General features: G+C 65.7%; 54 protein-coding genes and 1 pseudogene (1 of these 55 cut by a window edge). 28 read left to right on the plus strand and 27 right to left on the minus strand.

From position 1 onward, the window contains the following. The 4 genes and pseudogenes from HUW53_RS00005 to HUW53_RS00020 form a co-directional block, all read right to left on the minus strand. The coding region (locus HUW53_RS00005; protein WP_237343689.1) for a lipase family protein at positions 1 to 1,372 on the minus strand (1,372 nt) is incomplete at its 3' end. 14 nt (positions 1,373 to 1,386) lie between these two features. Further along, on the minus strand, positions 1,387 to 2,484 hold the full coding sequence (locus HUW53_RS00010) for a hypothetical protein (RefSeq protein WP_237343690.1): 1,098 nt from the start codon (positions 2,482 to 2,484) through the stop codon (positions 1,387 to 1,389). A 113-nt stretch (positions 2,485 to 2,597) separates the two neighbouring features. After that, positions 2,598 to 3,059: a beta-barrel domain-containing protein gene (locus HUW53_RS00015; RefSeq protein ID WP_474001517.1), complete on the minus strand. Its 462-nt coding sequence runs from the start codon at positions 3,057 to 3,059 to the stop codon at positions 2,598 to 2,600. Further along, positions 2,966 to 3,799: pseudogene (locus HUW53_RS00020) on the minus strand (integrase core domain-containing protein); the annotation flags it as partial. The gene HUW53_RS00015 and the pseudogene HUW53_RS00020, both read right to left, overlap by 94 nt. Before the next feature lie 15 nt (positions 3,800 to 3,814). Here HUW53_RS00020 and HUW53_RS00025 point away from each other — a divergent pair. From HUW53_RS00025 to HUW53_RS00060, 8 genes are all read left to right on the plus strand, one after another. Continuing rightward, a complete protein-coding gene (locus tag HUW53_RS00025; protein WP_237343692.1) occupies positions 3,815 to 3,985 on the plus strand; it encodes a hypothetical protein in 171 nt (56 codons plus the stop codon). 227 nt (positions 3,986 to 4,212) lie between these two features. Further along, positions 4,213 to 4,422, plus strand: coding sequence for a P-loop NTPase family protein (locus HUW53_RS00030; protein ID WP_237343693.1), 210 nt, complete (start codon positions 4,213 to 4,215; stop codon positions 4,420 to 4,422). Positions 4,423 to 4,732: 310 nt separating this feature from the next. Further along, positions 4,733 to 5,074 carry a DUF2946 family protein gene (locus HUW53_RS00035; RefSeq protein WP_237343694.1) on the plus strand — a complete coding sequence of 114 codons (342 nt, stop codon included), beginning with the start codon at positions 4,733 to 4,735 and terminating at the stop codon, positions 5,072 to 5,074. Between the two features lie 756 nt (positions 5,075 to 5,830). Beyond that, positions 5,831 to 6,520 (plus strand): type I-C CRISPR-associated protein Cas5c, encoded by a 690-nt coding sequence (cas5c, locus tag HUW53_RS00040; protein ID WP_237343695.1) that lies wholly within the window; start codon positions 5,831 to 5,833, stop codon positions 6,518 to 6,520. Next, entirely contained in the window at positions 6,517 to 8,253 is a 1,737-nt protein-coding gene (gene cas8c, locus HUW53_RS00045; RefSeq protein ID WP_237343696.1) for a type I-C CRISPR-associated protein Cas8c/Csd1, read from the plus strand. The genes cas5c and cas8c overlap by 4 nt, the downstream gene beginning before the upstream one ends. Continuing rightward, positions 8,250 to 9,200 (plus strand): type I-C CRISPR-associated protein Cas7/Csd2, encoded by a 951-nt coding sequence (gene cas7c / locus HUW53_RS00050; protein ID WP_237343697.1) that lies wholly within the window; start codon positions 8,250 to 8,252, stop codon positions 9,198 to 9,200. Before cas8c ends, cas7c begins: the two co-directional genes overlap by 4 nt. A 405-nt stretch (positions 9,201 to 9,605) precedes the next feature. Further along, positions 9,606 to 10,961, plus strand: coding sequence for a site-specific integrase (locus HUW53_RS00055; protein ID WP_237343698.1), 1,356 nt, complete (start codon positions 9,606 to 9,608; stop codon positions 10,959 to 10,961). A gap of 27 nt (positions 10,962 to 10,988) precedes the next feature. Continuing rightward, positions 10,989 to 12,134 (plus strand): hypothetical protein, encoded by a 1,146-nt coding sequence (locus HUW53_RS00060; RefSeq protein WP_237343699.1) that lies wholly within the window; start codon positions 10,989 to 10,991, stop codon positions 12,132 to 12,134. Positions 12,135 to 12,182: 48 nt separating this feature from the next. On the opposite strand, the gene HUW53_RS00065 is transcribed toward HUW53_RS00060, so the two are convergent. The 4 genes from HUW53_RS00065 to HUW53_RS00080 form a co-directional block, all read right to left on the minus strand. Beyond that, a complete protein-coding gene (locus HUW53_RS00065; RefSeq protein WP_237343700.1) occupies positions 12,183 to 13,250 on the minus strand; it encodes a helix-turn-helix domain-containing protein in 1,068 nt (355 codons plus the stop codon). 3 nt (positions 13,251 to 13,253) lie between these two features. Then, on the minus strand, positions 13,254 to 13,895 hold the full coding sequence (locus HUW53_RS00070) for a hypothetical protein (protein WP_237343701.1): 642 nt from the start codon (positions 13,893 to 13,895) through the stop codon (positions 13,254 to 13,256). 278 nt (positions 13,896 to 14,173) lie between these two features. Continuing rightward, positions 14,174 to 16,468, minus strand: a complete 2,295-nt coding sequence (locus HUW53_RS00075; protein WP_237343702.1) for a heavy metal translocating P-type ATPase — start codon at positions 16,466 to 16,468, stop codon at positions 14,174 to 14,176. A gap of 166 nt (positions 16,469 to 16,634) precedes the next feature. Further along, positions 16,635 to 17,627 (minus strand): chromate resistance protein ChrB domain-containing protein, encoded by a 993-nt coding sequence (locus HUW53_RS00080; protein WP_237343703.1) that lies wholly within the window; start codon positions 17,625 to 17,627, stop codon positions 16,635 to 16,637. Between the two features lie 120 nt (positions 17,628 to 17,747). Here HUW53_RS00080 and HUW53_RS00085 point away from each other — a divergent pair, with 120 nt between their 5' ends. From HUW53_RS00085 to HUW53_RS00135, 11 genes are all read left to right on the plus strand, one after another. After that, positions 17,748 to 18,194: a chromate resistance protein ChrB domain-containing protein gene (locus tag HUW53_RS00085; RefSeq protein WP_237343704.1), complete on the plus strand. Its 447-nt coding sequence runs from the start codon at positions 17,748 to 17,750 to the stop codon at positions 18,192 to 18,194. 16 nt (positions 18,195 to 18,210) lie between these two features. Continuing rightward, positions 18,211 to 19,440 carry an MFS transporter gene (locus HUW53_RS00090; protein ID WP_237343705.1) on the plus strand — a complete coding sequence of 410 codons (1,230 nt, stop codon included), beginning with the start codon at positions 18,211 to 18,213 and terminating at the stop codon, positions 19,438 to 19,440. A gap of 96 nt (positions 19,441 to 19,536) precedes the next feature. Next, complete coding sequence (locus tag HUW53_RS00095; protein ID WP_237343706.1) at positions 19,537 to 19,863, plus strand: PadR family transcriptional regulator; 327 nt, start codon at positions 19,537 to 19,539, stop codon at positions 19,861 to 19,863. 38 nt (positions 19,864 to 19,901) lie between these two features. Beyond that, positions 19,902 to 21,155 carry a chromate efflux transporter gene (gene chrA, locus HUW53_RS00100; RefSeq protein WP_237343707.1) on the plus strand — a complete coding sequence of 418 codons (1,254 nt, stop codon included), beginning with the start codon at positions 19,902 to 19,904 and terminating at the stop codon, positions 21,153 to 21,155. Positions 21,156 to 21,175: 20 nt separating this feature from the next. Further along, positions 21,176 to 21,985, plus strand: coding sequence for a sulfurtransferase (locus HUW53_RS00105; RefSeq protein WP_237343708.1), 810 nt, complete (start codon positions 21,176 to 21,178; stop codon positions 21,983 to 21,985). A gap of 163 nt (positions 21,986 to 22,148) precedes the next feature. Beyond that, a complete protein-coding gene (locus HUW53_RS00110; RefSeq protein ID WP_237343709.1) occupies positions 22,149 to 22,499 on the plus strand; it encodes a hypothetical protein in 351 nt (116 codons plus the stop codon). A 137-nt stretch (positions 22,500 to 22,636) separates the two neighbouring features. Beyond that, positions 22,637 to 24,535: a DUF3141 domain-containing protein gene (locus HUW53_RS00115; protein ID WP_237343710.1), complete on the plus strand. Its 1,899-nt coding sequence runs from the start codon at positions 22,637 to 22,639 to the stop codon at positions 24,533 to 24,535. Between the two features lie 2 nt (positions 24,536 to 24,537). Further along, positions 24,538 to 25,128 (plus strand): Spy/CpxP family protein refolding chaperone, encoded by a 591-nt coding sequence (locus HUW53_RS00120; protein WP_237343711.1) that lies wholly within the window; start codon positions 24,538 to 24,540, stop codon positions 25,126 to 25,128. A gap of 67 nt (positions 25,129 to 25,195) precedes the next feature. Continuing rightward, positions 25,196 to 25,489: a DUF2933 domain-containing protein gene (locus tag HUW53_RS00125; protein WP_237343712.1), complete on the plus strand. Its 294-nt coding sequence runs from the start codon at positions 25,196 to 25,198 to the stop codon at positions 25,487 to 25,489. Further along, on the plus strand, positions 25,486 to 26,160 hold the full coding sequence (locus HUW53_RS00130; RefSeq protein ID WP_237343713.1) for a methyltransferase family protein: 675 nt from the start codon (positions 25,486 to 25,488) through the stop codon (positions 26,158 to 26,160). The genes HUW53_RS00125 and HUW53_RS00130 overlap by 4 nt, the downstream gene beginning before the upstream one ends. Continuing rightward, on the plus strand, positions 26,153 to 28,534 hold the full coding sequence (locus HUW53_RS00135; RefSeq protein WP_237343714.1) for a heavy metal translocating P-type ATPase: 2,382 nt from the start codon (positions 26,153 to 26,155) through the stop codon (positions 28,532 to 28,534). Before HUW53_RS00130 ends, HUW53_RS00135 begins: the two co-directional genes overlap by 8 nt. A 236-nt stretch (positions 28,535 to 28,770) precedes the next feature. Here the strand turns inward: HUW53_RS00135 and HUW53_RS00140 are convergent, their stop codons facing one another. The 13 genes from HUW53_RS00140 to HUW53_RS00200 form a co-directional block, all read right to left on the minus strand. Next, on the minus strand, positions 28,771 to 29,898 hold the full coding sequence (locus tag HUW53_RS00140; protein ID WP_237343715.1) for an MFS transporter: 1,128 nt from the start codon (positions 29,896 to 29,898) through the stop codon (positions 28,771 to 28,773). 98 nt (positions 29,899 to 29,996) lie between these two features. Next, positions 29,997 to 31,559 carry a multicopper oxidase family protein gene (locus HUW53_RS00145; protein ID WP_237343716.1) on the minus strand — a complete coding sequence of 521 codons (1,563 nt, stop codon included), beginning with the start codon at positions 31,557 to 31,559 and terminating at the stop codon, positions 29,997 to 29,999. A gap of 62 nt (positions 31,560 to 31,621) precedes the next feature. Then, positions 31,622 to 31,996 (minus strand): hypothetical protein, encoded by a 375-nt coding sequence (locus HUW53_RS00150; protein ID WP_237343717.1) that lies wholly within the window; start codon positions 31,994 to 31,996, stop codon positions 31,622 to 31,624. Between the two features lie 12 nt (positions 31,997 to 32,008). Next, positions 32,009 to 35,140 (minus strand): efflux RND transporter permease subunit, encoded by a 3,132-nt coding sequence (locus tag HUW53_RS00155; RefSeq protein WP_237343718.1) that lies wholly within the window; start codon positions 35,138 to 35,140, stop codon positions 32,009 to 32,011. Positions 35,141 to 35,149: 9 nt separating this feature from the next. After that, positions 35,150 to 36,802: an efflux RND transporter periplasmic adaptor subunit gene (locus tag HUW53_RS00160; protein ID WP_237343719.1), complete on the minus strand. Its 1,653-nt coding sequence runs from the start codon at positions 36,800 to 36,802 to the stop codon at positions 35,150 to 35,152. Between the two features lie 78 nt (positions 36,803 to 36,880). Continuing rightward, entirely contained in the window at positions 36,881 to 38,203 is a 1,323-nt protein-coding gene (locus tag HUW53_RS21920) for an ATP-binding protein (protein WP_237343720.1), read from the minus strand. Continuing rightward, positions 38,200 to 38,913: a response regulator gene (locus HUW53_RS00170; RefSeq protein WP_237343721.1), complete on the minus strand. Its 714-nt coding sequence runs from the start codon at positions 38,911 to 38,913 to the stop codon at positions 38,200 to 38,202. Before HUW53_RS00170 ends, HUW53_RS21920 begins: the two co-directional genes overlap by 4 nt. 63 nt (positions 38,914 to 38,976) lie before the next feature. Next, on the minus strand, positions 38,977 to 40,182 hold the full coding sequence (locus HUW53_RS00175) for a nickel/cobalt efflux transporter (protein WP_237343722.1): 1,206 nt from the start codon (positions 40,180 to 40,182) through the stop codon (positions 38,977 to 38,979). 12 nt (positions 40,183 to 40,194) lie between these two features. After that, positions 40,195 to 40,473 (minus strand): metal/formaldehyde-sensitive transcriptional repressor, encoded by a 279-nt coding sequence (locus HUW53_RS00180; RefSeq protein ID WP_237343723.1) that lies wholly within the window; start codon positions 40,471 to 40,473, stop codon positions 40,195 to 40,197. Between the two features lie 310 nt (positions 40,474 to 40,783). Beyond that, positions 40,784 to 41,323, minus strand: coding sequence for an SRPBCC domain-containing protein (locus HUW53_RS00185; protein ID WP_336885705.1), 540 nt, complete (start codon positions 41,321 to 41,323; stop codon positions 40,784 to 40,786). A 203-nt stretch (positions 41,324 to 41,526) separates the two neighbouring features. Then, complete coding sequence (locus HUW53_RS00190) at positions 41,527 to 42,222, minus strand: VIT1/CCC1 transporter family protein (RefSeq protein ID WP_237343724.1); 696 nt, start codon at positions 42,220 to 42,222, stop codon at positions 41,527 to 41,529. Between the two features lie 265 nt (positions 42,223 to 42,487). After that, positions 42,488 to 42,874, minus strand: a complete 387-nt coding sequence (gene nrtS, locus HUW53_RS00195; RefSeq protein WP_237343725.1) for a nitrate/nitrite transporter NrtS — start codon at positions 42,872 to 42,874, stop codon at positions 42,488 to 42,490. Continuing rightward, a complete protein-coding gene (locus HUW53_RS00200) occupies positions 42,858 to 43,145 on the minus strand; it encodes a PepSY domain-containing protein (protein WP_237343726.1) in 288 nt (95 codons plus the stop codon). The genes nrtS and HUW53_RS00200 overlap by 17 nt, the downstream gene beginning before the upstream one ends. Before the next feature lie 138 nt (positions 43,146 to 43,283). Between HUW53_RS00200 and HUW53_RS00205 the strand changes: the two genes are divergently transcribed. The 7 genes from HUW53_RS00205 to HUW53_RS00235 all read left to right on the plus strand — a co-directional run bounded on the left by HUW53_RS00205 (position 43,284) and on the right by HUW53_RS00235 (position 50,940). After that, positions 43,284 to 43,955: a response regulator transcription factor gene (locus tag HUW53_RS00205; protein ID WP_237343727.1), complete on the plus strand. Its 672-nt coding sequence runs from the start codon at positions 43,284 to 43,286 to the stop codon at positions 43,953 to 43,955. Next, complete coding sequence (locus HUW53_RS00210; RefSeq protein ID WP_237343728.1) at positions 43,952 to 45,319, plus strand: ATP-binding protein; 1,368 nt, start codon at positions 43,952 to 43,954, stop codon at positions 45,317 to 45,319. Before HUW53_RS00205 ends, HUW53_RS00210 begins: the two co-directional genes overlap by 4 nt. 93 nt (positions 45,320 to 45,412) lie before the next feature. Then, positions 45,413 to 45,772, plus strand: a complete 360-nt coding sequence (locus HUW53_RS00215; RefSeq protein WP_237343729.1) for a hypothetical protein — start codon at positions 45,413 to 45,415, stop codon at positions 45,770 to 45,772. A gap of 44 nt (positions 45,773 to 45,816) precedes the next feature. After that, positions 45,817 to 46,287, plus strand: a complete 471-nt coding sequence (locus tag HUW53_RS00220) for a DUF2271 domain-containing protein (protein WP_237343730.1) — start codon at positions 45,817 to 45,819, stop codon at positions 46,285 to 46,287. Between the two features lie 18 nt (positions 46,288 to 46,305). Next, on the plus strand, positions 46,306 to 48,492 hold the full coding sequence (locus tag HUW53_RS00225; protein ID WP_237343731.1) for a PepSY domain-containing protein: 2,187 nt from the start codon (positions 46,306 to 46,308) through the stop codon (positions 48,490 to 48,492). Beyond that, complete coding sequence (locus tag HUW53_RS00230) at positions 48,473 to 49,429, plus strand: FAD:protein FMN transferase (RefSeq protein ID WP_237343732.1); 957 nt, start codon at positions 48,473 to 48,475, stop codon at positions 49,427 to 49,429. Before HUW53_RS00225 ends, HUW53_RS00230 begins: the two co-directional genes overlap by 20 nt. A 158-nt stretch (positions 49,430 to 49,587) precedes the next feature. Next, entirely contained in the window at positions 49,588 to 50,940 is a 1,353-nt protein-coding gene (locus HUW53_RS00235; RefSeq protein ID WP_237343733.1) for a ferredoxin reductase family protein, read from the plus strand. Positions 50,941 to 51,360: 420 nt separating this feature from the next. On the opposite strand, the gene HUW53_RS00240 is transcribed toward HUW53_RS00235, so the two are convergent. From HUW53_RS00240 to HUW53_RS00260, 5 genes are all read right to left on the minus strand, one after another. Continuing rightward, positions 51,361 to 52,020 carry a heme-binding beta-barrel domain-containing protein gene (locus HUW53_RS00240; RefSeq protein WP_370877826.1) on the minus strand — a complete coding sequence of 220 codons (660 nt, stop codon included), beginning with the start codon at positions 52,018 to 52,020 and terminating at the stop codon, positions 51,361 to 51,363. A 124-nt stretch (positions 52,021 to 52,144) separates the two neighbouring features. Then, positions 52,145 to 53,509: a sensor histidine kinase gene (locus HUW53_RS00245; RefSeq protein WP_237343735.1), complete on the minus strand. Its 1,365-nt coding sequence runs from the start codon at positions 53,507 to 53,509 to the stop codon at positions 52,145 to 52,147. Further along, on the minus strand, positions 53,506 to 54,216 hold the full coding sequence (locus HUW53_RS00250) for a response regulator transcription factor (RefSeq protein ID WP_237343736.1): 711 nt from the start codon (positions 54,214 to 54,216) through the stop codon (positions 53,506 to 53,508). The genes HUW53_RS00245 and HUW53_RS00250 overlap by 4 nt, the downstream gene beginning before the upstream one ends. Continuing rightward, the gene (locus HUW53_RS00255; protein WP_370877825.1) at positions 54,191 to 54,805 is read right to left on the minus strand and encodes a cytochrome b/b6 domain-containing protein; all 615 of its coding nucleotides are present in this window, start codon (positions 54,803 to 54,805) and stop codon (positions 54,191 to 54,193) included. Before HUW53_RS00255 ends, HUW53_RS00250 begins: the two co-directional genes overlap by 26 nt. A gap of 3 nt (positions 54,806 to 54,808) precedes the next feature. Continuing rightward, the gene (locus HUW53_RS00260) at positions 54,809 to 55,084 is read right to left on the minus strand and encodes a PepSY domain-containing protein (protein ID WP_237343737.1); all 276 of its coding nucleotides are present in this window, start codon (positions 55,082 to 55,084) and stop codon (positions 54,809 to 54,811) included. 230 nt (positions 55,085 to 55,314) lie between these two features. Between HUW53_RS00260 and HUW53_RS00265 the strand changes: the two genes are divergently transcribed. Together HUW53_RS00265 and HUW53_RS00270 are read left to right on the plus strand one after the other, a co-directional pair. After that, positions 55,315 to 55,788: a rubrerythrin family protein gene (locus tag HUW53_RS00265; RefSeq protein WP_237343738.1), complete on the plus strand. Its 474-nt coding sequence runs from the start codon at positions 55,315 to 55,317 to the stop codon at positions 55,786 to 55,788. Positions 55,789 to 56,038: 250 nt separating this feature from the next. Then, positions 56,039 to 56,926 (plus strand): LysR family transcriptional regulator, encoded by an 888-nt coding sequence (locus HUW53_RS00270; RefSeq protein ID WP_237343739.1) that lies wholly within the window; start codon positions 56,039 to 56,041, stop codon positions 56,924 to 56,926. On the opposite strand, the gene HUW53_RS00275 is transcribed toward HUW53_RS00270, so the two are convergent. Then, positions 56,888 to 56,941: the end of a DUF2274 domain-containing protein gene (locus HUW53_RS00275; protein WP_237343740.1), read on the minus strand. The gene runs 210 nt beyond the window's last position; 54 of the gene's 264 nt are visible here — the last part of the coding sequence; its start codon lies beyond the right edge, outside the window; its stop codon occupies positions 56,888 to 56,890. The two genes, HUW53_RS00270 and HUW53_RS00275, sit on opposite strands and share 39 nt — an antisense overlap.

Below are 56,941 nucleotides of genomic sequence, written 5' to 3' on the forward strand. Positions count from 1 at the left end.
CCACCGGGAACGAGAAGCTGACACCGCCGGACATGCTGAATCCGCCGCCCGATCCATACTCGAAATTGCCCCAGCCGCTCATGCCGCCGCCGCCAAGACTACTCCCACCGCCCGAAGGCGCCGCATAGCCGGGCACGTAGCCGCCAAGGTTCGGACCGGTGGAGGAGATATTCGAAAGGTCAGAGAACGAACCGTAGCCGAGCGCGGAATTTACGGCGTCCGGGGAGATGTAGGACTCAACGTTCGGCGACGACCAGTCGATGCTGCTCGTCACATCCCCACCCCAGGAGGATGTGAAGGTGAGTTCAACGGCGTTGGTGCCGCTCAGTATAGCATCAACATAATTATAAACCGCGTTAAAAGAATATCCATTCGCAAACCGATCAAAATAATTATAATACATATATCCTTCGAGTTCAGATTGACCAACGACACCATTGCCAAAGCCCGCGTGCAAAATTGCCGCTGCAACCAACCTCAGCACGTCAACGGATGTTCTCGCGGCCGGTTCAGTTGATATTAAATCATATAATGTTACATCATCTCCGGTTAGATGAATTTCTCCAGGCTCGATCGGCCGGCCGAACGACGCGTTCATCGCCTCCAGAGCAGATACCATGGAATCGATACCATGGCCCTTTAGCGCTTCTGAAGCAGCCAATGAATAATCGGAAGCCGCCAATGAATAAGCAAAATTATTAAACGTACCATAATTTGCATATGACGTTGCGGCCTGAATTTTTTCGGCTATGTAACGCGGATCTGCACCCGTCGCCACATAATTAACTTCACCGGGAAACGAATATCCAAGCGCTGCAGTAACCGCGGATACAGGATCAGCGGACGACACGATATTGTATATATTAAAGTATTTTTGTCCATCGAAATAGCTTGAATTCATAAATGGCGCATCAAAAGCCACAGCACTAACCCTAGATCCGAGATCCAATTTAGATGCCACGGCTCCACTATCTAATAGAAATTCATTCAATGCGGATGCAGCCACGGCTGCATGCGCGCCACCGAGCGAATGCCCGATAAGAATAACACTACCGCCCCCGTCGAGCGCAGATTTTGCTTCTATTCCATAATATTTTGCATTCAATAACGACTGCGCATCATCTCGGCCGAGAAATATTTTCGCATCATCTCTCAATTGATCCCGCGCAGACGCCCCATTAACATCCGTCCCCGTGAAAACAAATATAGTATTATTATCTCGCCAAGATGAGAACGCAGTGACAGTCATTCCGTCTTTTGAAAAAGTAAATTTTTCATTCTTACTATACCCAAATGGCAGCTCAATGCGTCGACCCGAGTACACAGATGCACTAAGCTTCGCAAGTGCGACGGTGGATATTTTTGCAGGCATATGGAAGCTCCGACCTAAATGTTAACATCATAGACATTAAGCGTGTTTCCCGTAATCGTAGTCAGTACAAGACCCGATTTCGAAAACATTGGAAGCCAAACATTTCGCGCCACATCCAAACGCTGTAGGGCTTCACCGGTACGAAGATCCCATAAAGTCACCAGTCCACCGGAAAACAAACCCTGATTCGTGGATGCAGATGCAGTTGTCACTGCGACGGGCTTTTGCGGGTGAACATAAAATCCATTTATATGGTTTCCCTCGATCGCTCCATAGCCTCCAAATTTAGATATTAATTTTTTTTCGTCATCATATACAAATATAGATGAATCCAGTGAATAATCCACCTTTCTCGAATCTAGAATTACACCCGATCCAAAAAAAACAACATATAAATTATGAGGAATAGAATGCATACAATTATCGGGAATTTGGCGCATTATACCAGAATTATTTACGCCATTAACCATATCAACCTTGAGCTCTAGATCAAACCTGCGAACACCTTCTTTTGAAAAATCAACAAAATTTGCATATAAAATTTTCTCATGCCTACCCTCGGCACGACTCGTGCGCCACGAAATGGTGGAAAAACCGGTGAAATCACCAGAGAAATAAAAACACCCGCCATAACTTTCAATGTCCTTAGGATTTTTATATGCAATAATGTCTATTTTATCTTCACGCAACGACATCGAACCCAATATATAGTCGGCACTGGAAATCAAAGGCGAAAAATAAATATTTTTTAAATCAGCCGATATTTGAGATGAATACTTTATGCGAATATTATTTTTAATATAAAATTCATTTACTATATTAAGTGCTTTAATATCATATATAGATACATGCTGTCCGGATGCATAACATAGCGCATCTCCGCCCATGCTCCAGCTCAGCGTGCTGTTAACGCCGCGCCCTACAATGCCAGTATTATACGCATCACCAGATTCTAAATTGATAACATATATTTCTTTATGTGAATCAAATACAAGCGCGATCATGCGTCCATCTGGGCTTAATGAGCAAATAATAGGCTGCCCATCAAGATTTATTTTTCTTCTCGATATTATATACTCATTTTTATTTTTTCTCTTATCATTCAGAATCATGGCAGCTATCCCCCCCGAAAACATTGTTGCCGCGGAAAGTCCCAACAGGACACGCCGTGTGTATCTCATTTGCCGCTCCAGTCCTATTATCTATTGAATCCAACATTTCGATTTCACCTCTCCCTTCCCCCTTCATGGGCATATCTGAGGAGGGGGGAGAGGAGGAAGTCGAGGATGCGGCGGCGGCCGGTCTTGATCTCGGCGGTCACGGACATGCCCGCCTCCAGGGGGCGGAAGCCCTGTTCCGTCTCAAGGCCGCTCTCCCGCACCGAAAGCCGCGCCACATAAGTGGGCTGGCGCGCCTGGCGGACCGTCTCGTCGGCGGCGGCTTCGCCCGGGCGCGGCGCCGGCCCGCCGGTCACCGCGTCCCGGCTCACGCTCTCCACAACCCCATGCAGCAGCCCGTAGCGGGTGTAGGTGAAGGCTTCCACCTTCACTTCCGCCTCCTGCCCCGCGTGCACAAACCCCACGTCCCGGTTCATCAGCTCCGCCTCGATCTCCAGCCGCCCTTGGTGTTTAGTTCCGGCATTTGATGGATTGGATTGATGATGAATCTCTCGGGTTCTATTGTCCATCGTTTGCAGATGAATTCGTAGGGCGTAAGCCCCTTCAGGGTCTTGAGGCGGCGGGCGAAGTTTTAGGCGGCAACGACGCTTTGGAGATGGGCTCGAAGCTGTTCGTGGTCGTGATAGTGGAAGCGCTTGACGCTCGCCTCCTTGAGCTTGCGGTTCAGCCGCTCAACCTGCCCATTGGTCCAGGGATGCCTGGGCTTTGTCAGCCGGTGTTCGATGCCATGAGCCTGACACGCGCGATCAACGGGATGCCCGCGCCACATGGCGGTCGGACCGGATCGGTTCTTCGGCAGGTCCGCGAACTGGATGCCGGTGTCGCTCAGAACGATCTCGGTCCTGTAGGGAACGCCGACCACCAGCGCATCGAGGAAAGCGCGTGCCGTCGCCGTGGTGGCCTTGTCGACGAGTTGGGCAAAGGCGCACTTCGAGGTGCGGTCGATGCCGACATACAGATACAATTTGCCTTGCGCCGTCTGCACCTTAAGCGATGTCGATGTGGAAGAAGCCGATCGGGCAGCCTTGAACTTGCCTTCGGCCGGCTTGTCGCCCGCCACATCGGGGAGCTTTGAAATGCGGTGGCGTTGCAGGCATCGATGCAGCGACGAGCGGGTCAGGTGGGGGATCGTCGCCTGCAGGGCGTAGAGGCAGTCGTCGAGCGGCAACAAGGTGTGCCTGCGGAAGGCGACGACGATCGCCTCATCCTCCAGGGACAGGACCGTCAACCTGGGGTCCTTCGGGCCGGTCGGGACGGTCGCTCCATGAGCGCGCTGGACCGCAGCCGCTATCTCCTCGACTTCGCGGTCTCCTCATTGCTGCGGCGCAAGGGGCGGACCTTCGGCCTGCTCCTGGTCTTTTCGGCTCTCGTCGCGCTGGTCGGTTCCGTGCTTCTCTTTGGCGCCGCGTTTCGCCGAGAGGCCTTCGCGGCGTGAGAAAGGCGCAGGCGCGGCTCTGGGGCGACCTCCGCGGCTGCCAATTGCACCTTGATGGCGGACGCCGACGTCCCGCCCGCAGAAGCGTCGGTGGGGGCCGGGGGCGCAGGCCGGGAACCTTGCCCCCGGCCGTTTCCTCTTTCTGGTCGATGTTCGACGCAAGACCTTCGGCTTCGTCTTTCAGCGCTTCAACCCGGTGCGTGGGCATCACGGCGCTGGAAAACGTGATGCTGCCCGCCGATCCGACGGACCAGCCCTATCGCAGGCTCAAGGAGCGGGCCATGGGCCTTCTCGGTGAATTCGGGGTGGAACATCGCGCCGGCTTTCCGGTGGAAATGGTGTCGGGAGGCGAGGTTCAGCGGATCGCCATTGTGCGCGCTCATCAACGACCCGCAGGTGGTCATCGCCGCGGATGCCAGGGTTGCGCTATCGCCTGACGCTGCTCGCCGGCGGCGGGTTTGCCGTTTTCGGCGGCTTGTCCTTGTGGGCCATGTGGTCGTCGCGGCTGGTGCTGCTGTAGCGGCAGCCGGCCCATGTGTCGTATCGCGCCCGTGGGTACGAACGGCGGGGCGGGGGCGCAAGGCCGGGACCTGACGAGCGGTGCGGCTCCCCGCCAACATCGTCGGCGGTGGAACTTTTTTGCATGCGGGCGCCAAATGTGGTTTTTGAATATGAGCACATGCTGACGCGTGAGGTGGAACGGCGGTGACTGGCCAACGACAAGGGCGGAGCTTGGGACGGGGTGCATTGAGCATCGCGATAGCCTATGCGCTCCTGCTGCAGGTCGTGCTCACCGGGTTCGCCGCCGAGCGCATGGCGTTTGCGTCGTCGGCCGCCAATGCCCTGTGCCTGACCGCCAACAGCGCGAGCGGGGACGGGGGAGACGACGGCGGAACGGCGGATCATGCGGTATGCTGCGTCCTCTGCGCGTTCGCCCACCTTACCCCCACGCTCCCCGAAAGAGTGTTCCTCGCGAACCGCTCGGTTGGGATCGCCTCCCGTGTCGAGGTGCCCCGCGCGTCCGTTTTCATCGCCGGGGATGGCCGTCGCGAGCCCCGTTGCTCCCAAGGCCCTCCGCGCGCGGCCTGACCCCAGTCCGCATCTCGCACCGAGGCCGCCCCAGAGGCCTGCCGTGCCCCGAGTGTCAGTGCGCGCTTGGATGGTGCCGGATCTGTTCGTCTCGATTCCATGTGCAGCGTACCCATGCTGCCGCGTCGCCATGTGCAGCCGTCGCTCAGCGTCCGGTTGATCTGTTCCCTATTGTCGTCCCGTACTCAAGACGTCGGACAAAATGACCAAGTCCAAATGCGCTTTGAGGGGTAGAGCGGCGATCTGGATCAGCACTAGGACAGGCACGTTGACCTGGTCGTCTCCGGTTGGGGACGTGGATCGAAACGAGGGACTCTGTGACGACGTGGACTGTCCTGTTGCCGCATCCCACAAGGGACGCGTGGATTGAAACTCCTTCATACAAAGCTGTGCGCTTGATGAATAAGACACACGTTCCACCCGCCTCGCCGATCGCGGCCGGTGGAACGTGTGCGGCCATCTGAGGCGCGCCCGCGCGTCTCAGTGTCTTCAATCCGCCTCGATCTCCACCCGCCTCGGGTGCCCGTCGGCGGGCGGCGCGTGGAGCGGTGGTCAATGTCGGCCTCTTTCCATGCGCATTCGACAGAGCTTCGGCATGTTTGTCCAAACCGGTGATGACGTTGAAGATTCGACCTGCCGCCGCCCGTGTGGCCGCGATCGTGCTGCGGGCGTGGGGCCGGTTCGCGCCCTCCGGGGCCGGCGCGCGACGGTTTCGCGGCGCCCATTGGCGCACGCGCACATTAGGGAGGCCTGACTATGGGATTCGGGGTTCGCCTGAAGGTCAGGGGTGAACGGGCATGCTTCACCCGGCCGGAAATGAAGGTCGAGCGGGTGTCCTATGACGTCATGACGCCTTCGGCTGCCCGCGGGATTCTGGAGGCCATCCACTGGAAGCCCGCCATCTGCTGGGTGGTGGACGAGATCCACGTGTTGAAGCCCATCCGGTTCCAGTCCATCCGCCGCAACGAGGTGGGTGCGAAGATGCAGATGCGGGCCGTGGCGAGCGCCCTGCGGAAGGATGACCTTTCCGACCTCATGCTGGTGGTGGAGGAGCATCGCCAGCAACGCGCCGCCATGGTGCTGAGCGACGTCAGCTACATCATCTGTGCTCATTTCGAGATGACCGCGCGCGCGGGACCCGGGGACAATTCCGCTAAGCATTTAGATACCTTCAGCCGCCGGGCGCGGCGGGGGCAGTGCTTTCATCAGCCCTGCCTGGGCATGCGCGAATTTCCGGCGGATTTCGAACTGATCGAGCCCGATGCGCCGCTGGAGGCGCCGCGGCTGCGAACGGCGGACCTGGGCTTCGGCCATGCGCGGGACCTTGGCTGCATGCTCTACGACATCGATCACGCGGGTGACCGGGGGCCATTGTTCTTTCGCGCCGTGCTGCACGACGGGGTGCTGCGGATTCCCGCCCCCGACTCTCCGGAGGTGCTGCGATGAGCGCGCTTGCCGCTTTGGTTCGGGCCTATGAGCGCATGGCGGCCCGTGGAGAGGTGCCGGCGTTCGGCTTTTCCCAGGAGAAAATCGGCTTTCTCATTTGCCTCGACGCGACCGGCATGCCGGTCGGCGCACCGATTGATCTGCGTCAGGGAACGGGAAATCGGCGGGTGGCGGGGCTGATGGCGGTGCCCCAGCCGGGCAAGCGGACCTCTGCGATTGCCCCTAACTTCTTGTGGGACAAGACAGCCTACACGCTCGGTGTCACCGCCGGCGCGGGGAGGCGCGTCGCGCAGGAGCACGAGGCGTTTGCCCAGCGGCACCGCGCGTGGCTCGGCGGAAGTGACGATGCCGGGCTGCGCGCGTTTCTGGGCTTCATCGCCTGGTGGCGGCCCCCGCTGTTCGCGGAACTGGGGTGGCCGCAAGAGATGATGGACCACAACGTGGTCTTTGCCCTCGACCGTGACCGCGCCGCCGGCCTCCACCTCCACGACCGCCCCGCTGCCCGCGAGGCTTGGGCGCGCCTGTGCCTGAGCGACGACCGCCCGCAGGGGCTATGCCTCATCACTGGGCGGCGCGGGCCGGTGGCCCGCCTGCATCCCACCATCAAGGGCGTGTGGGGCGCGCAGTCCTCCGGGGCGTCCATCGTGTCGTTCAACCTCGATGCCTTCACCTCCTACGGCCACGAGCAGGGGGACAACGCCCCGATATCGGAAGCCGCCGCTTTCGCCTATTGCACGGCGTTGAACCACTTTCTGGAACCGGACAGCGGCCATCGCATCCAGATCGGCGACGCTTCGACCGTGTTCTGGGCGGAGGCCGAGGACAGCGCGGCCGCCGCTGCGGCCGAGGCTTTCACGGCCTCGGTCTTCGGCCTCGACGACACGGCAGGGACGCCGGCGGGAACGGCGGCCCTCGAGGCGTTCGCCACAGGCGCGCTTCGCGCGGTTCCGGAAGGGGTGCGCCTGCATGTCATCGGCCTTGCGCCGAATGCCGCGCGCCTGTCCCTCCGCTTTTATGTGCAGGAGGACTTCGCGGTCATCCTGCACCGCTTCGCAGCGCACCATGCGCGCTTGCGGATCCTGCCGGGACCGAAGGATGCGGCGCCCTCCATGTGGCGCTTGCTGGTGGAAACCGCGGTGCTGCGCAAATCGGAGAACATCCAGCCCAACCTTGCGGGGGAGTGGATGCGCGCCATCCTCACCGGCGCGCCCTATCCCCTGACCCTGCTGTCGTCCCTCATCACGCGCCTGCGCGCCGATCACGACGTCAATGCGCTGCGCGTGGCCATTCTGAAGTCGATTCTCATCAAGAATTTCCGCATGGAGGCTCCCATGTCGCTCGATCACGCATGCAAGGATTCCGGCTATCTTCTCGGGCGTCTGTTCGCGGTTTATGAACAGATCCAGTTGGCGGCGCTGGGGCCGGGGCTGCACGCCACCGTCAAGGACAAGTTCTATGGCACTGCCTCGGCCCAGCCGCGCAAGGTGTTTCCATATATTGATTCGAGTGCGGTCAATCATCTGGCCAGGGTCGGCAAGCACAATCCCGCGCGCCGCTTTGACTTCGAGCGGCAGATCGGTGGGATCATGGAATTGATGGCCCCCGGAGAAAATCCGTTTCCCGTCAGCCTGCCGGACCGCAGCCAGGCGCTGTTTGCCCTCGGCTACTATCACCAGCGCCATGACGCGATCCACGCACCCGCGGACATGCCGTTCGCCGAGGCGGCGGAATGACGGCGCTCGCGAACCGCTACGACATCGTATTCCTGTTCGATGTCACCAACGGCAATCCCAATGGCGACCCCGACGCGGGCAACTTGCCGCGCATCGATCCGGAGACGGGCCACGGTCTCGTGTCCGACGTGTCCTTGAAGCGCAAGATCCGCAACTACACGGAGCTCGCCAGGGGCGACGAACCCGGCTACCGCATTTATGTGCAGGAAGGCGCCGTCCTCAATCAGCGGCACCGGGAAGCCTACCGGGCGGTGCGCCCTAACGACGCCAAGGTGGACAAGGACACGCGCCTCAATCCCAAGGGGGAAGAGGAAAGCCGGGCCTTGACACGCTTCATGTGCGAGAACTTCTTCGACGTCCGCACGTTTGGTGCGGTGATGAGCACCGGCGTCAATGCCGGACAGGTGCGCGGGCCGGTACAGGTCACCTTCGCCACCTCGGTGGACAAGATCCTGCCGCTGGAAATCTCCATCACCCGCATGGCCGCGACCAGCGAGAAGGAGTTCGGCGACCGTGACCGGAGTCTCGGCGACGCGCGCACCGAGCACCGCACCATGGGCCGTAAGCATATGGTGCCCTACGGCCTTTACCGCGCCCATCTCTTCATCAATGCGAAGCTCGCCGAACGCACCGGTTTTGATGCGGGGGACCTTGAGCATCTGTTCGAGGCGCTGAAGGTGATGTTCGAGCACGACCGCTCCGCCGCGCGGGGCGAGATGGAAAGCCGGAGGGTCATCGCCTTCCGGCATGCATGTGCCCTCGGCAATGCGCCGGCCGCCCGCCTGTTCGAACGCGTCACGGTCCAACGCCGCTTCGAGGGCGCCCTCTACGACCTCGACGATCCGCGAACATCCAATTTCCCCCCCACCCGCAAGTTCGCGGACTATGAGGTGATCCTGCAACAGGACGGTCTGCCTGCCGGCGTCGAGGTGGTGGACGTCCTATGATCGGCGCCCGCGGCATGTCGTGAGAGCCGATGGGAGGCCGTCGGTAGGCGGAAAGCTGATGCGCGGATCCAAAGCCGACCGTGCACGCCGTCCGCCACATGGCATGGAGCGATTTGCCACGCCACATCCGCCATTGGCCGTCACGGTCCTACCGGAAGTGACAATCGGAATCCGCAAAGCCCGGAACACCCCGGAGGATGCCGGCTGGGAGCCTAATTTTCTTTTTGAAATTTGGAGCGGGCGATGGGATTCGAACCCACGACCCCAACCTTGGCAAAATTGGAGAGGGGGTTATCCGGGGTTTTCCTCAGTTGGACGGAGTTGTGAAAGTCAATATTATTCAGTGACTTATTGATATTGGCCTTTCTGGCATGGTATGAGATTTTCCGTCACGGTGGTCACCAGGTGGTCACCAACTTCGATGGCATCGACCTATCGAAAGGCACGGGAATGGCAAGAGAAAACGCCGTCAGGCTCACAAAGAAGGTGGTCGACAGCATCGTCTCGAACGGTGAGCGTTGCTTCGTTTGGGACAGCGAGTTATCCGGGTTTGGGGTCCGAACGGACCCGAGCGGATCGAAGACGTTCATCATTCGATACCGCGCCAACGGCGGCGGGCGGAACGCGCCGAAGCGTTTCCAGACAGTCGGCCGCTATGGAAACTTGACCGTCGACGAGGCACGCAAGAAGGCGAAGATTCTGCTCGGCGCAGCCGCGAAAGGTGAGGATCCTGCTGGCGAGCTTCAGACAAAGCGTCGCGAAATGCTGATGGCCGAGCTGATCGACCTTTACGAAGAAGAAGGCTGCTTCGTTCAGCGCGGCATTCGGCAGGGCGAGGCCATGAAGCCCCGCACCAAGGCTTACACGATCGCGCGTTTACGGCACCATGTCGTGCCGCTGCTCGGACGAAAGCGCGTGTCGGAGGTTGGTGCTGGTGAGATCGAACGCTTCGTGCGGGATGTGACCAACGGCAAGACCGCCAAGGATGAGAAAATCGGGTTTCGCAAACGCATCATCGTTCGCGGCGGCGAGGGAGCCGCGCGGAAGGTCGTAAAGGATCTCTCCGCCGTTTTTAGCTTTGCTGTGCGGCGCAAGATCGTGTCCTCCAATCCTTGCGACATCGCTGCTGTGAAAAAATCCGACAACAGGCGCGATAGGTATTTGACGCTCGAGGAGGTCAGTCGTCTCGGCAAGGCGTTCGACGCGCTGGAACTGGAGGGAGTCAACGCCAAAGCATTGAACATTGCACGCCTGTGGGCTTTGACCGGCTGTCGTCGCGACGAGATCGCCGCGCTGCGATGGAATGAGGTGAGTTTCGAGCACGGCCTTCTCGTTTTGGACGACAGCAAGACTGGAAAGTCCATTCGGCCGCTCGGCGCGGCTGCAATCGTGCTGCTGCGTGGCATTACAAGGAAGCCGGGTTCCGACTTCGTATTCCCGGCGGAACGGGGAGATGGCCATTTTCAGGGAACAAAGGGCGTTTGGACCAGGGTCGTCGCGAAAGCGGAACTACCTGGCGTTACCCCCCATACGCTGAGGCATACTATGGGGTCCACCGCCGTCTCCTATGGCGAAGGGTTACCCCTGACAGGAGCCATCCTTGGCCATGCGAATGCACGCTCAACGGCGATCTACGCGCATGTGCAACATGATCCTTCGCGTCGCGCGGCCAATCGGATTTCGGGAAAGATTGCTGAAGCACTGGCAGGCCGGAGTGAGGTGTCAGCTCAGAGCGAACAATCGGATGCACATGAACACTAGCCTGCCAAAACTGAAGTTGAACCAATTATGGAAGCGCAGATTTATCTCAGGAAATTATCTCGGCATCTTTCATATCTGTTGGCGTTCGCTCGGAGAATCAACGAACTCGACTTTGCCGCTTCGCTCGGCGGAGAATTCCGCGGCATGCAGGACGCCGGCTGGGCTACTACGATCACAGCGCACGAAGTGTTCGAGGAAATTTCCGCTCACCCCGCACAGAGCCGCCCACGGTCGAAGGCCGAAATTCGTATCCTGCTGTTTCTCTATTGTCAGCTCGCTGAGGCGGGCGGCGTCTATGAGACCCTCAAGAATATGATGGGGATTGTCACGCTAAAACCTTATTTGCTTTGGCCATTTCAAGATCTTGTTCGAGTAAGGCAGCAACCATCTAGGGTCATTGGGCCGAATGCAAATGCGACGTTCAGAGATCTAGCTAGAACTGCGCATGCGATTGGCATGCCGGGTCTTGCATCGGTGCTGGAAGAGGCCTTTAGAGACGATATTCGTAATGGAATTTATCATGCCGATTACGTTATCTGGGAGGATGGCTTGCGTCTCAGGCGTCGTAACGGCGGTCATGCGACACGGCTGACTTTCGATGAGGTCAATGTGGCTCTTACAAAAGGCGTTGGTTTTTTTGACATCCATAGATCCTATATGTCCGAAGCCACCCGCTCTTTTCATCCGGCACGTACAATCATCGGCCGCTTTAGTGCAAATTTTCCAGCACCCTGGACTATCCATGCCGATCCAGAGCGGCACACATTCTCAATATCCGGTTCAGCGCCAGCCCCGGTAACAACGCCCGAATTTCAACGACAGGAAGCGATCAATGGTCAGCTTGGCGGAAAGGTATTGGCGGTGTTCACGGCTCAAGCCGCCGGACAGCCTGCGGAATTTCTTGCTTACATGTGGGATGCCGGGTTCGCGCCTAACGAGATTGTTTTGCCCGAGGATCGAATGCTCAAACTCTTGGAACAAGTCGAGCGTGATGGACTGTGGGATCCTCGTTTCGAGCAACCGGCTCGGAGGAGCCTGCTCCTTCTAAGCCCGTGGGGTTTCCGATATCTCACCGAACCCGCTGATTTTGATAGTTTGCTCGACATTCCATTTATGGAGATCAATGTCGGGACAGGTGATGCATCCGAAAGTTCGGTGAGCGAGCAACCGTGATCGTTTTTCCAATCGTGATATCTCGGAGGCTTAACCCCCTAGGCACAATCACCGAACTAGCCGGAGAGACGAACCACCGACGGATGGCGGATTCACATCCCCGGTAAGCCCGAACAGAAGATTGTCGAGTTCTGCCTCAGGAATATCCAGGCGGGCCGCCACGTGCCGGCGCGTCACGCCTTCCCGCCAAAGTTCTGTGAGGACACGCTGCCATATTGCAGATCGTTCTGGCGGGAGACCGTCAGGCTCGTTGATGCCGAACCGCTTGTTTATCTGGATGCAGAAAGTCCGGTAGTTCCAATCGGAGATCCGGCCGATCCGGTGGAGGCGATGCGCAAGCGCAGCGACGGACACGCCCCACCGCCTCTTTGCGAGCACCAATTGATCGAGGCTTCGGACGAATGGGATCGTCGCCACGACGTCGTCGTGAGGCATCAGGAACGACGATGCAAACGCATGTGCCTCCAGTTCGGCAGCGCGCCCTTGATTGGGACCGCCATGCTTGTGCAGGACAAGGTGCGCCAGCTCATGAGCAGCGTCGAACCGACTGCGCTCCGTGGTCTTGAAGGTGTTGAGGAAGACATACGGTTCACCATCATGCCAGCAGGAAAAGGCATCCACATTCTTCGTGTTCTCGGCCAGCGAGAAGACGCGGACGCCCTTCGTCTCAAGCAGCTTGATCATATGGGAGATCGGCCGCTCGCCGATCGCCCAATGCTGGCGTAGCGCACGTGCGGCTCCGGCGGGATCGCGTTCATGGCTGAGGTCGAGCAGGTCCGGCTGCGGCAGAACGAACCTTTCCCGCACCCAGGCTGACATCTCGAAGGCCAATGAGCCGGCGGCGAGCGCCGCATCGCGCTCTCGCGCCGACATCGCCGTCAGGCTCCGGAAGCTGGCGGCATCAGCGCTGATCGGGGCCGCGTCGTCCCGGAAGAAGAACTCCCGCGGAAATCCCAGCGCACGCACCAAGCCGTCGACAGTGTCTTCATCCGGAACCTGCTGCCCGTTGACGACACGCGACAGGGTGACCGGCGATATGCCGGCTTGCTCGGCGAGAGCCTTGGCGGTCAACCGCTGCCGCTTCCGCGCGAGCTCCATTCTGCCAATGTTGAACATGGCCTAGCGACGCAAAACAGCAGGCTCGAACTGAATGCCGTCCGGACGATCGCTATCAAGGATGGCATCCGCCGGCCATTCACCACCGCCGAGGATGAAGATGCGCTCGATGAAGCCCTCGAAATTGCCGCCGGAAATGCCCGAAGGCAGAGAGAGCTCGGCGCGGATCTCATCACCTTGAACCGACACGCAGAAGAACCATACGCCGGTCCGGAGCTCCGCCAGCCCCTGATCTCGCGCCGCGGACATTTCTTCCTCGGGGAACAGCCCGGTCTGTCCCACCGCAATGATACGGTCGGCGCCGGAGCCTTTCCCGGAAACCGCTTGCGGCCTGTGCAACTTGTCGGCGGCATGGTCGACACTTTGATAGACCACCTTGAGCGGGCTATCCGGATGCTTGACGGATTCGACGTTGTTCTCGCGATAATTGACCCAGCCGATCGCCCGGAAAAGTTGCCGCACATACCGGGTGCCGTAGATGTAGGCGAGCAGCCCCTCAGCAGAAGCGGGATCATCGGCGATCGCGTCGGCACGCGCAGCGACCACGCCGCGCACGACCTCGAGCAGCGCCTGGCGCGTGACACCGAACTCGGCGAGGCGAGCATCAACTTCAGGATGATCGGCAAGCACGCGAACCGCAGCCATCGAATCGCTCCACGATAATTTTCTTGACCTCATTTGTGGAGGAAAAAATTATCGCGTGCAACTGTCTTGGTTGGGTGGTTGGGGGCGGCGGATGATCGAAGAAGAGTTCTGTATGAAGGTATGCTCCGCCATGGCCTGCCACTGAGCGCAATAGCGGGCCTGATCTTCGCGGGCAGCTTCATATTCGTAACCGCCGTGCTTACAAAGATCTGAAGCAAGAAACTCGCGCGCTGAGCTGCCAAGGTCTGGCATGAAGTGCCGGGGCTTCGCTGCGAGGCTCAGGCCGCTACGTTCTCGTAGATGTCCTCCTCCTGCGCGTTATGCATGCGCACCAGTGCCTCGATGGATTCCACCATGCGCTGCGCGTCGCGGATAAGATAGCGGTCTGCATCGTCCGCGCCGAGGCCGTCCGCCAGGCGCCTCAGAAGCCGCGCGAGATGGAGGATCTCGCGGTGGGCGCGGCTCATGGCGGCGAGACCATCCCCGTCATGCAGGACTTCGCGCAACTGCGGGTAGATGCTCTCCTCGTCCAGCCGCTCGTGGGCTGCGATCTGTGTCGTCACCAGCGTGCTCGCCTCCTGGATCAAGGCGACGGCGGCCGCGCCGGTGGTATCGTCGAGACTGTCGGCGATCTCCCGCATCCGGTCGAGGGTTGCCTCCAGCTCCCGGTGATCCTGCTGAAGGGCGAGGGTGAACCCCGGCTTCAGCGCATGATGGCCGAAGCCGTGACCCGCCGTCAAAGCGCGCAGGGCATTGAGGATGACGGCGAAATCGATGGCCTCCTGGGTCAGCGCACCGGCGACCGGCGACAGCCAGCCGAAGGCGGCCGCGATCATGGCGAGGCAAGACAGCCCCATGCCGACGCCGATGCTCTCGAGCGCGATGCGCCGCGTGCGCTTGGCGATCGTCACGGCGTCCGACACCCGGTCCAGCTGATCCACGAGGATGACCACATCGGCCGCTTCGGACGAAGCGCTGGCGCCGTGCGCACCCATGGCGATGCCCACGTCGGCGGCGGCGAGGGCGGGCGCGTCGTTGATGCCGTCGCCCACCATCAGCGTGGGGTTGAGCCGCTGCTCCACCGCGACCGCTTCCAGCTTGTCGCCCGGGGTTCGGTTGGCGAGGACGCAATCGAGGTCCAAAGCGGCGCCGATGGTCTCCGCCGCCTCCGCATTGTCGCCGGTCAGCATGACGATGCGCGCCACGCCCGCGGCCCGCAGCGACTGGACCGCGCGCGGCGTCTCCCGCCGCAGCTCGTCGGCCAGCAGGATGGCGCCCTTCAGCTGCCCATCCACGGAGACGAAGACGCTGAGGGCGGATCGCCAGGCGGCGCGCCGCAGGGCCCGCAGCGCCCACGGCTCGGGATGACGGGCGCCGCAGACGAGCTCATACGATCCCGCCTTCACCAGGCGCCTGTCGACCCGGCCCTCCAGGCCTGATCCCATGGCTTCGCGAACCGCGTCGGGCGGATCAAGCGCGACGCCGCGCCCGCGAGCCGCACGGACGATGGCCTCCGCCACCACATGGTGCGAGGCCTGCTCCAGCGACGCCGCGAGCCGCAGGATCTCATCCGGACTTTCGCCGGGCGCCGTCTCCACGGCGACGAGACGGGCGCCGCCCACGGTCAGCGTGCCGGTCTTGTCGAACAGGACGGTGTGGGTGCGCGCCAGCGCCTCCAGCGCGCTTCCGCCTTTGACAAGAATGCCAAGCCGCGCCGCCCGGGAGATGCCGGCGATGAAGGCCACTGGCGCCGCCAGGATCAACGGACAGGGCGTCGAGGCGACCAGCACGGCGAGGGCGCGGATCTTATCGCCCGACAGCGCCCAGGCCAGGCCCGCGAGGGCGAGTGTTGCCGGCAGCAGCAGCAGCGCATAGCGGTCGGCGAGCCGGATGAACGGGGCCTTCGCCGTCTGTGCCGCCGTCACCATGCGCACGATGCCGGCATAGGTGCTGTCGCCGGCTGCTGCGGTGGCGCGGATCTCGAAGGTTTCGCCGGCATTGACGGTGCCGCTGAACACCGGTGCGCCGCGCACTTTCGCGACCGGCATGGGCTCTCCGGTCAGGGCCGCCTCGTCCAAAGCGGCTGCATTGGCAATTAGGAGGCCGTCCACCGGCACCACCTCGCCGGCCCGCACCACCAGCACGTCGCCCACCGCGACGGTCTCGATGGCAATGTCCGCAATCGTCTCTCCGGTGCGGCGATGGGCGATGTGGGGCGCCCGATCGACCAGCGATCGCAGATCCCGCTCTGCCCGCGCAATGGCGATGTCCTCAAGGAGGTTTCCGCCGGCATACATCACCGCGATGACCGAACCTGCGAGGCTCTCGCCGAGCGCTATGGCGCCGCTCATGGAGAGGAGCGCCACCGCATCGACGCCCATGCGTCCGGCGACAAGGTCCCGCACGATGGAGACGGTGAGCCAGGCGACGACGGGAATGGTGCCGGCCGTCCAGATCAGGCCGGCGACGGCCCCATGGCCCAGCGCCCACGCGGCAAGGCCACCGAGAAGCCCAACCAGGGCCGTCCCCGCGAGGGCCCTGCGCAAAAAGCGCTCGTCGAGCAAACGTCCCATCCTGGTCCCCCTGGCGATGCTCGCCTGACCGGGCTGGACGTTAGTCCGATGGTCCGTCACATGCCACCGCGCCGGGGCTGCGCAACTCGCTTCCTGAAGACATGCCCTGAGCACTCACCAGCAGCGTGATGGCGCCATCCAGATTGCCCTGATGACCTCGTTTCGGTCATGCGCGGCTGGCGCGGAAATACTGGTAGAGCGTGTCGAATACTCCAGCGCCCTTGGTGAGGCGCTGGGCATCGTCGGGTTCGCTCAAGACGATGCCGGTGATGAGGCTGGCGATGCCGCCGGCTTCCTCGCGGCCGAACTTGCTGTCCTTGAGGTCGATGTCGTGCACGATCTCACCGACGGCCTGTAGTGCGGGATCAGCAAGGCCGGTGCGGCCGAGCAGCACCTCGAAGCTGCAGCGATCGCCCTCATGGGTGATCTCGCCCTCGTACATGTCGAAGCGCAGCTCTTCGGGTTTGGGCACATAGCCCTTGCCAGGAACGAAACGGATCTGAGCATCTGGATCGATGAAGCGCCGGATCAGCCAGCCGCAGGCGATGCGGTCCACATGCACGTCGCGCCGCGTCACCCACACATGCCCCTTGAGGCCGGCGAGAGGATCGAAAATGGCCGGGACGGCGGCAGGCGGGGATGCCATGGGTGTGTCCTCCGCGGTTCGGGTTTCAAGCTCGGCGATGAGCCCCTCGGCAACCAGCCGCCCCGTGGCGCTGAAGAAATCGAGCGCGGCGATATCCGTGAGCCGCCGTCGCAGGCGGCCGGTCTGGGTGCGCACCTCGGCGCGCTTCTCGGCCCCAGCGTCCGCATCGAGCGTGGCAGCGATGCCGCGGGCCTCCTCCGAGATCGCGGTGTAGTCCGTGTCCCGCGCCGCGTCGAACAGGGCCCGCACCTGGGCGTCGGTCAGGCCGTCCACGAGCCTCGCCTCGCAGACCATCGCCTCACCGCCGCCGGCCGCGATCTCCTTCACGAGCCACTGGAAATCCTCCTGGGTCTCGGCCGAGGCCGGCAGGGCATAGACCGAGCTCTTTACGGCCACGGCGCCGATGCCTTGCAGCCGCCGCCAGATCTTCACGCGGAAGTAGGCCGGCTTGGTCGGGAGCTGGTGGATCAGCAGCAGCCAAAGCTGCCCGGAAGTGGCGTCATCGTCGCTCATGAGAAAACCGTATCACTCCAATATTGAAATGCAACACTTGTATCATTAATTATGCAGGCGTAGCGTCTCCGTGTGGCCGGTGGTGATCAGAAGCCGCCGCGCCAGGCAAGGAGACGGCTCATGAAATGGATCACCCGCGCCCGCCCGGTCATCGACCGCGTCGCCTGCCCCTGGCTGATCGCGCGCTTCATCGACGCGGCGCCCGAATTCCTGTTCACGCCGCCTGAGGATGTGATCCGCCAGGCCGAGGAGACCGGCGCTACGCCGTTCGACGTGCCCGGCGTCGCGTTCGGCCATGCGGGCGACAAGTGCAGCTTCGACGCCTTCGTGACGCACTACGGCCTTCAGAGCGATCCGGCCATCGTCGCCCTCGCCGACATCGTGCGCGGCGCCGACACCAGCCGGCTGGACCTCACGCCCCAGTCGGCGGGCCTGCTCGCCATCTCCAAGGGGCTGCGTGAGGTGACGCCGGACGACCATGACCTCCTGAAGCGCGGCTTCGTCATTTACGACGCGCTCTACGCCTGGGCCGGCGGAAAGAGTGCAACGTATCCGGCTGCGGCCTGAAGAGGGAGCGGCTGCCGTGTCCCAAGTCCTGAACAGTCCGGCGGCAGAGGGCCGCGGCCTTTTCTCCCCCGTCTCCTCTCTCTATGCGGCGCGGGCCCTTCGGGATTTCGGCGACGGCTTCGTCGCCGTGCTGTTGCCGGTCTATCTCTCGGCCCTCGGGCTCGGCGCGTTCGAGATCGGCGTGGTGGCAACCACCGCGCTCCTCGGCTCGGCGCTGATGACCCTCGCCATCGGCTTCCTTGGCCATCGCATCGACCCGCGCACTCTGCTGATCGCCGCGTCGGGCCTCATGGTGGCGACGGGGCTCGTCTTCACCCAGTCGGCGAGCTACGGGGCCGTGCTGCTGGTGGCCTTCTGCGGCACCATCAACCCGTCGTCCGGCTCGGTCAGCATCTTCGTGCCCATCGAGCACGCGACGCTGTCCCATCTGGTGGCCGACAAGGCGCGGACCTCGGCCTTCGCGCACTACAGCCTCGTGGGGGCCCTCGCCGCCGCCGTGGGCGCACTGGCGGCCATGAGCCCGGACCTGATGGCCGAGTTCGGCATCTCACGCCTCGGCGCGCTGGAAGCCATGTTCACGCTCTATGCGCTGCTAGGCGTGGCCGGCGGTCTCTTCTATGCCCGCATCCCGCGTGCCTCCGCCACCGAAGATAAGCCTGCCGCGGCCCTCGGTCCGTCGCGCGGCATCGTCTACCGGCTTGCGGCGCTGTTCTCCATCGATGCGTTTGCCGGCGGGCTCGCGGTGCAGTCGCTTCTCGCGCTCTGGCTGTTCACGCGCTTCGGCCTGTCGCTCGCCGAAGCCGGCACGTTCTTCTTTATCTCCGGCGTGCTGTCCGCCTTCTCCTTCCCGGTCGCGGCGTGGCTCGCGCGACGCATCGGGCTCGTGAACACCATGGTGTTCACCCACATTCCCTCCAGCCTCTGCCTGATCGGCGCGGCGGTGGTGCCGAGCCTTGAGGTGGCCCTCGTCCTGCTGCTGGTGCGCTCCGCTCTGTCGCAGATGGATGTTCCGACCCGCTCCTCCTATGTGATGGCAGTGGTGACGCCGCCCGAGCGCGCGGCGGCGGCGAGCATCACCTCGGTGCCGCGCAGCCTTGCCGCGGCCTTGAGCCCGGCCATGGCCGGCGCCCTGTTCGCCGCCGGCCATGAGGCCTGGCCATTCATTCTCTGCGGGGTGCTGAAGATCCTCTATGATTTCGGTCTGCTCTGGGCCTTCCGGCACATCAGGCCGCCGGAAGAGCGGTGACCTCTTGGCCAACCCTTCGGCGCGGGTGTTGACCGCTCCGCCCGGATAATCGAATATCGATATCGAAATTCGATTTCGTATGAGATGGAAGGGTGGATGGAGCATCAGGAGCTTCTGTCCGGCCTCGTTCGCCTGCACATCCTCCATCATGCGGTGGAAGGCGAGGTCTATGGCCAGTGGATGATCGAGGAACTCGCCCGCCACGGCTACCGGCTGAGCCCGGGGACCCTTTACCCGATGCTCCATGCCATGGAGCGCAAAGGCTATCTCGCCGTGCGGGAAGAGCGCCACGGACGTGCCCTCCGCCGGCTCTATTGCGCGACGCCGCTCGGCCGCAAGGCCCTGGAGACGGCGCGGCAGAAGGTGAGCGAGCTCTTCAAAGAAATGCGGCCCAGCCCACCAGCGGGGACCACGAAGCCATGAGCCAGGAAACCTGGGCCGGGAAGCATGAGCGGGGAAACATGAGCCGGGACGACGTCGCCGATGCCGCCATTCCTGCAACTCCGACGCGGGGCACGCCGCTCGAGGTTCTCGTCGCCTTCCTGAAGCTTGGATTCACCTGCTTCGGGGGGCCGATCGCCCATCTCGGCTATTTCCGGGATGAGCTGGTGCTGCGCCGCCGCTGGCTCGATGACGAGGCCTATGCCGATCTCGTGGCCCTGTGCCAGTTCCTGCCTGGCCCCGCCTCCAGCCAGCTGGGCTTCGCGCTGGGACTGATCCGCGGCGGCGGGTTCCTTGGCGGCATCGCCGCATGGGCTGGCTTCACCCTTCCATCGGCCATCGCGCTCGTGGCGGTCGCGCTGGGCGCCGCCGTCCTCGCAGGGCCCGCGGCCGAAGGCATTCTGCACGGGTTGAAGCTCGTCGCCGTCGCCGTGGTGGCCCAGGCGGTCTGGGGCATGGTGCGCACGCTCACCCCCGATCGGCCACGGGCCGGCATCGCCCTCGCATCGGTCGCCCTGGTGGTGTTTGCCGGCGGCGCCTTCGGACAGATCGCGGCTATTGCCGCGGGGGCGCTGGCGGGCCTGGTGCTGTGCCGCGACCAGAGCGCAGGGGGACGTGGCGCGCAGATCCCGTTCCACGCCCCGCCGGTGCCCCTGTCCCGCCGGACGGGGGTGCTGCTACTCGCCGCCTTCGCGGCGCTGCTGGTGGTGCCGCCGATCCTGGCGCCGGCGACCGGATTCCAGGGGCTGGCCCTCTTCGACGCCTTCTACCGCTCGGGCGCCCTGGTGTTCGGCGGCGGCCACGTGGTTCTGCCGCTGCTGCAGGCCGAGGTGGTGGCGCCGGGCTGGGTCTCGCCCGACGACTTCCTCGCCGGCTACGGCCTCGTCCAGGCGGTGCCGGGTCCGCTCTTCACCTTCGCGGCATGGCTCGGCGCCGTGATGCGGCCGGAACCGAACGGCATCGCCGGCGCCGCCATCGCCCTCGTGGCGGTGTTCCTGCCGGGCACCCTGCTGGTGACGGGCATGCTGCCGTTCTGGGACACGCTGCGGCGCAAGACCCTGGCCCAGGCCGCCATGCGCGGCGCGAACGCGGCGGTCGTTGGCATCCTCGGGGCCGCGCTCTACAGCCCCGTCTTCACCGGCGCGGTGTTCGATGCCCCGGATTTCGTGGTGGCGCTGGCGGGCTTCCTGCTGCTCACCGTGTGGCGCGTCCCGCCGCTCGTCGTGGTGCTTCTGCTCGCCGCGGCCGGAGGCCTGCGGCATACCTTGACCTGACGCCGATCCGGGGGATGTCCATGTCACAGGATCCGGTCATCGCGCCTTCGGCCCTGGCGTTTCTCGGCGCCTTCCATCTCCTCGACGTCCGTTCCCCGGACGCGTTTGAAAAGGGCCATGCGCCGGGCGCCGTCCGCGTGCCCATCGCGGCGTGGGAGGCGGCGGCACGGGCCGCCGAGACCACCCTCGATACGTCCACCTATTGGGAAGGCGCCATCCGCGGGCTCGGTCTCGATCCGGCGGCTCCGGTGGTGGTGAGCGATGACGGCCGGATGACGGACGCGGCCCGTGTCTGGTTCATCCTGCAATATTTCGGGGTAAAGACCCTGGTCCTGAACGGTGGCTGGCCGACCCTGTCCGGGTTTCCGGATCGCGTCGCCGGCATTCGCCCGGCGGTCCCCACCGCGGCGTTCCGGGCCCATCCCGGCACCGGACCGGTCGGACTCGTCGACCGCACCGAATTGAGGGGCGGGCTGGGCAGGGCCCACATTCTCGATGCCCGGACCTCGGCGGAATTCATCGGCGAGGACCTGCGCCGCAACGCGCGGGGCGGACATCTGCCCGGTGCCCGGCTTCTGCCGCATGCCGACCTCGTCGGTTCGGGCGGTCTGAAGCCGGCCGGCGACCTGCACGCGCTGCTGTCCGCTGCCGGGTTCGGCCCCGGCGACCACATCGTCACCCATTGCGATGGCGGCGGGCGCGCGGCCCTTGCGGCTCTCGCCGCCTTGCGGGCGGGCTATGACGACGTCCAGGTCTACTATTTGAGCTTTGCCGACTGGGCGAAGGACGAGAGTTGCCCGATCGTGCGGGACGAACAAGGACCCGCCTGATAGTGGTTCAGGGAAAACCAATGCGCGCACAGGTGACCTCGTCGGCGCGCACATTGATCCTGCTCAAGGCGGTCCTTTCATGCGCACCTACGATGAGGCATAGTTCGCCGGTGAGGCGATGGGGCATATGATTAGGCTCAGATCCGCAGCGGGGTGGGTGAAAGTGCTGCCAGCGATCCTGGTGGCAATGGCCATGCTGTTCGGACCCATCGCCAGCGCCTATTCCGCGCCATGCCACGACGACGGGGACCCGGCATACGCCGCTGCGGCGGATCATCCGCATCAGGTCGCCTCGCCCGATCCCGCGGATCATCATCCGGACGAGCCGACCCAAACCGCTGACCACGGAAAATGCTGCAGCGTCTCCTGCAGCGTCTATGTGCCCGTGGCAAACGGCGTGGACCTCCACGTTCTGGATCTGGTCTTTGTGCGACAGCCCTTTGATCTCGCCAACCAGGCCGGGGACGGCCTGGCGGTCTTGCCCGGCCTCGATCCCCCTCGTTTCCAGAGCTGATAGCGGTCTCAACGCATTCCAGGCGTGAGGCGGACGCGCGAAGCGGCACCCGTTGAGGGTTCCGACGCGTCGACGCGCCGGAAGATGCCCCGACATCAGCGTCGGCCTTGTGCCGATGGGGAAACAAGGACCTTTCCATGCACGGTCGCGACACGCTTGCCGAGCCTATGGCCGGCACGGCTGCACCTGGGCAATCCGGACTGACTGGCACCGGAGCCCGGCAGCAAACCCGCGATGCCCAGGGGGGCGCCTTCTCCAGCGATCCCGGAACGTTCGCTCGCGATTTTCTGTCTTATGGCAGAGACGCGGCCGAGCGCTGGATCCTGTTCTGGGACACGCTGCGCCAGCGGGCTGACAACATGCTGGCGCACGAGCGCGCCGGAAAGCCGCCGCTGCTCGACTTCGACTACGAGGTCGTGCTCGATGCCCGCCGGTTCGAGCATCCGACAAACTATGCGCTCCTGCGCGTGACCCGCGTCGGGGACGAATGTTTGGAAGACTGCCTGGACGCGGCCAAGCCACCCGTGGTGATCCTCGACCCGCGCGCCGGCCACGGCCCCGGCATCGGCGGCTTCAAGCAGGAATCCGAGGTCGGCATCGCCCTGCACCAAGGTCACCCGGTCTATTTCGTCACCTTCTCTCCCGAGCCTGCCGCAGGGCAGACGCTCGCCGACGTGCTTCACGCGCTGCGGCGGTTCGTCGAGGAGGTGTCACGCCGGCATTCCGGCGCCGCGCCGGTGCTCTATGGAAACTGCCAGGCCGGCTGGGCGGTGACGCTGCTCGCCGCAGACTGCGCCGGGCTGACAGGTCCCGTCGTCCTCAACGGGACCCCTTTGTCCTACTGGGCCGGCGAGAGCGGCATCAACCCCATGCGCATCGCCGCCGGCTTCGAGGGCGGGGCCTGGCTGACGCACCTTGTCTCCGACCTCGGCGACGGCCGTTTCGACGGCGCCTTCCTGGTGCAGAACTTCGAGGGGCTGAAGCCCGAGGCCGTGTGGGAGAAGTACGCGAACCTCTATGCCCACATGGATACGGAGCGGGAGCGGTTCCTCGCCTTCGAGCGCTGGTGGGGCGGCTACTACTTCCTGAGCCGGGAGGAGATCCTCGCCATCGTGGAGAATTTCTTCGTCGGCAACCGGCTGGAGCAGGGCCGCGTCCAGATCTGCGAAGGGTGCCATGCGGACCTCAGGCGCATCCGAAATCCGCTCGTGATCTTCGCCTCCTACGGCGACAACATCACGCCGCCCCATCAGGCGCTCGGCTGGATACCGGCCGTGTACAAGGATACGGACGACCTGAAGGCGGCGGGCCAGCGCATCGTTTATCTCATCAACCGCCATGTGGGTCACCTCGGCATCTTCGTTTCCGCAAAGGTTGCGCGGCTGGAGCATCGGGCCATCCTCGAGAGCCTGCCGCGGATCGAGACGCTCCCGCCCGGCCTCTACGAGATGAAGATCGACAATCCGTCCGGCGATCCCGATTGCCGTGAGGGCGCCTATCAGGTCCTCTTCGAGGCGCGCGAGGTGTCAGACATCCGCTTCGCCCGGCAGGACCCTGCCTTCGAGCGCGTGCGCGACCTGTCGGAGCGCAACGAAGCCTTCTACCGCACGTTCGTCAGCCCCTGGGTACGGGCGCTGACGACGCCCTGGTCGGCGGCGATGCTTGAGACGCTGCACCCCATGCGCACCAGCCGCTACCTGTTGTCGGAAGGCTTTATGCCCTGGATGCGCGGTGTCCGATGGCTCGCGGAGCAGGTCGCCGCCGACCGGCATCTGGCCGCAGCGGACAACCCCTTCAAGGTCGAGGAGGAGCACGTCGTCTCGCGCGTCGCCAAGGGGATCGAGCAGGGGCGGCGCCTGCGGGACGCCCTGTGGGAGCGCCTCTTCGACAGCCTCTATGGCGGCGCAGGCAATGCCCGCCCCGTCGTGCCGGAACACCGGGGCGCGATCGATGAAGCACTGCCGCAAGACACACGGAGCGGTTTGGATTTCCAGGCGGCCGGCATCAGCCGGGCCGCACCGATAGGAGGGAACTGACCATGACGACGTTTCGCAATCTGATGCTCGCCGGCGCGCTGCTGCTCGCCACGCCAGGCTTCGCCGAGGACGCGCACCATCCGCCGGAGGCCCAGCCTGCTGCGCCCCAGGCTGCCGCGCCAGCTCCACAACCCTCTCAGGCTGCACCGATGCCCGGTGGTCCCCAAGGCATGATGGGGCCGGGCATGATGGGCCAGGGTGGCATGGGCATGATGGGCGGCGGAAACGCAGGGGCCGGCATGGGGATGAGCCAGATGATGGACCCCGGCCGCATCGCAGGGCGCATCGCCTTCCTGAAGGCCGAACTGAAGATCACTGACGCCCAGCAGCCCCTATGGAATGCGTTCGTCGAGGCGCTCAAGGCCAACCGCGCGATGATGGGCGACATGCAGGAGATGATGATGGCTGCGCAGGGGGGCGCCGCCCCGACCCTCATCCAGCGGATTGAGGGCCATGAGCGCATGCTCGCCACCCGTCTCGAAGCGGTGCGCCGCCTCAAGACTGCGCTCGGGCCGCTCTACGCGTCGTTCGACGAAGCGCAAAAGCGCACGGCGGACCAGCTCATGATGCCGGGTGGAATGGGCCCCATGTGAGCGTCGAACCTCGCTGGCAGGTCGGCGATCGCGGCCGGCCTGCTCGGATCAGGTGGAGGAGGACCAAATGTCCTGGCATGACGACACCGGCCATATGCCGCGGCCCGGCAACGACACCGGCACGCGCGCCCCGCACCGAAGCTTCTGGCGCTCACCCGGCGGCATCGTCGCCATCGGCTTTCTTCTCGCGGTGGCCTTTCTTTTGTTCTCGGAGCACCGCGCCCATGCGCTGGGGTATCTGCCCTTCCTCCTGCTGCTCGCCTGCCCGCTGATGCACATGTTCATGCATCACGGCCACGGCCATCATGCGGGACACCAACCAGGCGAACGGACGCCGGGCCCCGATGGGGGTAACCGATGACCGAGACTCCCGCTTATGGCCTGTGGGGCCTCGTGATCATCAACTCGTTGGTCTTCATCCTGTTTGCGGCAAGCTTCACCCGGCTGCAGACACCGCGGGACTGGCGCACGCTCGGGGCGTTCTCGGCTTTCATCCTCGCCCTGTTCACCGAGATGTACGGCTTTCCGCTGACCATCTATCTCGTGTCGGGATGGCTCGGCCGGCAGTTTCCCGGCGTCGATTTCTGGTCCCACGACGCCGGCCATCTGCTGGAGACCCTGTTCGGGTGGCGCGTGAACCCGCATTTCGGGCCGTTCCACATCCTCAGCAACATTCTGATCTTCGGCGGCTTCTGGCTGCTCGCGGTAAGCTGGAACGTGCTTTATGCGGCCCAGCGCGATCATCGCCTTGCGACCGAAGGCCCGTACGCCCGGGTCCGGCATCCCCAGTACGCCGCCTTCGTCGTCATCATGTTCGGCTTCCTGCTGCAGTGGCCGACGCTGGTCACGCTCGCCATGTTCCCGATCCTGGTCTGGGTCTATGTCCGGCTGGCGCGGCAGGAGGAAGCGGCTGCCCGCACCGAGTTCGGGCCCCTGTGGGACGACTACGCGCGTCGCGTTCCCGCCTTTCTCCCTCGTATCGCAATTTCATCCCCATACGCCCCTCGCCCCGGAGACGGTCCTCATGACTGAGCACGACGCGCACGCCGGCCATCATCATCACGACCATGCGGATCATCCGCACGCCGGGGCCGGACCCTCGCCCGCGCAGACGGTCAAGGACCCCGTCTGCGGCATGGAGGTGAACCCGGCCACCACCGGGTTCCGGTCGGAATACGGCGGCAGGACCTATTTCTTCTGCTCGGCGAAATGCCACGACGCGTTCGAGGTGGCACCCACCGCCTATGTGGCCACGGAAGCTCAGCCGCGCCCCGTCAAGGAGCAGCCGAAAGGCGTGATCTATACCTGCCCCATGCACCCCCAGATCCGGCAGGTCGGCCCAGGCAACTGCCCGATCTGCGGCATGACGCTCGAGCCGGAGGTGACGACGGGCGAGACCGGCCCCAGCGCCGAGCTTCTCGACATGACGCGGCGGTTCTGGGTCGGCCTCGTCCTCGCCGTGCCGGTGCTGGCCCTGGAGATGGGCGGGCACCTCACCAACCTCCACATGCTGCTCGGGGCACAGGCGTCCAACTGGATCCAGTTCCTGCTGGCAACACCGGTGGTGCTCTGGGCGGGATGGCCGTTCTTCACCCGGGCATGGCAGTCGCTGATCACCCGCCGCCTCAATATGTTCACCCTGATCGCCATGGGCACGGGCGTAGCGTGGGTCTACAGCGTGGTTGCGACCTTCGCGCCGCAGATCTTCCCCGCGACCTTCCGCGCCGCCGACGGATCGGTCGCCATTTATTTCGAGGCGGCCGCCGTCATCACCGTGCTGGTGCTGCTGGGACAGGTGCTGGAGCTGCGCGCCCGGGAGCAGACCGGCGGGGCCATCCGCGCCCTGCTCGACCTCGCCCCCAAGACCGCGCGACGCATACGCGACGACGGCACGGACGAGGACGTGGCGCTAGAACAGGTCGTGGTGGGGGACCGCCTGAGGGTCCGCCCCGGCGAGAAGGTGCCGGTGGACGGCGAATTGGTCGAGGGGCGCTCCTCGATCGACGAGTCCATGATCACCGGCGAGTCCATGCCGGTCACCAAGGACGTCGGCGCGAGGGTCATCGGCGGCACGCTCAACCAGAGCGGCGGCTTCGTCATGCGCGCCGGCAAGGTGGGGCGGGACACCATGCTGGCGCAGATCGTCCACATGGTGGCGGAGGCGCAACGCTCGCGGGCGCCGATCCAGCGCCTCGCCGACGAGGTGTCCGGCTGGTTCGTGCCCGTGGTAATCGCCATCGCGCTCCTCGCCTTCGCGGCGTGGGGGATCGTCGGACCGGAGCCGCGCCTCGCGCACGGCCTCATTGCCGCGGTGGCGGTGCTCATCATCGCCTGCCCCTGCGCGCTCGGGCTGGCGACGCCCATGTCCATCATGGTGGGCGTCGGCCGGGGCGCCTCCATGGGCGTGCTCATCAAGAATGCCGAGGCGCTGGAGCGGTTCGAGAAGGTGGACACGCTGGTGGTCGACAAGACCGGCACCCTCACCGAAGGCAAGCCAAAGGTGGTCGCGCTGAAGACGGCCGGCGCCCTGGAGGAGGACACACTCCTGCGGCTCGCGGCGACGCTCGAGCGGGCGAGCGAGCACCCGCTCGCGGCGGCCATCGTGGCCGCGGCGGAGGAGCGCGGCCTGCCTCTCGGCGAGGCCCAGGATTTCGACAGTCCCGTGGGCAAGGGCGTGACCGGGAGCGTGGACGGCCGCAAACTCGTCATCGGCAGCCATCGCATCATGGGCGAGGCGGGCGTGGACCTTTCGGCGCTTTCAGCCGAGGCCGAGGCGCTGCGCGGGGAGGGCGCCACCGTCATCTTCGTCGCCGTCGACGGGCGCGTCGGCGGTCTCATCGCCATCGCCGACCCGGTCAAGGCGACGACGCCCGCCGCCCTGGCGGCGCTCAGGGCAGCGGGGGTCCGCGTTGTCATGCTCACCGGCGACAACAGGACGACCGCGCAGGCGGTGGCGCGCCGCCTCGGCATCGACGAGGTGGAGGCGGAGGTCCTTCCGGAAAATAAGGCGCAGGTGGTGGCCCGACTGCGCCAGGAAGGGCGGATCGTCGCCATGGCGGGCGACGGCGTGAACGATGCGCCCGCGCTCGCCGCGGCGGACGTGGGCGTCGCCATGGGGACGGGCACGGACGTCGCCATCGAGAGCGCCGGCGTGACGCTGCTGAAAGGCGATCTTCAGGGCATCGCCCGCGCCCGGCAGCTGAGCCACGCGACCATGAGCAACATCCGCCAGAACCTGTTCTTCGCCTTCATCTACAATGCGGCCGGCATACCGGTGGCGGCCGGCGTGCTCTATCCCCTGTTCGGGCTTCTGCTGTCGCCCATCATCGCCGCCGCGGCCATGGCGCTGTCATCGGTCAGCGTCATCGCCAATGCCCTGCGCTTGCGGCGCACGCCGCTTGGCTAAGGCGTCCTCGTTCGTGGACTGCAGAGACGGCTCCGGCTCCAGGGAGGGAACCATGATGAATCTCGACGGCATGATGGGCTCCGGCATGTGGGGGATGTGGCTGTTCGGCCTCCTGATCCTGGTACTGGTCGTCCTCGGGATCGCGGCGCTCATCAAGTATCTCGGTCGATGAGACCGCGTCCCTCCGGTCGGACGCCGTGGACATGCGTTTCGCGACGATGATCGGCGGGACCGCTTCAGGACTTCGGGCTGAGATCGAACGTGATCACGAGCGCGGATGCGAGGAGGGCGAAGACGGCTCCGGCGATGAACGTCGTCCGGGCGCCGCTGACGTCCCACAGGAGACCGGCGGCGAGGCTCGCTGCCAGCGTCGCGAGGCCGGTGGCGAGATTGAACAGGCCGAAGGCTGATCCGCGCAGCGTCGCCGGGGCGTTCTGGGCCACGAGCTTGGCGAGGAGGCCCTGGGTGAGCGCCATGTGCACGCCCCACAGGCCGATGCCGAGGAATGCTCCCCACAGGCCCGGGACGAAGGCGAGGGTGAGGTCGGCCGCCACCAGCACGGCAAGGCCGCTGAGCAAAAGCCGCTCCGGCGGAGCCTGATCCGACCAGGCGCCGGCGGGATAGGCGCCGAGGGAATAGACGACATTCATCGCGACGAGCACGAACGGAGCGAACGCCAGCGGCAGTCCCTCGTCGTGGGCCTTCAGGACGAGGAAGGCCTCGCTGAAGCGCGCGAGCGTGAAGACGACACCGATGGTCACAACGACAAGGAAGGGACGTTCGAGGCGCCTGAGATCCGCGATCCGCACCGGCGGAGGTCGGCCTGTTCCAACCGTGCCCACGGACCGATCCTCGACGCCGAGGACGACGCAGAGCACGGCAAGAGAGCCGGGAACGAGAGCGACCCAGAAGACCGCCCGCATGTCGTCGGCGAACAGCGCCATCAGCGCGACGGCAAGCAGCGGCCCGACGAAGGCGCCCACCGTGTCGAGGGCCTGGCGCAAGCCGTAGGCGCGTCCGCGGATCCCAGGCGGGGTGACGTCGGCCACGAGCGCATCGCGGGGCGCACCCCGGATGCCCTTGCCGATGCGGTCGGCGAAGCGCGCGGCGAACACCATCGCCGGAGCGCCGGCCAGGGCAAAGAACGGCTTGGATGCGGCGCCGAGCCCGTAACCGAGCAGGATCAGAGGCTTGCGCCGACCGAAGCGGTCCGACAAATAGCCCGAGAAGACCTTCGCGATCTGCGCCGTGGATTCCCCGACGCCCTCGATCAGGCCCACCATGGCGACGCTCGCACCGAGCGTGCCGGTGAGAAAGAGCGGCAGCAGCGCGTGAATCATCTCGGACGAGATGTCCATGAACATGCTGACCAAGCCGAGGGCCCAGACGGTCCTCGGGATGGGGGGGCGCGGACCTGCAGCCTCCGGGCGGCTTTCCGGCAGGGCCCCGTCCGCGTCGTGCATCACGCCACCTTCACCACGGCCATCATTCCCGCGGCCATATGATAGAGGTGGTGGCAGTGCAGGAACCAGTCCCCTTTCGGCCCGGCGTCGAACGCGATGGTCACCGGCGTGTGCGGCGGCACCATCACCGTGTCGCGCAACGCGCCGGAGAAGCGGCGTCCACCGAGGCCCACCACCTGGAAATGGTGGCCGTGCAGGTGCATGGGATGCCCCATGCTGGTGGGGTTCATGAAGGTCATCTCCACCCGCTCGCCTTGCGTCACGGTGAAGGGTTCGGCCTCGCCGGAGACGCGGCCGTTGATAGTCCAGCGATAGCCCGGCTCCTCGCCCAGCATGACCGGAAAGACCCTGTCGGCCTTACGCACAGCGAGCGGCTTCGTCGCCGCGAGGCGCCCCTCGAAGGTCAGGTCGAGGAGGCCCGCTGGCGCTTCCGCCGCCTCGGCGATGCGGACAACAGAGGCGCCAGGCGTCGCCAGCACGAGGCCGGTGCGGCGGGTCGAGGCCTCCACCTGCGCCAGCACCGGGAAGGCGCCCCCGCTCGCCGGAACCTCCACCAAAAGGTCGATGCGCTGGCCCTGGGCGAGGGGAAAGGCCTCCGCCTCCACCGGCGCGCAGGGCGTGCCGTCGACGGCGATGCAGCGGGGCTTCAGGCCGGGCACGGTGATGAAGAAGGCTGTGGCCGTGCCGCCATTGATGATGCGCAGCCGCACCCGGCCGCCTTTCTCCACCCGCACGACGTCCGGATCGGCGAGGGTGCGGCGGTTGGCGAGGAAGGCGTCGTAGGCGACGTCATTGGCGTGCGCCATGGGCATGCCGCCGCCCGGAGCGCCGGTTCCGGCCGTGCCCATGCTGTAGCCGGCGCTGCCCATCGCGCTGCCCGGCATGGCTCCGCCCACCGGAGCCATGCCGTTCATGGCGTGGCCCGCATGGTTCATGCCCGGCATCGCCATTCCCTGCATCGGCGCGCCCTGCGTTTCCATACCCTGCATCTGCTGGCCCATGGCGTGGCCACCTTGAGCACCCGCGCCGCCGAGCCCGGCGAGGATCTCCTCCGGGCTGCGGAAGGAGAAGTCGTGCAACATCACCACCACGTCCTGCACGTCCCCGGCATCCGCCTCGCGGGTGACGAGAGGCGCCGCGAGCAATTGCTGCTCGCTCAAAGTGTGGGAGTGCATCCAGTGGGTGCCGGGGGTGAGGCGAAAATCCACCTGGTCCATTCCGCCGACGGCCAGCTCACCCCCGTTCGGGCGGGCGCGATCCTGGTCCGGCGGGATAAAGATCTGGCCGTGCCAGTGCAGCACCGCCGGGCTCTGCGAGGCGTTGAGCACCGCGCCGGTGAGCCGGTCGCCTTCTTTCGCGAACAAGCCTTCGCCGGAAGGGCCCTTCACGGCGAAGGCCTTCGCCGCCTTGCCGTTCACGTCGAGGCTGAGGCTTTCTACCGTGAGCAACGGGGCGGCAAGGGCCTGCTGCCAGCCGCCGGAGAAGGCGAGCGCGCCGAGTGCCGCGCCACCGGCCAGAACGGTGCGGCGGGAGGGAGCAGGTTCAAACATGGGTCGGGTCATGATCGGCCTCTTTGGCTCGTCGCCGGGCAGACGAGGCGAAGCGAAGGGGTTTCGGGCAGTCTTCAATATTTGGCCTGCGCGGAGGCGCCGTCGGGCGCGGAGATCTGGACCACGCCCTTCACGCCCCTGGGGATGGCAACCGCCGCCGTCCCGGCGAGCCGGTTGCCGCCGGCGGGCGAGAGGGGAAAGCGCTGGGCCTTGCCATCTACTACCATTATGGCACTGGCCTTGAAGCCCTCGGCCGCCACCGGCTTGTCGGCGCCATCGCTCAGATAGAGCGAGATGGCGGGCGTGCCGTCGGCCACCAGCTCCGCGTGGTAATGGCTGGCATCCACCCGCACTCCGCCGTTCGCCCCCACGCCGGGCTCGTGGGCGAAGGCAGGCAAGGCGACCAGCGGGAGACTGAGGACGGCCATCAGAAAGTGGCGAGAGATCATGACAGGCTCCGATCAGAAGGCGTCCGCGCGAGCAGCGGCAATGGAGGGGGGCGTCTCCCGCGCCGCCGTCACCAGCCGCTCCAGAGGGCGGCGGCCATGGCGCAGGACGAGGACGGGGGTGAGAATGGCGTCGAGCAGCGTGGCGCTGACGAGGCCGCCGAAGATGGTGACGGCCACCGGGTGCAGGATCTCCTTGCCCGGCACCTCGGCCCCGCTCATGAGCGGCAGCAAGGCGATGCCGGCGGAGGCGGCCGTCATCAGCACCGGGGTCAGCCGCTCAAGGCTCCCGCGCGCCACCAGCGCGGGACCGAACGGCAGGCCTTCGGCGATGGCGAGGTTGATGATGTGGCTGATCTTCAGGATGCCGTTGCGCGCGGCGATGCCGGTGAGCGTCACGAAACCGATCATGCTCGCCACCGAGAGCGGCTGCCCGGCGATCCACAGCGCCACCACCGCGCCGATGAGCGCCAGCGGCACGCTGCCCATGATGATGGCGGCGAACAACGCCGAGCGGTAGCGGCTGTAGAGGAGCGCGAACACGAGCAGCGCCGACACCGCGGAGAGGCCGCCGATGGTGCGCATGGACTCTTCCTGCGCAGCGAAGGTGCCTTCAAGACTCGCGGAGACCCCGGCCGGCAGGGTGGTCGTCGCGATCACCCGGCGCATGTCGGCGACTACGGCCGCCACGTCGCGCCCGCCGGCGGTGTTGGCCAGCACGACAATGCGCCGGCGCCCGCCCTCGCGCAGGATCTGGTTCGGCCCGTCGGTCTCCTTCACCTCCGCGACCTGCGAGAGCGGCACCCAGCCCGCAGGCGTCTCGATGAGAAGGCCGGAGAGGCCCTGCGTGGTGCGGGCCGCATCGGGCAGGCGGACCACCACGTCGAAGCGCCGCGCGCCGTCCACGAGGCGGGAGACCACGCGACCGTTGGACAGCCGCTCCAGCGCGTCGGTGACCTGCGCGGGCTGGAGGCCGTGGAGGGCGGCGCGGCCATAGTCCACGCGCACCGTCACTTCCGGCACGCGCACCTGCCGCTCCACCTGCAGGTCGGCAAGGCCGGAAATGCCGGCGAGGCGCCCCCGCAGGTCGTCCGCCGTGGTGCGCAGGGTATCGAGGTCGTCGCCGAACAGCTTCAGGGCGATCTCGGCCCGCACGCCGGAGAGCATGTGGTCGAGCCGGTGCGAGATGGGCTGGCCAACGTTGATGGCGGCCGGCAGCACCGAGAGGCGGTCGCGGATGTCGGCGGTGATCTCGGCCCGGCTGCGATCGGAGGGGGTGAGGTCCACCTCGATCTCGGAGGCATGGACGCCCTCGGCATGCTCGTCCAGCTCGGCCCGACCGGTGCGCCGGCCCACCGCCTTTACCTCCGGCACCTCCAGGATGAGCTTTTCCGCGACAAGGCCCATGCGGTGGCTCTCGGCCAGCGAGAGGCCGGGCCGGAACGACATGGAAATGGTGAGCGAGCCCTCGTTGAACGGCGGCAGGAAGGCGCGCGGCAGGCCCGCGGCGGCCACCACCGCCGCGAGGAAGAGAAGCGCGGTGGCGCCCATCACGAGGCGGGGGTGGCGGAAGGCGGCGGCGAGCAGGCCGGCGTATCCGCGCTTCACGCCGCGCACCAGCGCGCCCTCCCGCTCCCCATGGCGGCTGAGCGCTGGCAGCAGGTAAAACGCGAGCACCGGCGTGAGCGTGATGGAGGTGGCAAGGCTCGCGAGGATCGAGACGATGTAGGCCTGCCCCAACGGCGCGAACAAGCGCCCCTCGATGCCCGGCAGAGCGAACAAGGGCACGAACACCAGCACGATGATGGCTGTGGCATAGACAATGCCCGAGCGCACCTCCCGGCTCGCCGCCACCACCACGTCGAATACCGGCTTAGGCGCCGCAGCGGCGGCGTTCTCGCGCAGGCGGCGAAAGATGTTCTCCACGTCCACCACCGCGTCGTCCACCAGTTCGCCGATGGCGATGGCGAGGCCGCCCAGCGTCATGGTGTTGATGGACAGGCCGAAGGCGTGGAACACGATGGCCGTGGCGAGGATCGACACCGGGATGGCGGTGAGCGAGATGAAGGTGGTGCGCCAGTTGAGCAGAAACGCGAACAGCACCACCCCCACCACCGCCATGGCCTCCAGCAGCACCTTTTCCACGTTGCCGACGGACGCTGAGATGAAGTCCGCCTGCCGGAACACCGGCGGCGCGATGCGGATGCCGTCGGGCAGCGTGCGGTTGAGGTCGGTCACCGCGTCCTCCACCGCGCGGGTGAGGGCGATCGTGTCCACCTCCGGCTGCTTCTCCACCGAGACGATCACTGCCGGCCGGCCCATGTAGCCGGCATCGCCCCGCTTCATGCGGGCCGCATAATCCACCTGCGCCACCTGGTGCAGGAAGACGGTGCCGCCGGCGGGGCGGGCCAGCACCAGCCCCTTCAGGTCGTCGAGGCTGAGGGTGCGGCCGATGTTGCGGATCAGGAACTCACGCCCACCATGGTCGGCAAAGCCACCGCCGGAATTGGTGCCGAACTGCGCCACCGCCTGTTCCAGCGCATCGAGGGAGATGCCATGGGCGCGCATGGCTGCCGGGTCCGGCGAAACGCGGAACTGCCGCACTTCCCCGCCCATGGGGATGACCTGTGCGATGCCGGGAATGGCGAGCAGCCGCGGACGGATGATGAAGTCCGCCGCCTCGCGCACCGCCATGGGAGACGCGGTGTCGCTCGTCACCGCGAACATCAGGATCTGCCCCATGATGGAGCTGATGGGTCCCATCTGCGGGGCAACGTTCGCCGGCAGCCGGTCGCGCACCAGAGCGAGGCGCTCGGCGATCTGCTGGCGGTCGCGGAAGATGTCGGTGCCGAAATCAAACTCCACATAGAGGACGGAGAGCCCCACCCCCGAGACCGAGCGCAGGCGGATGAGGCCCGGAAGGCCGTTCATGGCCGTCTCCAGCGGGAAGGTGACGAGCTGTTCCACCTCGGCCGGGGCAAGGCCCTCCGCCTCGGTCATGATGGTGACGGTGGGCCGGTTGAGGTCGGGCAGCACATCCACCGGCAGGCGGGTGACCGCAAAGGTGCCGGTGAGCACCAGCACGAGGGACAGCGCCAGCACCAGCAGGCGGTTTTTGAGGGACTGGGTGACGAGGAAGCTGAACATCGGCCGGCCTCAGCGGATCTGGTCGATGAGTTCGGCACCCTCGGTGACCACGCGGCGATCGGGCGGCAGGCCGGCCACCACCAGCACGCGGCCGGCATCGAGGGGTTCCGTCCTCACGTCGCGCGCAACGAAGCGCTCGGCGCTGACATGTTCGTAGACGATGGCCTGACCGTTCGCCCCGCGCACCACCGCCGTGCGGGGGATGGCGATGCCCGTGCGCGGGGCGCCGGCCTCCGCGAGGACCGTGAGAAACTGACCGGGGCGTAGCCCCTCAACACCCCCGGTGACGGAAAACTGCAGCGGAAGGGTCTGGCTGCGGTCGGACATCCCGGCGCCAAGGAAGGCGAGCGTGACGGAACGGCCATCGGGCAGCCGGCCTGAAGCGCCTGACCTGCCGACATCCGGCGAGAAACCCAGCGCTTCCACCCACAGCCGATCCGGGTCGATGATGCGAAACACCACCGTGTTCGGGTCCGCCATCTGCCCGGCCACCGCGTCCGAGGTGGCGATGACGCCGGCAACGGGCGCGCGCAGCGCCTCCGGCTCGCGCTGCACCCGCTCCAGCGTGGCGCGGCGGGTCTGGAGGCCCTTCAGTTCAATCTCCGTCTCCTCCACCTCGCGGCGGGTGACGGCATTCTGGATGGCGGACAGGCGCTCATAGCGGCGCTTCACGATGGCGATCTGCTGGTCCAGCTCAAAGCCCTGCTGCTCCAGGTCCTTGAGGTCCGAGGCGCCGATGGGCGGGTGGACGTAGGCGAGGATGTCGCCCGCCGCGACCCTCGCGCCGAGCGGCCAGAAGCCGCCCAGCGGCGGCGCGATGCGCCCGCCCACCGCCGTCTGTACGAGGCCGCTGGCATTGGCATCCGGCACCACGCGTCCGGGCAATTCCACGACACCGACGTGGCTGGCTGACGCGGTGACGATGGTGCGCACGCCGAGGATGCGCTGGCTCGGCTTCGGCAGGATTACCGAGCCGTCGGGCAGGCGCTGGGCGGCATCGCGGACGGGAGGCTTCGGCGTGTCCGCGGCTCGTGCGCCCTGCGGTGCTCCGGCGAGCGTGACGCCGAGTGTTCCGAGGACGAGGAGGGCGCCCGCCCGCCGCCGGGACATGACGAGCGCCCCCGCTAGAAAGCCGATGAGAAGACCCGCCAGAGCGCCCACCGGCAGGCCGCCGAACTGCGCCAGCGCCGCAGGCGCTGGCGTCTGCGTGTCGGATGATGCTGCCGCGGCGGGAACGGTCAAAGTACCGGCGAGCACGTCTACCGTATCGCCTGCCGTGACGGTGAAGGCGAGGTCGTGCGCGCCCGGCCTCGCGGCGAACGGCGCCGGCACCACATAGGTGCCGGGCGCCACGGGTTTCGCGGCCTGCGAGCCTTCGGGCGTGTCCATTTCGATGGTCGCGCCGTCCACCGGCGCATTGTCTGCGAAGCGGTCGAGGTGGAGGGTGAGCGTGCCGTCGCGCAGCACCGCCACCAGCTCGAAATTGGCGGAAACCGCCTCGGCGCGGGGGGCGAGGGTCGTTACCTGGGGCGTGGCGGGCGCACCGTGGTCATGGCCCTCGTGCGCCCTCGCGCCCGTCGCCAGCACGAGGCCGGCGAGCCCGAGGCCGACGAGAAGGCCGCACGGACCAAGGCTCTCCCTCCGCACCAAATGGCATGCCATGCTTCAACCCGTCCGTTGGTAAATCCGGTACGGGAGCCAGATAGCGCACGGGGTGTCACGCCGCGTATCGCTTCTGTATCAGTTTGTTTCAGCAAGGCCCCGGGGCAGGCGCACAGTCGCGACCAGCTCGCCGCCTTCGCCATTGGCGAGGGTCAGCGTGCCGCCATGGACGGCTGCCACCGCGCGGGCAATGGAGAGGCCGAGTCCCACCCCGCCGGTGGAGCGGCTGCGGGAGGATTCGAGCCGGACGAAGGGTTCGAGCACGGCGGTCAGCTGCGCCTCCGGAATGCCGGGGCCCTCGTCCCGCACCGTCAGCACGGCCTCGCCCCCCTCCTCCGCGAGCACGACATGCGCGGCGCCGCCATAGAGAATGGCATTCTCCAGCAGGTTCGACACCATCCGCTTCAGGCTGACGAGGCGGCCCGCCACCACCAAGTGCGGCGGGGCGGCAAGATCGGCGGCGCGGCCCCGGTCACGGGCGTCGTCCACCAGCGTCTCCACCAGCGCCACCAGGTCGAGCGGGCGCACCGGCTCCTCGCTGGCCTCGCCACGCAGGTAGGAGAGGGTAGCGTCCACCATCTGCTCCATCTCCGCCACGTCCGCCGCCATGGCCGCGCGCAGGACGGGATCGGCCACATCCTCCATGCGGAAACGCAGGCGCGTCATGGGCGTGCGCAGGTCGTGGGAGACTGCGGCGAGGGCCTGGGTGCGCCGCTCCATCAGCTCGGCGATGCGGGCCTGCATGCCGTTGAAGGCGTGGGCCAGCTCCCGCACCTCCTTGGGGCCTGTCTCCGGGAGCCGCGCGAGAGGGGCGGCCGGAGGCAAGGTCGCGACGGTCCGCGCCATGGCCCTGAGCGGCCGCGTCAGCCAGGCGGCGATGGCCAGCGACAGCAGCAGCACGCCCGTCGCCATGAGCGTGGTGGACAGAAACGACCCGTGCGTGCCGGTCGCCGGCGGGACGGAGGCGAACAGGCGGGCATTCAGCCAGCTGCCGTCCGGAAGGCGCACGGCGACGAGGCTGAGGTGCGGGTCGGTGCCCGCGCCCACCAGCACATCCTGCGGCCCGAGGTCGGGCGCCAGCGTGCGCACGTCGTCGGCGAGGCGCTGCCATCCCTCCACGGCATGGGAGCCGGGCGCAGCCATGGCCTCCCGGCTCCAGTGCGCGTCGATGGCGCCGCCGGACAGCTCATGGGCCACATCCTCCCGCTTTTCCGGCGCCGCCGCCGCGAGCGACCGGCGGAACGCGACGATCTGGTCGGCGAGGCGGATGGCATGGGCCGCATGGCGCTCGCGCTCCATGGCGTGCTCGTAGGTCCACAAGCTCAGCACATGCACGACGACGATGCCCAGCACCGCCACCACGGCGGTGCGCACGGCGAGGCTGTCCATGGCGCGGATCACGAGCGCTCCACCTCCGGAGCGAAGAAATAGCCGGCGCCGCGCACGGTCTTCACCATCTCGGGTCCGCCATGGGACTCGAGCTTCTTGCGCAGCCGGCTGACCTGGATGTCGATGGCGCGGTCGAAGCCTGTGGCGGTGCGGTTCTTGGCGGCGTCCATCAGCTGGTCGCGGGTCAGCACCCTTTGGGGGTGTTCGAGAAAGGTCAGGAGCAGGTCGTATTCGCCAGTGGAGAGATCCACCACGACCCCTTCAGGATTGGTCAGCTCCCGCCGGCGGGTGTCGAGCGTCCAGCCGGAAAAGGCGAGCAGCGTGCCCGCGGCGGCCGTCGCACCGCCTGAAGGCCGCATCCGCCGCAGCACCGCATGGATGCGCGCGAGCAGCTCCCGCGGATTGAACGGCTTCGCCAGATAGTCGTCCGCGCCGAGCTCCAGCCCGACGATCCGGTCCACGTCGCTGCCGCGCGCGGTGAGCATGATGATGGGCACGTTTGAGGTGCGGCGGATGTCCCGGCACAAATCGAGCCCGCTCACGCCGGGCAGCATGACGTCGAGGATGACGAGGTCCACGGGGCCTGTCGCCATGATCTCCCGCATCTCGCGGGCATCCTGCGCCGCAGTGACCTTGTGCCCGTGCTCGCGCAGGAACTTGCCGGCGAGGCGTCGGATCTCGGCATCGTCGTCGACAATCAGGATATGGCCTTCGGGGGACACGGGGTGACGGACTCCTGAAAGGCAGTCCTGCGCGCGCGACTGCTGCTCCACGGACAAGCCCTTTTATCCCAGCCTGCGTGCTTCGCGATACGCCGACGGCGCAGGCAACAGATCGCCCCGCCCCGGCGCTTGCTGCGCTCTCAGGCCCGGCCGCGCCGCGCCCGCGCTGATGCCCGCCGATGGGGCGTGCTCCCGTGAAAGACCATGCCAGCCAAGCCAGCCGGTATAAAGGCCGACCATCAGGATCAGCGCAGCGGAGGCATAGGGCGCACGCCGGGCGAAGGCGCTGAAGCCCGACCAGCGTTGCGAGACATGCCGGACGCTGAGCGCGGCGAGCACGCCGGCCGACACCAGCGTGAGCGCCAGGCCGATGCTGAAGCACAGGACCAGCACGAAGCCGAGGCTGAACGCCTTCAGCTGCATGCAGATCAGCAGCACGGTGATCGCCGCCGGGCACGGGATCAGCCCGCCCGTCAGTCCGAAGATGATGATCTGCCAGGTCGTCACCGGGCGGCCGGCAAAGCGATTGCGGATATCGGCGGCGTGGGCGCGTGCATGGGCGTCGTCCTCGTCGCCGAGATTCATGTGAGCATGGTCATGCTCCTCGAACGCGAGGGCATGGACCTCCTCCCCTCCATCGGCGCGGCGCAGTCGCAGCTCCACTGAAAAGGCATGGGGCTCGGGAATGTCATGCGCGCTCTCGATGAACTCGTCCCGGTTCACGAACGGGAAGACCTGACGGCCGCCGCCGGGCCTCAGGATTTCGAGAAAGACGCGGTCGGCGTCGGGAAGCGCGCATCCGGCGGGGCTGGAGATGCGCCAGCGCGGCGGCACGCCGTCCTCGAAGATGTTGAGCGCCAGCTCCCCCTCCGAGGTCGGGACGAGACGCGTCTCCTCCTCATGGTGGTGGTGATGCTCGTCGCTCTGCTCGCGCCACGTCCGCCAGGCCATCCAGGCGGCGATGGCGATGATCGCCACGGCCGAAGCCAGCTGAAAATAGGGTTCGCTGGCCTCTCCACCCCATTGCTGTCCGAAATACAGCCCTCCGATGGCAATGAGCCAGACCACCGCCGTGTGCGAGGTCGTTGCGGCGAGGCCCAGCAGGACGGCCTGGGTGAGCGTGCCGCGGATGGCGATGATGAAGGCCGCCATCATCGTCTTGGAATGGCCCGGCTCGAGCCCGTGCAGGGCGCCCAGCAGGATTGCCGAGGGGATGAACAGCCAGGCGTGCGCGGCCCCCTGCTGGAGCAGGTCTGTAAACGCAGTCATCTTGCTCTCAGATCACTTGAGGTAGGTCCGGACGACCTCGATCAGGTCGGCGGCGCCTTTGGCACGCTCGGGATCGGGCTCGGCGTCCGGGTTCACGACGTGATGCCGGATGTGGTCTTCCATGAGCTCCGCCGTCAGTCCGGTGATGGCGCCGCGCATGGAGGCGACCAGCATCAGCACGTCGGTGCAGCCGAGCTCGGCTTCCAGCGCGCGCTCCACGGCTTCGGCCTGCCCCTTGATCCGGCGAATGCGGGCGAGAAGCTTGGCCTTGTGCTTGATCGTGTGTGCCATTACGGATTTATAATATAGGGGGGTACCCTATGTAAACCACTCCCCTTCGTCTGCCGGACCATTCTGGGCCTATGTCGAGGCCGGGAGCCCGGTGACCCTCGATCGATGTGGGGACTTGAACGGGGCTAACAGCTTGGCGCCGTGGGCCCGACCTGTCATCCGCTGACGCAACATCGGATGACGATGCCGGTCCCTCGGACGGTGTCGTCAAGTGTTTCTGCCAAGGGAATGTCCCGTTTCCCGAGTTTTCGACCCGAGAGCGGGCCTAACATTCCAGACATTGCCCACATTTGGCCACAGCCGAGAATGTTCATTCGACCAAGATCGAGAGATTCTTGAGCGTAGATTGCAACCCGGCGTCGTGGTCTTCCTGCCGTATCCCTTCCGGAACATTTTCGCAGGTGATAGTCACCCTGGCTCCTCCGGGAACGGGCGAAAGGCTCCACTTCATCTTCATCTCGCCCGCGAAGGCCGGATCGTTTGATTCGAACCTAACAAGATGGACGATCTGCTCGTCCGGAGCCAACTCCAGGAAACACCCTTCGACGCCATCGGTGTCTTCCGAGGTCTTACCGCGGGTAGATCGATCCCCTTTGGCATAGGTCAGCGCCATCCCGTAGGCTCCGCCCTGGCGCGGTTCGAATTTGTAGATGTGTCCCGTCATTCCCTCGGGCGGGAGCCACTTCACCCATGCCTCCGAGTCAGTCCTTCGTCCTCCCGATACGCCTTTCATGAATCGGAATCCTTCGGCACCCCGTCCCCCACCGTGGACGGCTACAGCGATTTGGCCTGAATTCAAGTGCGCTGCCGACGTCGGCTCACACCCATACCAGAAATCAAAACGCGACATTCGAAAGGCGCGTCTTTTCAGAGCGCGGTGGCAACCATGGGCATGACGAAGCCCCACTCGGGAGCGGGGGACCTCGTGAAGTGTCCGGCCCAGACCCAATCCATTCGAGGACGCAGGTGGGTGGCCAGCACGGAAATCGACAGGCGAGACCCAGCTCCGAGTTGACAAGCGCGGCGCGTTTTCCCGCCAACATTTCTTCCCTATCAGCCGAGAAGATGCGCCAGCCAATAGGCAGCACCTGCCGCGAGACCGCCAACCAACAAAGTCTGCACGGCGGACCTGAAGGGGTTTACCCCCGTGAAGCGGCCTTTGATTGCACCGAAAATCGCCAGCGCGATCCCCGTAGTGAGCACGGACATCTTCAAGGCATCAGGGATGTTCGATACGGCGATATAAGGCGCAAGCGGGATGGACCCGCCAACGAGATAAGCGATCGCGATGGTCGCAGCGCTCAGCGGAGCGCGTTTCGGATCCGGCTGTTCAAGGCCGAGCTCGAAGCGCATCATGAAATCCGTCCAGCGCCGGGGATTGGCGCTGATCGCGTCAACCACGTTCGTCAGAGCGGCGCCCTCAAGGCCGTAGGTTTCAAATATCTGCCTCACCTCGTTTACCTCGAAATCGCGCTTATGCTCGATTTCCCAAGTTTCACGCGCTTCCTCCGACTTGAAATGCTCAATGTCCGTATGCGCGGCGAGATAACCGCCAAGCCCCATCGCGATGGCGCCGGCGGCGATCTCGGCAAGACCCGCAGTCACGATCACTCCGGTGTCACTGACGGCGGCAGACAAACCAGCGGCCAGGGCAAAAGGAACCGTCAGGCCGTCCGACATGCCGATGACGACGTCGCGGACGATCTCCGAGCCGCTAAAATGTTTTTCGATATGCGGAGTGGTCGGCATCGATAAGGGTCCTTTTTGAGGGCTATCGAGAAAGCCCATCCGGTGGATGTGGCTTGACGTATTGGAACCTTCGACGGAGGTCGTGCCACTCGGCCAATCGCGGCTGCAATCTGGCAAACGAAGCTGACGGAAGACTGACGCAGCCCGTTTAGAATCGGCCATCAAGCGGCTTTTCGGCGATGAGGTATCGCAGGATTGTGCGCACAGTCCGTCGGCCCCGCCGGCGCACTGCATCTTCAAGCATGCGGAGGCTTGGAACGGCGGCTCAAGGCTGTTCGGAAGAAACTGACGGCGACGGCCTGGTCTCGCGTTCTTGGCGCAGCCGGTACGAGACGGCGCCGTAGGTGGCGACGCAATAGGGGACCAGGAACGTCAAGCCTATCTTGGTCCAGTTGACCGAGCCGCCGCCCACGGCGGCATCGCCCTGGTTGATGAGATTGAGGATGGTGCCGACGACCACTGCCACCAGGAAGGAGCGGCACGGAATGCCGGACTGCGTTGCATAGGAAAGGAAACGCCGGATCATGCTGGTGCCGGATTTCTCGCCGCGCGAGCTGATGGGACACGTCACCCCGATAGCATTTGCATCAGGATTGCCGGCGCAATCCGGACCCTCGCACATCGTCGCCGTCGCATCAGTCGTCGTCTTCATCGCCGTGCTTCCGCCGGATCTGTTCCAGGCTGGCGGGGTCGTACTTCGCCTTCAGGCTGTCGCCGCGCGCGTTGGTCGCCCTGACCTTGTAGCAGCCGTCGTCGGAGCGGATCGAGAGCACGGTCCACCCCTCGCCCTCCAGCTTCTTCTGGAGCGCGTCGCGTGGCTGCCAGTCGGCCAGCGGCACGGTGCAGGCCCGATCGGCCGCCGCCGGTTCCGCGCCGAGGCACGCGGCGAAGACCACAATCGCGGCAACCCACGTGCGTCTCACCAAAGATCCTCCGAGGTGCGCAGCCCGCGAAATAGAAAGCACGCCCAACTGACGCCCACCTGAACGCTCATGCAAATTATCGGACCCCATCGGCTCGTCTCGCGCGCTAAATTGGCATGGAACACGCCGAGGCGACACATGCGGATCCTTCTCGTCGAAGATGACCCTGTCCTTGGGATGGCCGTGCGCGATCAGATCATCGCCGACGGGCATACGCCCGACTGGGTGACGCGTCTCGACGACGCCTCCGAGGCGATCCATGCCGCCGCCTTCGAGCTGGTCCTGCTCGACCTGATGCTGCCGGACGGACGCGGACTCGATTTCCTGAAGCGCCTGAGGGTGGCGGGCGACGTCACGCCCATCATCGTGCTGACGGCGCGGGACCAGATCTCGGACCGCATCGCGGCGCTCGATGCCGGCGCCGACGATTACCTGGTCAAGCCGTTCGACCTGTTCGAGCTCAGCGCGCGGATCCGGGCGGTGGGGCGGCGCTATGCCGGCAATCCCAACCCGCTCGTCACCCTCGGCGACATTGAGGTGGATCTTGCGGCCCGCTTGGTGCGGCGAGCGGGACGGCCTGTGGCGCTGACCGGCCGCGAATGGTCGCTGTTCGAGGCGTTCGTGCAACGGCCCCACCAGCTCATGTCGAAGCCGCAGCTCGAGGAGCGGCTCTATTCCTTCGACGCCGAGGTGGAGAGCAACACCATCGAGGTCTACATCGCCCGCCTGCGCAAGAAGCTCGGGGCGGAGGTGATCGAGACGGTGCGCGGCATGGGCTATCGCCTCGGCCCGCCTGAGGCGGGCGCATGAACGAGGCGGTGGGCGACGGCCGCCGCGGTAGCGGGTGGAGCCTGCGCCTGCGCTTGGGATTGTGGCTGGCGCTGGCGGTCACCGCCCTGTGGCTCGCCGCCGCCACCGTGGCCGGGCTGGTGCTGCGCCGCGAGATCGGCGAGGTGTTCGACAGTGCCCTGCAGGAGGTGGCGCAGCGGGTGCTGCCGCTGGCCTATGCCGAACTGCTCTCGCGGGACGGAGGCAGCGCGACCCAGCACATGGCACCTATCGGCCCCCACCGGGAATACATCACCTACGTGGTCCGCGACGCGGACGGCCGCGAGCTGCTCCAGTCGAGCGACGCCGACCTGATGCAGATCCCCCGCAGCCTCCCGCCGGGCTTCCACAGCACGGAGCGGCTGCGCACCTACACCGAGGCGGCCGTCAGGGGCACAATCCTGGTGACCACCGCCGAGGACCTCGGCCATCGCCGCGCGGCGGTCCGACGCGCGGTGGTCGCCCTGATCTGGCCCCTTGTCGCCCTGGTGCCCATCGCGCTCGTCGGGGTGTGGCTTTCCGTCCGCCTGTCCTTGAGGCCCGTCATCACCTTTCGCTCGGCGATCGAGGAACGGGGCCGCGGCAATCTCGCGCCGGTCGCAGCGGTGGGGCTGCCGGAGGAGATCGCACCCGTCGCGACATCGGTCAACGCCCTGCTGGAACGCCTGCGCGGTGCGCTCGAAGCCGAGCGCGGCTTCACCGCCAACAGCGCCCATGAGCTCCGGACGCCCATCGCCGCCGCACTGGCGCAGACCCAGCGCCTCGTCGCTGAACTGCCGGGCGGCGCGCCCCGGGAACGGGCCCGTTCAGTGGCGGTCGCCCTGAAGCGTCTCTCGCGCTTGTCCGAGAAGCTGCTGCAGCTGGCCAAGGCCGAGGGCGGCGGCCTCCTCGCCGAAACCCCGACGCCCCTCGCGCCGGTGCTGCGCCACGTGATCGCGGACATCGACCGGCTGACTGACCGGGGCGAGGACCTGATGGTCGAAATCCCGCCGGACAGCGGCCTTGTCTGCGACCTCGATCCGGACGCCTTCGCCATCCTCGCCCGCAATCTCATCGAGAATGCGTTGAAGCACGGCACGCCCGGCACGCCCGTGCGGGTGCGGCTGGCCGACGGCCTGTTCGAGGTCTCCAATGGCGGCCCCGTGGTGCCGGCCGACCGGCTGGCGCGCCTGATCCGCCCGTTCGAGCGCGGCCCGACGGGGGCGGAGGGCTCCGGCCTCGGCCTTGCCATCGTCGCCGCCATCTGCCGCGGCGCTGGCCTGACCCTCGACCTCGCCTCGCCGATCCCGGGCGAAGCCGACGGCTTCCGTGCCAGGGTGCGCTTCGCGGCCGTGCCTCAAGCCTGACGGGAAGCTGAACGCAGATCTGCATCGGCTTCAGGTGGCCGTCAGGTGCGAACGCGAGGGTGCTTCCGGTCAACACCAACCGGGAGATGGTCAATGAAGACGCGCACCCTGATCGGAGCGGCGCTCCTGCTTTCCACCACGGGTATCGGCGTCGCACTGGCGGCGGCGGAGGCTGATCACCTGACCTCAAGCCATCACGAACGGCATGATGGCGCGACGTCATCCGCCATCGAGGGGCGCCCGATCCGCTTCGCCGAAGAGTCCCATGAGCGGCGTCGTGACGGCGAGCATCGCGGACGCCGCCACCACGATGACGATGAGGATGATGGCGAAGACGACGAGGGTGGCCGCCGCGGCGCAATCCCGCAGGCCGGCCCGGCTGATCCCAATGCGCCGGTGCCCGACAACGGCTTCTTCAACGGCAAGGCCCGTCCCAAGGTCGAGGTGCAATGAGCACCTCGCCGCGCCCGACCTTCTCTCCCTTGAGGAACAGACCGATGAAATTCGTCCTCTCCGCTGTGGCCGCCACCACCGCCTTGATCGCCCCGGTGGTCGCCGAGGCCCGCCAAGTCACCTTCGAGACCACCCTCAAGGCCTATGGCGGCAACGGCGCCTATGTGGTGCTCTACGTCACCGATGCCGCCGGCGTCTACAAGGGCACCTTGTGGATGGCCGGCGGCAAGGCGAAGTACTATCGCCACCTCAGCGACTGGCAGCGCGTCTCCGGCGGGCGACCGACCGAGATCGACGGCATCACCGGCGCCAGCATCGGCTCAGGCAGGACGCTGAAGATCAGCCTCGACCTCGCCGATGCCATGATCGACGCCGGATACAAGGTCCATGTCGACACCGCCGTGGAGGACGGCATGGACAATCCCTCCGAGGTGATCGTACCCCTCGATACCGCAGCCTCCGGCAAGCTGGCGCCGGGCAAGGGCTACGTCAAGTCCTTCACGGTCACCTTCTGAAGCGATCGGACCTGATCCATGCTTCGCCGCATTCATGCGCTGCCGGGCGTCGTGCTCGCGCTCGGCCTTACCGTCATGGCCCTCACCGGCGTGGCGCTTTCCGTGCAGCCGGCGCTCGACCGTCTCGCATCACCGGCGATTCCGGTCGGCACCAGCGTCGCCGCCCTCGCCGAGGCGGTGGCGGCGCGTCACCAGGGCATCGATTCGATCCGCGTGCGGCCGGACGGCGCCGTCACGGTCGCCTTCACCGACGGCGAAACGCGCGGCGTGGAGCGGGTCGATCCGGCGACCGGGGCCGGGCTTGGTCCCTACCATGTCTCAGAAACGACACGCGTCATCACGAATCTGCATCGCGCGTTTCTGACCGGAGATGCGGGGCGGGCCGCCACCGGCGCCGGCGCGCTCGCCATGCTCGTGCTCACCGTCTCCGGCACCCTCCTCCTCGCCCGCCGCCTCGGCGGAGCGGGCGCGCTGCTGCAGTCCATCCGAGGCACACCGGCCCAGCGCTGGCACGGCGAGCTCGGCCGTTTCGCTGCCGCTGGCCTCGTCCTCTCATCCCTCACGGGCGCGTGGATGTCGGCGAGCAGCTTCGGCCTCATCCCCGAACACGAAGCCGCCGCGCCCATGGTGTCGGCGAACGGCGGCGCGCCTGCTCCGGCCGGCACGCTGGCGGCGCTCAGGGCGACCGATGTGGCGAGCCTGCTCGAGCTGACCTTCCCGGCACCCGACGATCCGACCGACACCTACGGCCTGCGGACAAGCCGGGGCGAGGCGCAGATCGATGCGGCGACGGGCGCGGAGCTGTCCTTCACCCCGGCGACGACGCTCGACCGCCTGAACGGCATGATCCGTACCCTCCACACCGGCCAGGGCGCCTGGGTGCTCGGGCTCGTGCTCGGCCTTTCGGCGGCGGCGGTTCCGGTGCTCGGCGCGACCGGCATCGCAATGTGGTGGCGCCGCCGCGCCGCCCGGCCGCGCATCGCGATGAACGCGCCCGCCCGTGCTGCCGACACCGTCCTCCTGGTGGGCAGCGAAGGCAATTCCACCTGGGGCTTCGCCGCGACGCTGCACGACGCGCTGACTCGCGCCGGCCACCATGTCCACACCGCGGCCATGAACGATCTTCAGCCGTTTTCCGCCGTCACCGAACGCCTGCTGCTCCTGGCCGCGACCCATGGCGACGGAGCGGCGCCCGCCTCGGCGACGGTGTTCCTGTCCCGGCTCGCGCGGCAGGAACGCCGCGTGCCGGTGGCGGTGCTCGGCTTCGGCGACCGCTGCTTTCCGCATTTCTGCGGCTACGCCGAGGAGGTGTCGGCTGCGCTCACGGCAAACGGCTGGCCGCAGCTCCTGCCGATGAAGCGCATCGATCGGCGTTCGGCGCAGGAGTTCGCCCAATGGGGCCGCGACCTCGGTACCGTGCTCGGTCACGACCTCAAGCTCGAGCACGTCGCCGAGCCGCCGAAGACGGTCGCGCTCGAACTCGTCGAACGCGAGGACTATGGCGTGGCCGTCGGCGCGCCGGTGGCGATCCTGCGCTTCCGGAGGCCAGGAACGGACGGCAAGGCCGGACGCCTGCCGTCGTTCGAGCCCGGCGACCTCGTCGGTATCCTGCCGCCGGGCCATCCGATGCCGCGCTTCTATTCGCTGGCGTCGTCGTCGTGCTACGGGATGCTGGAGATCTGCGTCCGCCTGCGCGCAGGCGGGCTCTGCTCGACCTTCCTGCACGCTCTCGCTCCCGGCGATCGCGTGGAGGCTTTCATCCGCGCCAACCCGACCTTCCGGCCGGCCGCGGGACGGGCGCCGCTCATCCTGATCGGCGCCGGCGCCGGCATCGGTCCGCTCGCCGGCCTGGTGCGCGCCAATGCGGCCGGTCGCCCGGTCCACCTCTACTGGGGCGGCCGCAGCCCGTCGTCGGATTTTCTCTACGAGCACGAACTGGCCCAGCATCTCGCCGAGAAACGCCTGACCTCGCTCCAGACCGCCTTCTCACGCGGTCCGGATGGCGGCGCCTATGTGCAGGATCGCATCGCCGCCGACGCGCCTCGCCTGCGCGAGCTGATCCGGCAGGGCGCGCAAATCCTGGTGTGCGGCGGCCGTGACATGGCCCAGGCCGTGACCTGGGCACTCGATCCGATCGTGCGGCCACTCGGCCTCGACCTTCCCACCCTCAAGTCGTCTGGACGCTATGTCGAAGATGTCTACTGATTCAGCTCAAGGCGCGCTGGAGCCCCGCCGCCACGCCCTCAGCGGCCCCGCCATGGGCGCGCGCTGGTCGGCGGTGTTTTTCGCCGTAGGCGGCGTGGACGAGGGGGCGCTCACCCGCCGCCTTCAGGGCACCCTCGACCGTGTCGAGCGCCAGATGTCCACCTGGCGGCCGGATTCCGACCTGGAGCAGCTCAACGCCGCCCCCCTCGGCACCTGGGTGGCCATTCCCCGCGAGCTGATGGGCGTGCTCGCCGCGGCCCTTGAGATCGGCCGCCTGTCGGGGGGCGCGTTCGACATCGGCGTGGGCGATCTGGTCCAGGCCTGGGGCTTCGGGTGCGGCACGCGCGTGCCCGACGGCGGACGCATCGCCGCGCTTGCGGGGCGTCCCTCCTTCGAGCCGCCGAAGACCCTGCAGCTCGACCCGGCGGGCTACCGCGCGCGCCGGCTGGCGCCGCTGCGGCTCGATCTGTCCGGCATCGCCAAGGGCTTCGGCGTGGACGAGCTGGCGCGGGAGATGACGGAGGCGGGCCTGTCCTCTTGGCTCGTGGGCATCGACGGGGAGATGCGCGCGGCGGGCACGAAGCCGGATGGCCGACCCTGGGCGGTCGCCCACGAGACGCCAGTCCCCGGCGTGCGGGACGTCCTCGGGGTGCTGGAGCTGTCCGGTGCCGCCGTCGCAACCTCGGGCAGCTATCGCCATCAGGTGGAGGTGGCGGGCAGGAGGCTCTCCCACACCATGGACCCCTCGCGCGGCGCGCCATTGGAGAACGACCTCGCCGCCGTCACCGTGCTCAGCGACACCTGCATGGCCGCCGATGCCTGGGCGACGGCGCTGATGGTGCGCGGCGCGCAGGACGGCCCGGCCCTCGCCCGCCGGCTCGGCCTCGCCGCGCTGTTCGTCGGGAGCGAGGGAGAGGTGGTGGCGACGTGGCCGTGACCAGCCATGCCTCATGGACTGGCGGCGCAATCCTGCCTCGGGTCCATTCCCTTGCGTCCTCTCAATGCGGCCGCAGCCGTTTCCGGGTGTTCTTCCCGGTGGAGGTGCCCGCTCAGGATCAATGGCGAACCGTCGGGGTGTGAAAGGAAACCGGAGACATGAGACACATCAAGCAGGTCCTTGTTGGCCTCCTCGCCCTCGTATCGCTGCTGTGGGTCGCGGCCGAGCCCGGGGTGTTCCAGTCAGCCGGGTTCTTCGCGATTCGGGCGGTCGCCGTGCAGTACACGGGCGTGCTCGCCATCGCGCTCATGAGCGTGGCGATGATGCTGGCGCTGCGTCCGCGTTGGCCCGAGCGCTGGATGGGCGGCCTCGACAAGATGTACCGGCTCCACAAATGGCTCGGCATCACCGCGCTCATCGTTGCCATCATCCACTGGCTGTGGACGCAGGGGCCGAAGTGGGCCGTGGGCTGGGGTCTTCTGGAGCGGCCCGCCCGTGGGGACCGCCCGCCCATCGAAAACCAGGTGGAGGCCGCTTTCTCAAGCCTGCGCGGCACCGCCGAGGGAGTGGGCGAATGGGCTTTCTATGCAGTTGTGGCGCTGATCGCGCTGGCGCTGGTCCGGGCCTTTCCCTACCGCTTGTTCTATAAGACCCATCGCCTGCTGGCGCTCGCTTATCTGGTGCTGATGTTCCACTCGGTGGTGCTCCTGACCCTCGCCGACTGGATGACGCCGCTCGGCGCCGCGATGGCGGTGCTGCTGGCCGGCGGCACCTTCTCGGCCGGGGTGGTGGTGGTGCGCCGCGTCGGCGCAGCGCGGCAGGTGAAGGGACGCATCGCCGAACTCACCTATTATCCGGGCGTGAAGGCGCTCGAGACCGTCATCGACGTGCCCGCCGGCTGGCCGGGCCACCGTCCCGGACAATTCGCCTTCGCCATGTCGGATGCCTCCGAAGGCGCGCATCCCTACACCATCGCCTCGGGCTGGCACCCGGACCATCCGCGGATCACCTTCGTGACCAAGGAACTGGGCGACCACACCAGGGGGCTGAAGGAGCGGCTCAAGGTGGGCCAGGAGGTGCGGGTGGAGGGGCCATATGGCTGCTTCACCTTCGACGACGATTGCCGCAGCCAGATCTGGATCGGTGGCGGCATCGGTATCACGCCGTTCATCGCCCGCATGAAGCACATGGCCTTGCGCGGCGAGGCGCCCGACTGGCCGCAGGGCCAGGTCGCCGATCTGTTCCACACCACCAGCGATGTGGACGAGGTGGCGCTTGCAAAGCTCGCCGAGGATGCCAGAGCTGCCCAGGTACAATTGCATCTGCTGATCGACGCGCGCGATGGCCGGCTGACCGGCGCCCGCATCCGCGATGCCGTGCCGGACTGGCGTGACGCCAGCATCTGGTTCTGCGGCCCGGCCGGCTTCGGGGCGGCGCTGCGGGCCGATTTCGCCACCGAGGGCTTCCCGGTGGATAAGCGCTTCCACCAGGAACTCTTCGACATGCGGTGAGGGGCCTCGGCACACTCGCAATGGATGCGTTCAGGCTCGTGTCACCGATCCGTCTTCGGAAAAACGAGGCGGATGCGCACACCGCGGCCGGGGGCGTCCTCGACGCGCACGGCTCCGCCGTGCAGCGTCATGATGGTGGAAACGATGGCGAGCCTCGGCCCGGCACCGTCGGGCCGGCTTCGGTCCAGGCGGTGGAAGCGATTGAGAAGACCGGCTCCGCGATCTTCCGGTGTCCGATCCGCGAGCGCCCTGCGGCAACGACATCGAGTCGCAGGGCGCCGCGATCGGCTGCACGAATTTCGCGGCTGCGCTCGATTAAGCGACTCCGCAATCTCTCAAGTCTTTCGGCAGACAGTGCCGGTACGCCAAATTCGGGCGGCAGGCTGATATCGGGAAAGGTCGTATGAGACCGTCCGTCTCTTACTCTTTGACCCGCGTGAGCGTGCTGATATCGGTATGGGTGAATGGCTTACCATACACATGCAGGATCGTTTCCTGCGTGTATTGCATGGTATTTCCAGACAACTCATAAGTGACAGTGAATTTTTCCGTCTTGTCGTTTGCTGCCATATAGTCCGATTGGCCGATGCCCACGTTCTGGGCCGTCAGGGTAAGCGTGGTATCCGGTTTTCCCGTTGCCACAACGCACACAGCCCTGGGGATGCAAAACGAGTTATATATTGTCTGATTTGCCTTGTCGTAAATGAGATATCCGACTTGGTCGTGAAACTGTTTCTTGTCGCTCTTGCGGAAAACCATCTGGTGATAAAAAATTGCCGTCAGATGCTGGCTGCTCGCGTTTGTGGCATCGCCGGCTGGCGTGAATCTTATGGTCTCGTAATAAGGCGAAGCAGCACCGCCTCCTTTACCCACTTCGGAACCTTCCCGGCCGGGAGCCACGTCCAATCCTTCGTCGTCCTGAGTCTTCCAGGTCCCGACGAACTTGGCGAGTGGGCCGTAATCCAGCCCGTTGATAACAGTTTCTGTCTCAGATGTAGCGGCAACGGCGTATAGTGCGGGGAGCATGAGGCCAGCAATCGCGCTGGCAACGAGGAGGCTTCGGGAGAATTTCACGATCAATCTCCTGACTGGATATCAGCTTTCATCAGAACAACGGCTCATCGACAGCTCGATAGCATGAGCGCTCTGACAAAAGCCTGACGATGGGCCGAACTCGGGGAGCTCTTCGCCAATGCGTTGAGGCTCACCCGCACGGGAAGATGAGACGCATGAGCGCCCCGCCGCCGGGTGCGTCCTCAATCCGGACATCGCCGTTGTGCAGCTCCATGGTGGTGGAGACGATCGCGAGGCCCAGCCCCGCCCCGTCCGAAGCACTTTTGTCCAGGCGCCGAAAGCGTTCCAGCACGTCGCCGCGCCGCTCCGGGGGGATGCCGGGGCCATGGTCGCGCACCGCGCACTGGCCCCCAGGGCCCGTAGTCACCTCGACGGCGGTGCCCGCCGGCGTGTGGGCCAAAGCATTTTCCACGAGGTTCCGCAACGCCCGGCCGATGGCGTCGCCGTGGCCGTGCACGCGCGCCGCTCCCGCGTCCCGAAAGGCGATGGTTCGACCGCGCATGACCGCGAGCGGCGTCAGCTCAGCCACCACCTCGCGGGCGATGGCGCCCAGATCGGCCTGGGCATCCGGCGCGAGTTCCAATGCGGTCGCGTGCGACATGTCGAGCATCTGGTCTACAAGGCGTTTCATGCGCTGCGCGTCGGCCACGAGCTTTGCCTTCTCGACGCTGTCCGGCAGCTTGCCGATGCTCAGCATCATGATGGCGAGCGGAGTGCGCAGCTCATGGGCCGCATCCCCCGCGAAGTCCCTCAGGGCGCGCACGGAGCGCTCGATGCGCGCCAGCATGGCGTTGACCGCCGTCACCAGCGCCTGCACCTCCCGCAGCGAGGGCTCCGCCCTGATCCGCGTGGACACCTGGGCCGGATCAATCCGGTCGATGGCGGCGATGGTGCTCTCGAGCGGCTTCAGCGTGGTGCGCACCACGCTGAAATTGAACAGGAGGAACATGAGCGAGAGCAGGATGAGCGGCAAGATCACGTGGAAGCGGATCTCGTTGAAGATGACCGGCACGAACGGCCGGAAGCCCTCGCCGGCGATGGCCACCGTGATCCAGTAGGGATGCCGTCCGACCTCGACGCGGCGGGTGCCGGTAAGCAGGAAGCGGCTGTCCCAGCTCTCGCGCTGGGTCCGGATGACCAGGAACGACAGGGGCGGCTCGTCGGCGATCTTCAGGCTGGCGTCGTCGAACCGCGCCACCACCGCGCCGCCGCGCTCGTGGATCAGGAAGGCCCGCCGTGTGCCGGAGGCGAGCGGATATTGCAGGTCTTCCGAAACCGGGTTGCCGGCGGCCCCCCTCATCTGCGGGATCTCCCGGGCGATCCGGTCCGCCTCCGCGGTCACGAGCAGGTGGTCGAGCTCGTTGGGATTGTTGACATACATCCGCACGACGACGAGCAGCTCGACCACCAGGAAGACGAGCCCCACCAGAGCGAGGCGCACTGAGAGGCGAAAGAAGAGGCTGCGCGGCACGACGGGCAGGCGGCTCGCGGTCATGGGGTTTCCCGTTCCGCGCCGGCATCGGCGGGATGCGGTACCGGCACCAGCATGTAGCCGACGCCGTGGGCGGTGTGCAGGATCACGTCCGCTCCGGCGGCGCCAAGGCGTCGGCGCAGGCGCGAGGCCGCCGCCTCCAGAGCGTTGGGCGTAACCTCGGACGAAAGGGCGTACATGGCCTCTTCGAGGCTGGTCTTGCTCACCACATGCCCGGCCCGCCGCATCAGGCGTTCCAACAGGTCCAGCTCCCGCGGTGGCACGTGGATCACGCGGCCGCCGACGCGCACCTCGCGGGCGACGGTGTCGAAATCGAGGTTCCCCAGGCTCAGGGTGATGCCGAGGCAGCCGCCGGGACGGCGCAGCAAAGCGCGGCAGCGCGCCGCCAGCTCCGCCATGTCGAACGGCTTCACCAGATAGTCGTCGGCTCCCGAATCGAGGCCGCCCACCCGGTCGCCGAGACCGTTGCGGGCGGTGATCACCAGGATGGGAGCGCCGCTCCCCGTCCGCCGGACGGCGCGGATGAAATCCACACCGTCGCCGTCCGGCATGCCGAGGTCGATGAGCAGGAGGTCATAAGGCGTCACGGCCATGCTTTCCCACGCGACGCTCAAGGAGGCGAAGCGGTCGAGCACGAAGCCCTCGGCCTCCAGGCCCTCTGCGATCAGGATCGCGAGCCGGGGGTTATCCTCCGCGAGCAGAACCCGCATGGTCGACATCCGTTCCGCGGGCGCGGCGCTTGCGCCCCGTGATCATGGCGAGCACCAGATTTTCCCGGTGTGCCAAGCTTTCTGCAATGGCGGCGAGCACGTGCACCGCCGCCATGGCGAGAATGAGGTTGGCGGCGATCTCATGGGCTTCCTCCACCCACTCCTTGCCCCAGAAAGCATCGATGGTCTGCATCCAGCCGGTGAGGCAGGTGGCGGCGAGCAGACCCATGAGGAGGAGCATCATCACCGCCCCGGCGGGATTGTGGCCGACATAGCGTCGGTCACGCCGGTCGAGCACCGCGCGCATATGGTCAGCGAAGGTCCGCGGGGACGGAACGAAATCGCGGAACCGTGCGTGAACGGTGCCGACGAAGCCCCACACCACGCGAACGGCGAGCAGGGCGGCGACGGTGTAGCCTACGTAGCGGTGGAGCGCTTTGCCGTCCTCCAGCACGAAGCTGTTGAGCACGACGCCGAGCACCACCGTCCAGTGGAAGATCCGCACCAGCGGATCCCACACCGGAACGGTATAGCGGACGTGCGCGGCGGCGCGCGCTGATGCCTCGGATCGAGGGGGCAGCATGGCCATGGTTCAGTCCACGTTGTTCTCGACGATCTCGGCGGTCACAGGATTGAAGTAGACTTCTGCCTTGCGTCCATCGGCATTGTATCCATAGATTTCGTAGCATCCCGAGATGGTCTTCTTGAACACCTTGATGTTCTTGAAGCCCATCTGGCCGATCTTCTGCTTCATGACCTCTTCGCTGAGCCACTTTTCCTGCGGCTCCTTGGTGCAGGTCGGGCTGGCAAGAGCCATGGAGGAGGCAAGGCTCAGGGCGACGGCAGCGACGAAAAGTCTGCGGATCATCAGGTTTTCCTCATGCTGCGGGAAGCGATGGACCAAGGCCATCCCGCCGGCACGTCTCTTAACGATCCCGGCTGACCAAAGCCTGACGGGCAAAGATGCGCGCGCATGCCGAAAAGGGGGCGCCCCCGATGCGCGCGAAGGATAGACCACGTCAGGACGTCGTCAGCCCGTCCGCGTATCGAAGGGCCGTCGCTCCTTAGGGCGACTGCATCCTTTCGAGAGACCGATCCATGATCATCGTTCGCAGCCTTCTTGTCGCTGGCGTTCTCGCTTGCGCCTCGCTCGCCGCCCCGGGCTTTGCCGCCGACGCCCTCAATCCGCAGACGAAGAAGAACCTGGAAGCGGCCATGCACGGCGAAGCCTTCGCCAACCTGAAATATCAGGCCTATGCCGAGCATGCCCGCAAGAGCGGCCACCCCGCGATAGCCAAGCTGTTCGACGAAAACGCGAATGTCGAGGCCAACGAGCATTTCGCCCGCGAGGCAGACGCTCTTGCCCTCGTGAGCAGCGACGAGGCCAACCTGCTCAACGGCATGGCCGGCGAACACTACGAAAACACCAAGATGTACGTCGAGTTCGCCAACCAGGCCGATGCGGTCGGTGACAAGAAGGTGGCTGATCTTTTCCGTCAGATCGCCGCCGATGAAGGCGATCACTACGCCGCCTACAAGGCGGCCGTTGAGAAGCTGCGCGCCGGAAAATGAGGTTTCTGAGTGGCGCGAAACTCCTTCTTCGCGCCGCTCGTAACGCGCTTCGATGTATCAGAATGTGTTGCAGGCAGTTTTATCGAAAATTCGGAGCATGATGAGATAATATTCGATGGTTTAGCTTAGTGATGCCAGGTAAATACTTGCCACGTCTCAGTATTTAAGCTTTCGATTGCTGCGAATACGCCGAACATATATCAGTCCAGAGGGGGCATTCCTAACTCTTTTGATATCAACGGGAGCGGGAATGGAGCTTCGTCATCTTCGGCATTTCGTGGCGGTTGCAGAAGAGCTCCATTTTACACGTGGCGCGCAACGCGCCGGCATCGAACAATCGCCATTGTCTCGATCGATCAGGACTCTCGAACGGCGCCTTGGCGTAGTATTATTCGAGCGCACACGGCGATCCACGAAGCTAACGCCGGCCGGTGAACGCCTTCTCGTCCATGCGCGTGCGCTCCTCGCATCCGCCGACGAAGCACGCATAGACGTTCGCACTGCAGCAGCGACAGGAGACACTATCAGCCATTTGCACATCGGCATTTGCGACGGCGTACCATTTGCGCGTCTCGCGCGACTGATTTCAGAAGTAAAGCGGGATAGTCCGCAAGTTGTCATTCATGTCCATGAAGCGTCAATGGCGCAGAACGTAGAGGGCTTGCGAAGCGGCTTTCTTGATGCGGCGCTCACGCCGGAGAGCGGATACGGCAAGGGGATTTTGTCCGAGGCAGTTTGGCGAGATCCGCCGATCGCCGTGATGCCGAGTGGTCATCCCCTGGCCGGAAAGAAGCGGATCAAACTATCTGAGATTATTAAAGAGCCTCTCATTCTAAGTCGACCCGATACGGGTCTTAGCCAGCAATCCCAGATCGAACAGCTTGTTCGAACCGCAAGTTCGACCCCCAATATTGTTAGTCGCACCACGACGCTTCCGGTGTTGGTTACGCTGGTTCTTGCGGGCTATGGCATCGGAATAGCGACCGCCGCTCAACTCGAGGCGGTCGAGGTGAATGGCATTGCCCTCCGGCCCCTGAGCGATGCGCCCACTGATCTGAAAACTTGGCTGATGGTGCGTGAGGGGACACTCAGCGAGCCACTATCTCGTTTCGTCGAGCGAGCTCGGACGATTATTTGAAGAGCCTCTACGGCC

Origin of the sequence: Xanthobacter agilis (genome assembly GCF_021730435.1) — a bacterium.
GTDB lineage: Bacteria > Pseudomonadota > Alphaproteobacteria > Rhizobiales > Xanthobacteraceae > Xanthobacter > Xanthobacter agilis.

Coding starts and splice junctions, on each gene's coding strand:
- HUW53_RS00010 (WP_237343690.1), bottom strand. CDS start 2,484: ATGATTCTGAATGATAAGAGAAAAAATAAAAATGAGTATATAATATCG.
- HUW53_RS00015 (WP_474001517.1), bottom strand. CDS start 3,059: ATGGACAATAGAACCCGAGAGATTCATCATCAATCCAATCCATCAAAT.
- HUW53_RS00025 (WP_237343692.1), top strand. CDS start 3,815: ATGAGCGCGCTGGACCGCAGCCGCTATCTCCTCGACTTCGCGGTCTCC.
- HUW53_RS00030 (WP_237343693.1), top strand. CDS start 4,213: ATGCTGCCCGCCGATCCGACGGACCAGCCCTATCGCAGGCTCAAGGAG.
- cas5c (WP_237343695.1), top strand. CDS start 5,831: ATGGGATTCGGGGTTCGCCTGAAGGTCAGGGGTGAACGGGCATGCTTC.
- cas8c (WP_237343696.1), top strand. CDS start 6,517: ATGAGCGCGCTTGCCGCTTTGGTTCGGGCCTATGAGCGCATGGCGGCC.
- cas7c (WP_237343697.1), top strand. CDS start 8,250: ATGACGGCGCTCGCGAACCGCTACGACATCGTATTCCTGTTCGATGTC.
- HUW53_RS00060 (WP_237343699.1), top strand. CDS start 10,989: ATGGAAGCGCAGATTTATCTCAGGAAATTATCTCGGCATCTTTCATAT.
- HUW53_RS00065 (WP_237343700.1), bottom strand. CDS start 13,250: ATGTTCAACATTGGCAGAATGGAGCTCGCGCGGAAGCGGCAGCGGTTG.
- HUW53_RS00070 (WP_237343701.1), bottom strand. CDS start 13,895: ATGGCTGCGGTTCGCGTGCTTGCCGATCATCCTGAAGTTGATGCTCGC.
- HUW53_RS00075 (WP_237343702.1), bottom strand. CDS start 16,468: ATGGGACGTTTGCTCGACGAGCGCTTTTTGCGCAGGGCCCTCGCGGGG.
- HUW53_RS00080 (WP_237343703.1), bottom strand. CDS start 17,627: ATGAGCGACGATGACGCCACTTCCGGGCAGCTTTGGCTGCTGCTGATC.
- HUW53_RS00085 (WP_237343704.1), top strand. CDS start 17,748: ATGAAATGGATCACCCGCGCCCGCCCGGTCATCGACCGCGTCGCCTGC.
- HUW53_RS00095 (WP_237343706.1), top strand. CDS start 19,537: ATGGAGCATCAGGAGCTTCTGTCCGGCCTCGTTCGCCTGCACATCCTC.
- chrA (WP_237343707.1), top strand. CDS start 19,902: ATGAGCCGGGACGACGTCGCCGATGCCGCCATTCCTGCAACTCCGACG.
- HUW53_RS00105 (WP_237343708.1), top strand. CDS start 21,176: ATGTCACAGGATCCGGTCATCGCGCCTTCGGCCCTGGCGTTTCTCGGC.
- HUW53_RS00115 (WP_237343710.1), top strand. CDS start 22,637: ATGCACGGTCGCGACACGCTTGCCGAGCCTATGGCCGGCACGGCTGCA.
- HUW53_RS00120 (WP_237343711.1), top strand. CDS start 24,538: ATGACGACGTTTCGCAATCTGATGCTCGCCGGCGCGCTGCTGCTCGCC.
- HUW53_RS00125 (WP_237343712.1), top strand. CDS start 25,196: ATGTCCTGGCATGACGACACCGGCCATATGCCGCGGCCCGGCAACGAC.
- HUW53_RS00130 (WP_237343713.1), top strand. CDS start 25,486: ATGACCGAGACTCCCGCTTATGGCCTGTGGGGCCTCGTGATCATCAAC.
- HUW53_RS00135 (WP_237343714.1), top strand. CDS start 26,153: ATGACTGAGCACGACGCGCACGCCGGCCATCATCATCACGACCATGCG.
- HUW53_RS00140 (WP_237343715.1), bottom strand. CDS start 29,898: ATGTTCATGGACATCTCGTCCGAGATGATTCACGCGCTGCTGCCGCTC.
- HUW53_RS00145 (WP_237343716.1), bottom strand. CDS start 31,559: ATGACCCGACCCATGTTTGAACCTGCTCCCTCCCGCCGCACCGTTCTG.
- HUW53_RS00150 (WP_237343717.1), bottom strand. CDS start 31,996: ATGATCTCTCGCCACTTTCTGATGGCCGTCCTCAGTCTCCCGCTGGTC.
- HUW53_RS00155 (WP_237343718.1), bottom strand. CDS start 35,140: ATGTTCAGCTTCCTCGTCACCCAGTCCCTCAAAAACCGCCTGCTGGTG.
- HUW53_RS00160 (WP_237343719.1), bottom strand. CDS start 36,802: ATGGCATGCCATTTGGTGCGGAGGGAGAGCCTTGGTCCGTGCGGCCTT.
- HUW53_RS00175 (WP_237343722.1), bottom strand. CDS start 40,182: ATGACTGCGTTTACAGACCTGCTCCAGCAGGGGGCCGCGCACGCCTGG.
- HUW53_RS00180 (WP_237343723.1), bottom strand. CDS start 40,473: ATGGCACACACGATCAAGCACAAGGCCAAGCTTCTCGCCCGCATTCGC.
- HUW53_RS00185 (WP_336885705.1), bottom strand. CDS start 41,323: ATGTCGCGTTTTGATTTCTGGTATGGGTGTGAGCCGACGTCGGCAGCG.
- HUW53_RS00190 (WP_237343724.1), bottom strand. CDS start 42,222: ATGCCGACCACTCCGCATATCGAAAAACATTTTAGCGGCTCGGAGATC.
- nrtS (WP_237343725.1), bottom strand. CDS start 42,874: ATGAAGACGACGACTGATGCGACGGCGACGATGTGCGAGGGTCCGGAT.
- HUW53_RS00205 (WP_237343727.1), top strand. CDS start 43,284: ATGCGGATCCTTCTCGTCGAAGATGACCCTGTCCTTGGGATGGCCGTG.
- HUW53_RS00210 (WP_237343728.1), top strand. CDS start 43,952: ATGAACGAGGCGGTGGGCGACGGCCGCCGCGGTAGCGGGTGGAGCCTG.
- HUW53_RS00215 (WP_237343729.1), top strand. CDS start 45,413: ATGAAGACGCGCACCCTGATCGGAGCGGCGCTCCTGCTTTCCACCACG.
- HUW53_RS00220 (WP_237343730.1), top strand. CDS start 45,817: ATGAAATTCGTCCTCTCCGCTGTGGCCGCCACCACCGCCTTGATCGCC.
- HUW53_RS00225 (WP_237343731.1), top strand. CDS start 46,306: ATGCTTCGCCGCATTCATGCGCTGCCGGGCGTCGTGCTCGCGCTCGGC.
- HUW53_RS00230 (WP_237343732.1), top strand. CDS start 48,473: ATGTCGAAGATGTCTACTGATTCAGCTCAAGGCGCGCTGGAGCCCCGC.
- HUW53_RS00235 (WP_237343733.1), top strand. CDS start 49,588: ATGAGACACATCAAGCAGGTCCTTGTTGGCCTCCTCGCCCTCGTATCG.
- HUW53_RS00245 (WP_237343735.1), bottom strand. CDS start 53,509: ATGACCGCGAGCCGCCTGCCCGTCGTGCCGCGCAGCCTCTTCTTTCGC.
- HUW53_RS00250 (WP_237343736.1), bottom strand. CDS start 54,216: ATGCGGGTTCTGCTCGCGGAGGATAACCCCCGGCTCGCGATCCTGATC.
- HUW53_RS00255 (WP_370877825.1), bottom strand. CDS start 54,805: ATGGCCATGCTGCCCCCTCGATCCGAGGCATCAGCGCGCGCCGCCGCG.
- HUW53_RS00260 (WP_237343737.1), bottom strand. CDS start 55,084: ATGATCCGCAGACTTTTCGTCGCTGCCGTCGCCCTGAGCCTTGCCTCC.
- HUW53_RS00265 (WP_237343738.1), top strand. CDS start 55,315: ATGATCATCGTTCGCAGCCTTCTTGTCGCTGGCGTTCTCGCTTGCGCC.
- HUW53_RS00270 (WP_237343739.1), top strand. CDS start 56,039: ATGGAGCTTCGTCATCTTCGGCATTTCGTGGCGGTTGCAGAAGAGCTC.